This window comes from Actinoallomurus oryzae (assembly GCF_039541955.1).
GTDB lineage: Bacteria > Actinomycetota > Actinomycetes > Streptosporangiales > Streptosporangiaceae > Actinoallomurus > Actinoallomurus oryzae.
Genome location: NZ_BAABHF010000019.1, coordinates 459293 through 516153 on the forward strand (window position 1 = coordinate 459293; position 56861 = coordinate 516153).

General features: G+C 71.8%; 53 protein-coding genes (2 of these 53 running past the window's edge). 19 read left to right on the plus strand and 34 right to left on the minus strand.

Annotated features, from left to right (window positions below; all coding sequences use genetic code 11):
• From ABEA10_RS16305 to ABEA10_RS16325, 5 genes are all read left to right on the plus strand, one after another.
• Positions 1-756 carry the 3' portion of an agmatinase family protein gene (locus ABEA10_RS16305; RefSeq protein ID WP_345464277.1) on the plus strand. 324 nt of this gene lie to the left of the window's left edge, so 756 of the gene's 1080 nt are visible here — the last part of the coding sequence; its start codon lies off the left edge, out of view; it ends in the stop codon at positions 754-756.
• A 199-nt stretch (positions 757-955) separates the two neighbouring features.
• The gene (locus ABEA10_RS16310) at positions 956-1717 is read left to right on the plus strand and encodes a winged helix-turn-helix domain-containing protein (protein ID WP_345464280.1); all 762 of its coding nucleotides are present in this window, start codon (positions 956-958) and stop codon (positions 1715-1717) included.
• A gap of 175 nt (positions 1718-1892) precedes the next feature.
• A complete protein-coding gene (locus ABEA10_RS16315; RefSeq protein WP_345464283.1) occupies positions 1893-2729 on the plus strand; it encodes a TIGR02452 family protein in 837 nt (278 codons plus the stop codon).
• A 220-nt stretch (positions 2730-2949) separates the two neighbouring features.
• The gene (locus ABEA10_RS16320) at positions 2950-3057 is read left to right on the plus strand and encodes an LPXTG cell wall anchor domain-containing protein (RefSeq protein ID WP_329238545.1); all 108 of its coding nucleotides are present in this window, start codon (positions 2950-2952) and stop codon (positions 3055-3057) included.
• Positions 3054-4109 carry a glycosyltransferase family 2 protein gene (locus tag ABEA10_RS16325; protein ID WP_345464288.1) on the plus strand — a complete coding sequence of 352 codons (1056 nt, stop codon included), beginning with the start codon at positions 3054-3056 and terminating at the stop codon, positions 4107-4109. The genes ABEA10_RS16320 and ABEA10_RS16325 overlap by 4 nt, the downstream gene beginning before the upstream one ends.
• Positions 4110-4233: 124 nt before the next feature.
• On the opposite strand, the gene ABEA10_RS16330 is transcribed toward ABEA10_RS16325, so the two are convergent.
• Entirely contained in the window at positions 4234-7239 is a 3006-nt protein-coding gene (locus ABEA10_RS16330; RefSeq protein WP_345464290.1) for an FHA domain-containing protein, read from the minus strand.
• Positions 7240-7665: 426 nt separating this feature from the next.
• On the opposite strand from ABEA10_RS16330, the gene ABEA10_RS16335 reads away from it, so the two are divergent.
• Entirely contained in the window at positions 7666-9273 is a 1608-nt protein-coding gene (locus ABEA10_RS16335) for an MFS transporter (RefSeq protein WP_345464292.1), read from the plus strand.
• Positions 9274-9313: 40 nt separating this feature from the next.
• Here ABEA10_RS16335 and ABEA10_RS16340 read toward each other — a convergent pair whose 3' ends face one another.
• Positions 9314-9856: a hypothetical protein gene (locus ABEA10_RS16340; protein WP_345464294.1), complete on the minus strand. Its 543-nt coding sequence runs from the start codon at positions 9854-9856 to the stop codon at positions 9314-9316.
• A 498-nt stretch (positions 9857-10354) separates the two neighbouring features.
• On the opposite strand from ABEA10_RS16340, the gene ABEA10_RS16345 reads away from it, so the two are divergent.
• The gene (locus tag ABEA10_RS16345) at positions 10355-11827 is read left to right on the plus strand and encodes a hypothetical protein (RefSeq protein WP_345464297.1); all 1473 of its coding nucleotides are present in this window, start codon (positions 10355-10357) and stop codon (positions 11825-11827) included.
• A 326-nt stretch (positions 11828-12153) separates the two neighbouring features.
• On the opposite strand, the gene ABEA10_RS16350 is transcribed toward ABEA10_RS16345, so the two are convergent.
• Positions 12154-12507 carry a BlaI/MecI/CopY family transcriptional regulator gene (locus ABEA10_RS16350; protein WP_345464300.1) on the minus strand — a complete coding sequence of 118 codons (354 nt, stop codon included), beginning with the start codon at positions 12505-12507 and terminating at the stop codon, positions 12154-12156.
• Positions 12508-13165: 658 nt separating this feature from the next.
• Here ABEA10_RS16350 and ABEA10_RS16355 point away from each other — a divergent pair.
• Positions 13166-14266, plus strand: coding sequence for a lysylphosphatidylglycerol synthase transmembrane domain-containing protein (locus ABEA10_RS16355; protein WP_345464303.1), 1101 nt, complete (start codon positions 13166-13168; stop codon positions 14264-14266).
• Between the two features lie 81 nt (positions 14267-14347).
• Here ABEA10_RS16355 and paaZ read toward each other — a convergent pair whose 3' ends face one another.
• Entirely contained in the window at positions 14348-16378 is a 2031-nt protein-coding gene (gene paaZ / locus ABEA10_RS16360) for a phenylacetic acid degradation bifunctional protein PaaZ (RefSeq protein WP_345464306.1), read from the minus strand.
• Between the two features lie 88 nt (positions 16379-16466).
• Here paaZ and ABEA10_RS16365 point away from each other — a divergent pair, with 88 nt between their 5' ends.
• A complete protein-coding gene (locus ABEA10_RS16365; RefSeq protein ID WP_345464309.1) occupies positions 16467-17138 on the plus strand; it encodes a PhzF family phenazine biosynthesis protein in 672 nt (223 codons plus the stop codon).
• A gap of 135 nt (positions 17139-17273) precedes the next feature.
• On the opposite strand, the gene ABEA10_RS16370 is transcribed toward ABEA10_RS16365, so the two are convergent.
• From ABEA10_RS16370 to ABEA10_RS16405, 8 genes are all read right to left on the minus strand, one after another.
• A complete protein-coding gene (locus tag ABEA10_RS16370) occupies positions 17274-19112 on the minus strand; it encodes an FtsX-like permease family protein (protein ID WP_345464312.1) in 1839 nt (612 codons plus the stop codon).
• 5 nt (positions 19113-19117) lie between these two features.
• Positions 19118-19690, minus strand: coding sequence for an ABC transporter ATP-binding protein (locus ABEA10_RS16375; RefSeq protein ID WP_345464315.1), 573 nt, complete (start codon positions 19688-19690; stop codon positions 19118-19120).
• Positions 19691-20140: 450 nt separating this feature from the next.
• Positions 20141-20581: a hypothetical protein gene (locus tag ABEA10_RS16380; RefSeq protein WP_345464318.1), complete on the minus strand. Its 441-nt coding sequence runs from the start codon at positions 20579-20581 to the stop codon at positions 20141-20143.
• Positions 20574-20933 (minus strand): hypothetical protein, encoded by a 360-nt coding sequence (locus tag ABEA10_RS16385; protein ID WP_345464321.1) that lies wholly within the window; start codon positions 20931-20933, stop codon positions 20574-20576. The genes ABEA10_RS16380 and ABEA10_RS16385 overlap by 8 nt, the downstream gene beginning before the upstream one ends.
• A gap of 67 nt (positions 20934-21000) precedes the next feature.
• A complete protein-coding gene (locus ABEA10_RS16390) occupies positions 21001-21801 on the minus strand; it encodes a YceI family protein (protein WP_345464324.1) in 801 nt (266 codons plus the stop codon).
• A 14-nt stretch (positions 21802-21815) separates the two neighbouring features.
• On the minus strand, positions 21816-22592 hold the full coding sequence (locus ABEA10_RS16395; protein WP_329238587.1) for a carboxypeptidase-like regulatory domain-containing protein: 777 nt from the start codon (positions 22590-22592) through the stop codon (positions 21816-21818).
• 25 nt (positions 22593-22617) lie between these two features.
• Complete coding sequence (locus ABEA10_RS16400) at positions 22618-23085, minus strand: MarR family winged helix-turn-helix transcriptional regulator (RefSeq protein ID WP_345464331.1); 468 nt, start codon at positions 23083-23085, stop codon at positions 22618-22620.
• Positions 23082-25433 (minus strand): MFS transporter, encoded by a 2352-nt coding sequence (locus ABEA10_RS16405; protein WP_345464334.1) that lies wholly within the window; start codon positions 25431-25433, stop codon positions 23082-23084. The genes ABEA10_RS16400 and ABEA10_RS16405 overlap by 4 nt, the downstream gene beginning before the upstream one ends.
• Before the next feature lie 150 nt (positions 25434-25583).
• On the opposite strand from ABEA10_RS16405, the gene ABEA10_RS16410 reads away from it, so the two are divergent.
• Positions 25584-26435 carry a spermidine synthase gene (locus ABEA10_RS16410; protein ID WP_345464337.1) on the plus strand — a complete coding sequence of 284 codons (852 nt, stop codon included), beginning with the start codon at positions 25584-25586 and terminating at the stop codon, positions 26433-26435.
• A 449-nt stretch (positions 26436-26884) separates the two neighbouring features.
• Here the strand turns inward: ABEA10_RS16410 and ABEA10_RS16415 are convergent, their stop codons facing one another.
• The 11 genes from ABEA10_RS16415 to ABEA10_RS16465 form a co-directional block, all read right to left on the minus strand.
• The gene (locus tag ABEA10_RS16415; protein WP_345464340.1) at positions 26885-27619 is read right to left on the minus strand and encodes a DUF7873 family protein; all 735 of its coding nucleotides are present in this window, start codon (positions 27617-27619) and stop codon (positions 26885-26887) included.
• A gap of 65 nt (positions 27620-27684) precedes the next feature.
• Complete coding sequence (locus ABEA10_RS16420; RefSeq protein ID WP_345464343.1) at positions 27685-28320, minus strand: LysE family translocator; 636 nt, start codon at positions 28318-28320, stop codon at positions 27685-27687.
• 55 nt (positions 28321-28375) lie between these two features.
• Positions 28376-29131 (minus strand): IclR family transcriptional regulator, encoded by a 756-nt coding sequence (locus ABEA10_RS16425; RefSeq protein ID WP_345464346.1) that lies wholly within the window; start codon positions 29129-29131, stop codon positions 28376-28378.
• Positions 29132-29245: 114 nt separating this feature from the next.
• Entirely contained in the window at positions 29246-29623 is a 378-nt protein-coding gene (locus ABEA10_RS16430) for a hypothetical protein (protein ID WP_329238612.1), read from the minus strand.
• Between the two features lie 124 nt (positions 29624-29747).
• Positions 29748-30125, minus strand: a complete 378-nt coding sequence (gene pcaC, locus ABEA10_RS16435; RefSeq protein WP_345464351.1) for a 4-carboxymuconolactone decarboxylase — start codon at positions 30123-30125, stop codon at positions 29748-29750.
• A complete protein-coding gene (pcaD, locus tag ABEA10_RS16440) occupies positions 30122-30868 on the minus strand; it encodes a 3-oxoadipate enol-lactonase (RefSeq protein WP_345464354.1) in 747 nt (248 codons plus the stop codon). Before pcaD ends, pcaC begins: the two co-directional genes overlap by 4 nt.
• On the minus strand, positions 30865-32106 hold the full coding sequence (gene pcaB, locus ABEA10_RS16445; protein WP_345464357.1) for a 3-carboxy-cis,cis-muconate cycloisomerase: 1242 nt from the start codon (positions 32104-32106) through the stop codon (positions 30865-30867). Before pcaB ends, pcaD begins: the two co-directional genes overlap by 4 nt.
• Positions 32096-32620, minus strand: a complete 525-nt coding sequence (gene pcaG, locus ABEA10_RS16450) for a protocatechuate 3,4-dioxygenase subunit alpha (RefSeq protein ID WP_345464360.1) — start codon at positions 32618-32620, stop codon at positions 32096-32098. Before pcaG ends, pcaB begins: the two co-directional genes overlap by 11 nt.
• Positions 32617-33291: a protocatechuate 3,4-dioxygenase subunit beta gene (pcaH, locus tag ABEA10_RS16455; protein WP_345464363.1), complete on the minus strand. Its 675-nt coding sequence runs from the start codon at positions 33289-33291 to the stop codon at positions 32617-32619. The genes pcaG and pcaH overlap by 4 nt, the downstream gene beginning before the upstream one ends.
• 53 nt (positions 33292-33344) lie before the next feature.
• Positions 33345-33992, minus strand: a complete 648-nt coding sequence (locus ABEA10_RS16460; RefSeq protein ID WP_345464366.1) for a CoA transferase subunit B — start codon at positions 33990-33992, stop codon at positions 33345-33347.
• 85 nt (positions 33993-34077) lie between these two features.
• Positions 34078-34848, minus strand: coding sequence for a CoA transferase subunit A (locus ABEA10_RS16465; protein WP_345464369.1), 771 nt, complete (start codon positions 34846-34848; stop codon positions 34078-34080).
• Positions 34849-35110: 262 nt separating this feature from the next.
• Here ABEA10_RS16465 and ABEA10_RS16470 point away from each other — a divergent pair, with 262 nt between their 5' ends.
• Positions 35111-36076 carry a cation diffusion facilitator family transporter gene (locus ABEA10_RS16470; protein WP_345464372.1) on the plus strand — a complete coding sequence of 322 codons (966 nt, stop codon included), beginning with the start codon at positions 35111-35113 and terminating at the stop codon, positions 36074-36076.
• 82 nt (positions 36077-36158) lie between these two features.
• Positions 36159-40025, plus strand: a complete 3867-nt coding sequence (gene hrpA / locus ABEA10_RS16475) for an ATP-dependent RNA helicase HrpA (RefSeq protein ID WP_345464375.1) — start codon at positions 36159-36161, stop codon at positions 40023-40025.
• 51 nt (positions 40026-40076) lie between these two features.
• Here hrpA and ABEA10_RS16480 read toward each other — a convergent pair whose 3' ends face one another.
• Positions 40077-41525 carry a flavin-containing monooxygenase gene (locus tag ABEA10_RS16480; RefSeq protein WP_345464379.1) on the minus strand — a complete coding sequence of 483 codons (1449 nt, stop codon included), beginning with the start codon at positions 41523-41525 and terminating at the stop codon, positions 40077-40079.
• A gap of 82 nt (positions 41526-41607) precedes the next feature.
• Here ABEA10_RS16480 and ABEA10_RS16485 point away from each other — a divergent pair, with 82 nt between their 5' ends.
• Positions 41608-42201, plus strand: coding sequence for a TetR/AcrR family transcriptional regulator (locus ABEA10_RS16485; protein ID WP_345464382.1), 594 nt, complete (start codon positions 41608-41610; stop codon positions 42199-42201).
• Between the two features lie 36 nt (positions 42202-42237).
• Here ABEA10_RS16485 and ABEA10_RS16490 read toward each other — a convergent pair whose 3' ends face one another.
• Both ABEA10_RS16490 and ABEA10_RS16495 read right to left on the minus strand, forming a co-directional pair.
• On the minus strand, positions 42238-42555 hold the full coding sequence (locus tag ABEA10_RS16490; RefSeq protein ID WP_345464385.1) for a hypothetical protein: 318 nt from the start codon (positions 42553-42555) through the stop codon (positions 42238-42240).
• Between the two features lie 147 nt (positions 42556-42702).
• On the minus strand, positions 42703-43377 hold the full coding sequence (locus tag ABEA10_RS16495; protein ID WP_345464390.1) for a hypothetical protein: 675 nt from the start codon (positions 43375-43377) through the stop codon (positions 42703-42705).
• Positions 43378-43719: 342 nt separating this feature from the next.
• Here ABEA10_RS16495 and ABEA10_RS16500 point away from each other — a divergent pair, with 342 nt between their 5' ends.
• The gene (locus tag ABEA10_RS16500) at positions 43720-45636 is read left to right on the plus strand and encodes an ABC transporter ATP-binding protein (protein ID WP_345464393.1); all 1917 of its coding nucleotides are present in this window, start codon (positions 43720-43722) and stop codon (positions 45634-45636) included.
• Positions 45629-45985, plus strand: coding sequence for a hypothetical protein (locus tag ABEA10_RS16505; protein ID WP_345464396.1), 357 nt, complete (start codon positions 45629-45631; stop codon positions 45983-45985). Before ABEA10_RS16500 ends, ABEA10_RS16505 begins: the two co-directional genes overlap by 8 nt.
• A gap of 26 nt (positions 45986-46011) precedes the next feature.
• On the opposite strand, the gene ABEA10_RS16510 is transcribed toward ABEA10_RS16505, so the two are convergent.
• The 3 genes from ABEA10_RS16510 to ABEA10_RS16520 are packed head-to-tail and all read right to left on the minus strand — an operon-like array spanning position 46012 to position 48524.
• On the minus strand, positions 46012-46431 hold the full coding sequence (locus ABEA10_RS16510) for a tautomerase family protein (RefSeq protein ID WP_345464399.1): 420 nt from the start codon (positions 46429-46431) through the stop codon (positions 46012-46014).
• Between the two features lies 1 nt (position 46432).
• Complete coding sequence (locus ABEA10_RS16515) at positions 46433-47014, minus strand: TetR/AcrR family transcriptional regulator (protein ID WP_486303797.1); 582 nt, start codon at positions 47012-47014, stop codon at positions 46433-46435.
• The gene (locus tag ABEA10_RS16520; RefSeq protein ID WP_345464406.1) at positions 46977-48524 is read right to left on the minus strand and encodes an FAD-dependent monooxygenase; all 1548 of its coding nucleotides are present in this window, start codon (positions 48522-48524) and stop codon (positions 46977-46979) included. Before ABEA10_RS16520 ends, ABEA10_RS16515 begins: the two co-directional genes overlap by 38 nt.
• Before the next feature lie 88 nt (positions 48525-48612).
• On the opposite strand from ABEA10_RS16520, the gene ABEA10_RS16525 reads away from it, so the two are divergent.
• On the plus strand, positions 48613-49257 hold the full coding sequence (locus ABEA10_RS16525) for a TetR family transcriptional regulator (RefSeq protein ID WP_345464409.1): 645 nt from the start codon (positions 48613-48615) through the stop codon (positions 49255-49257).
• A 71-nt stretch (positions 49258-49328) separates the two neighbouring features.
• Here the strand turns inward: ABEA10_RS16525 and ABEA10_RS16530 are convergent, their stop codons facing one another.
• Both ABEA10_RS16530 and ABEA10_RS16535 read right to left on the minus strand, forming a co-directional pair.
• Complete coding sequence (locus ABEA10_RS16530) at positions 49329-49940, minus strand: TrmH family RNA methyltransferase (RefSeq protein WP_329238660.1); 612 nt, start codon at positions 49938-49940, stop codon at positions 49329-49331.
• A gap of 102 nt (positions 49941-50042) precedes the next feature.
• On the minus strand, positions 50043-51092 hold the full coding sequence (locus ABEA10_RS16535) for a hypothetical protein (RefSeq protein WP_345464413.1): 1050 nt from the start codon (positions 51090-51092) through the stop codon (positions 50043-50045).
• 70 nt (positions 51093-51162) lie between these two features.
• Here ABEA10_RS16535 and ABEA10_RS16540 point away from each other — a divergent pair, with 70 nt between their 5' ends.
• Positions 51163-51756, plus strand: a complete 594-nt coding sequence (locus ABEA10_RS16540; protein WP_345464416.1) for a TetR/AcrR family transcriptional regulator — start codon at positions 51163-51165, stop codon at positions 51754-51756.
• Between the two features lie 52 nt (positions 51757-51808).
• Here the strand turns inward: ABEA10_RS16540 and ABEA10_RS16545 are convergent, their stop codons facing one another.
• Positions 51809-52807, minus strand: coding sequence for a cytochrome d ubiquinol oxidase subunit II (locus tag ABEA10_RS16545; RefSeq protein WP_345464419.1), 999 nt, complete (start codon positions 52805-52807; stop codon positions 51809-51811).
• Between the two features lie 100 nt (positions 52808-52907).
• Entirely contained in the window at positions 52908-54257 is a 1350-nt protein-coding gene (locus ABEA10_RS16550; protein WP_345464422.1) for a cytochrome ubiquinol oxidase subunit I, read from the minus strand.
• A gap of 64 nt (positions 54258-54321) precedes the next feature.
• Between ABEA10_RS16550 and ABEA10_RS16555 the strand changes: the two genes are divergently transcribed.
• Both ABEA10_RS16555 and ABEA10_RS16560 read left to right on the plus strand, forming a co-directional pair.
• Positions 54322-55491 carry a winged helix DNA-binding domain-containing protein gene (locus tag ABEA10_RS16555; protein ID WP_345464425.1) on the plus strand — a complete coding sequence of 390 codons (1170 nt, stop codon included), beginning with the start codon at positions 54322-54324 and terminating at the stop codon, positions 55489-55491.
• A gap of 105 nt (positions 55492-55596) precedes the next feature.
• Positions 55597-56580: a phosphotransferase family protein gene (locus tag ABEA10_RS16560; RefSeq protein WP_345464427.1), complete on the plus strand. Its 984-nt coding sequence runs from the start codon at positions 55597-55599 to the stop codon at positions 56578-56580.
• A gap of 12 nt (positions 56581-56592) precedes the next feature.
• Here the strand turns inward: ABEA10_RS16560 and ABEA10_RS16565 are convergent, their stop codons facing one another.
• Positions 56593-56861 carry the 3' portion of an NADP-dependent oxidoreductase gene (locus tag ABEA10_RS16565; protein ID WP_345464430.1) on the minus strand. The gene runs 655 nt beyond the window's last position, so 269 of the gene's 924 nt are visible here — the last part of the coding sequence; its start codon lies off the right edge, out of view; the stop codon is at positions 56593-56595.

Below are 56861 nucleotides of genomic sequence, written 5' to 3' on the forward strand. Positions count from 1 at the left end.
ACCGAGGGCACGTACGAGAACATCCGCGGGTTCGTCGGCGAGATCCTCGCCGGCGGCGCGATCCCGATCATTCTCGGCGGCGACCACGGGATCACCTGGCCCGCCGCCACGGCGGTGGCCGACGCGTACGGGCACGGCAAGGTCGGCATCGTGCACTTCGACGCCCACGCGGACACCGCGCCGGACATGCAGGGCTCGCTGTACGGCCACGGCACGCCGATGCGGCGGCTGATCGAGAGCGGCGCGGTGCCCGGCCGCAACTTCGTGCAGGTGGGGTTGCGGGGGTACTGGCCCGAGCCGCCCGTCCTGGCGTGGATGGAGGCGAACGAGCTCCGCACCCACTTCATGGCGGAGATCCACCGGGACGGCTTCGGGGCGGTGCTGGAACGCGCGGTCGACGAGGCGCTGGACTCCGCCGACCACCTGTACATCTCGCTCGACGTGGACGTCGCCGACCCCGCGTACGCTCCGGGCACCGGGACGCCGGAGCCGGGCGGCCTGACGAGCGCCGAGGTGCTGTGGGCCATCCGGCGCCTGGCGGCCGAGGTCGGGATGGTCGGCATGGACGTGGTGGAGGTCAGCCCGCCGTACGACGTGGGCCCGGACATCACGGCGCTGCTGGCACGGCGCGCGGTGATGGAGGCGCTGACGGGCACGGCCATGCGGCGGATCGGCCTGACCGAGCCGGACTACCTGGACCCTCGGTCGACGGGCTCCGGCGAGAGCCGCACATACCGGACATCGGAGGGAACCTGACCTGTGAGGGAACCTGATGGGAATACTCCACTTAATCGATTGACAACGCAGGGAATTCGGCCACAACCTTGTGGGGTGAGCCATGACGTTCGCCTGACGGTGCGCCTGCACGTCGATCTCCGCCTGCAGGCCAGCGCGCTGTGCGTACCCTCCTCGCCCCGCCGCTGAATCTCCCCGCCTGGCAGGAAAAGGATTCGTCATGACCCAGCACCGGTCGCCGAACCGGGCTTCGCGCCATCTCGTAGACCTGGACGCCCGCTACCGCGAGCGTCTTCACCGCGGCCACGCTCTCGCCCCGGTGGAGACGGTCCCCGCGGACGGGACGCTCCTGGACGTGGTCCCGCTCCCCGACACGGGGAAGGTCCTGATGATCGTGGCTCACGTCGTCCCCGCCTCGGCCGTACCGCCGGGCTCGCCGCCCGAGAGCGACGGCCGACCCGCTCTCTTCCCGGCACCGCCGCGGACGACGGTGGACGCCCAGACACCCGCCGACGCTCCGAGCGCCGATGACGCCTCGGCCGCCTCGCCGGCCTCCGGTGCCGGGGCGCCGCCGGACGGCGCCTCGCCGCCGCTGGGCGTCATCGGGCAGGAGCCTTCCCCTGCCGAGTGGCCGGAAGCGAATCCCGTGCGACGGGACGACGCACCGTCGGAGGCCCTGCGGATCGACCCGTCGTCCCGGCGCGTCTGGGTGGAGGGCCGGGAGATCGGACTGACGTACCAGGAGTTCGAACTGCTGGCGCACTTCACGACGCACCCGTGGCAGGTCTTCAGCCGGACCGACCTCATGCGGGCCCTCTGGCCGGCGGTGGACGCCACGACCAGGACGGTCGACGTGCACGTCCACCGCCTCCGCCGCAAGCTCGGCAGCGCGGGCTCCCGGCTCGCGACCGTACGGCGGGTCGGCTACACCTACCGGCCCCACGACGTGCACCGGGCCGAGCCCGCGCAGGCGGGCGAGTGACCTTCTCCGGATGACCGTCGGCGAGTGACCGACATCGCTCGATGGCGGAGCCGGGCGGAGCCGGGCGGGCCGGACGGGATCGGTGTGGCCGGGCGGAATGGTCGAGGCCCGCGGTGCGGCGGCTTGACCGAAAAGCGTTCGCCCGGCGGATCGGGAACGATCTACGATGCGGGCGATGAGCAGCAGACTGCGTGAGGTCGCGGCGGTGAACGCGCGGATCGTCGCCGACGGCGCGTACACCGCCGAGGACGGCACCCGCGTCGCCGTACGGTCCATGCTGGACGCGGCGATCGACGGCACGGTGAGTCATCCCCCGGAGGGCGCGTTGGACGCGCCCACGGGCGATCACCGCACGGTGTTCGAGGTGACCGCGGAGGGCAGTCTGGGCGCGGCGCGACGGTTGCATCTCTCCGGCGCCGGGCGGATCGCCGTGCTGAACTTCGCCTCCGCGCGCAATCCGGGAGGCGGATACGTCGGCGGCGCCCGGGCGCAGGAAGAGGACCTCTGCCGGACCGCTCTGTTGTACCCCTGCCTTCTTCAGGCCCCCGACTACTACGCCGCACACCGCGCCTCGTCCGACCTGCTCTACAGCGACCGCGTCATCTGGTCCCCGGACGTCCCGGTGCACCGGGGCGACGACGGGCGGTTGCTGGCCGAGCCGTACCCGGTGTCGTTCCTGACCTCCGCCGCCCCGAACGCCGGTGAGGTGCTCCGGCGCGACCCCGGCGCGGGCGACACGGTCCGGCGTACGCTCTACCGGCGCGCGGAGCGCGTGCTGGCGGTGGCCGCTCACCACGGCGCCCGACGGCTGGTTCTCGGCGCGTGGGGCTGCGGGGTGTTCCGCAACGACCCGAACGACGTGGCCGGCGCGTTCCACTCGCATCTGACGGGCGACGGCGCCTTCTCGTCCGCCTTCGAACGAGTGGTCTTCGCCGTCTGGGACCGCTCCCCTCGCTCCGCGAACCGCGCCGCGTTCGCCGAGCGCTTCGCCCCCGTCGGCGATCCCGCCTGAACCCTCCGGCGCCGTTCCCCGAACGACGCCCGTATCAGTGCTGATCTCGTGAGGTCGGAGCGCTGACGCGCGAGTTATCCACAGGGGTTCGGTGGCCATCGACGTGCCGGTCACCGGCGGCCCATCATTGCGGACATGCCCAGCGGCGGGCCCTTCCTTTCACCGGAGTGAGCCGGGCCCGCCGCCGGGCCCACCATCGACCGTCCCAAAGGGGTTGATCATGCACGGGGGCCTGCCCTTCATCGGGTTCAGCACCATCGTCTACGGGGTCGTCGGGCTGGCCGTGGCCGCCGGCGGCGCGGTCACGAGGTTCCGGAGGCGCAAGTGACGGCGACACTGACCGTGATCGTCCCGGCCCACAACGAGGAGGCGGGCCTGCCCGCGACGTTGGAGGCCATCCGGCGCCAGACGGTCCCGCCGGAGAAGGTCGTCGTCGTCGATGACGGCTCGACCGACCGCACGGGCGAGGTCGCGGCGTCCTACGGGGCGACCGTGCTGAGGCCCCCGCACAACCTGGGCAGCAAGGCCAAGGCGCAAAACCACGCACTGCCCGTCTGCGACACCGACCTCGTCTTGGCCGTCGACGCGGACACCGTGCTCGCCCCGGACTACGTCGAAAAGATCAAACCGGTCTTCGACGATCCGGAGGTGGTCGTCGCGGCCGGCAACGTGCAGACCCGTTTCACCCGCACCGTCTGGGAGCGCGGCCGCTCCATCGAGTACCTCTTCGGCTTCCACTGGAACCGCCCGATCCAGAACGGCGCGGGCAGCCCGGTCGTGTGCTCGGGCTGCTGCTCGGCCTTCCGCCGCACGACACTGACCGACTTCGGTGGCTTCCCCGAGCGCACCATCGTCGAGGACATGGACTTCACCTGGTCGATGCAGATCGCCGGCCGGCGCGCGGTGTACGTCGGCGAGGCCGTGGCGTGGGCGGCCGACCCGGAGACGCTGACCTATCTGCGCAAACAGGTGTGGCGCTGGATGGCGGGCTTCTTCCAGAACGTCCGCCTCCACCTCGGCGCCCTCGTGAGACGAAAACCCATGCTCGCGATCTGGATCGTCCTGGCCCTGGCCGAGATCTTCACCGCGCCTCTGTGGTGGGCGACGCCGTTCGTTCTCACTCTGGGCATGCACCGGTCCGTCGGCGCCGCCCTGACGTTCTGGCTGGGGTCGGAGCTGCTGTTCACCGTCCCGCCGCTGCTCTACGCCGCCCGGCGCCGAAGACTTCCGGTGCTGGGCGTGATGGCCAACATCCCCTTCGTCTACCTGACGAAGGCCGTCAACATCTACTACGCCTGGAAGGCCCTCATCGTCGAACTCGTCCTCGTCCCCCTACGCCTGTCCCGAGGTCTCGTCATCTACGAGAAAGGCCGCGCCTGAGCACTCCCCGTGAAGGCGCCCACGGGAACGACTCCGACGCGGCACGCGAGCAGTAACGAACCGCCACGCGGCAGCGGGGCTCACCACCGGCAGGACCGCCCGGACCGTCACACGGCGGCTTGGCTTACCGCTTCCGCATGACCTCCGGCTCCTGGCGCCGCAGCATCCGTTCCACCAGGAAGATGAGGATCACGCCGAGTACCACCATCATGCCCATGTCCAGCAGCCAGGTGCTGAACTGCTGCTTCCACAGCGGGTCCGGCGGGTCCTTGTGCGGGAGAAGGAAGGTGATGTCGAGCGTGCCCGCCATCGCGGCGAACGCCCACCGGGCCGGCACCAGCCAGGCGAACTGCTCCAGCACGGCCTTGCCGTCCAGGTGCACGAGCGCTCCGCAGAACACGATCTGGACCAGCGTGGTGAGCACCAGCAGCGGCATCGTCATCTCGCTGGTCTTGACGATCGCGGAGATGAGCAGGCCGAGCGTCATCGCGGTGAAGGACAGCAGCGCGACGGCGATGATGAGTTCGGGCATCGGCGTGGTGATCACGCCCTTGTCCCTCATATTGACGCCGAGCATGGCGACCAGCGTGAGCACGATGCCCTGGCCGATCGTGATCACACCGAGGACGAGCAGCTTGGAGGTGAGATAGGCCGATCTGGACAGCCCGACCGCGCGTTCTCGCTGATAGATCGGTCTTTCCTTGACCAGTTCGCGCACCGCGTTGGCGGCGCCGGTGAGGCATCCGCCGATGCACAGGATCATCAGGAGGTTGGCCGCGCCGCCCTGCGAGCCGGGCACCTTCGAGGTGAGGTCACCGGCCGGGATGACGCGCGCCACCGCGCCCATGATGATCGGCAGCGCCACCGTGATGCCGAGGAACAACGGGTCCGCCGCGATGCTGCGGATGTAGCGCCGGATCAGCGTGCTCAGCTGTTCGGGCCAGCTCTGCGGCTTGGACGGCGGCTGGTAGTTCACCGGACCGGCCTGCTGCGCCACGGGCTGGACCAGGTCGGCCGTGACGTACTTCTGGTGGGCCGGCGACTGGAGGTAACGGCCGCCCCAGTCGATCGACGGATCGTCGAAGGCCTGGAAGACGTCGGCCCAGTCGTTGAACCCGAGGAACGGCAGCGCCTCCTTCGGCGGGCCGAAGTACGCGATGCGGCCACCCGGCGCCATGACGAGGAGCCGGTCGCAGATGTCGAGGTTCGCGACGCTGTGGGTGACCACCGCGACCGTGCGGCCGTCGTCGGCGAGACCCCGCAGCATCTGCATGACCGACTTGTCCAGGCCGGGGTCCAGGCCCGACGTCGGCTCGTCCAGGAACAGCAGCGACGGCTTGGTCAGCAGCTCCAGGGCGACGCTGACGCGCTTGCGCTGGCCGCCGGACAGGGAGGAGATCTTGTTGTCGCGCCGGTGGTCCAGGCCGAGTTCCTTGAGCACCTCGTCGACCCGCGCCTTGCGCTCGTGCTGGCGCGTGTCGTCGGGGAAGCGCAGCTCGGCGGCGTAGATGAGCGCGCGGCGCACGGTGAGCGAGGTGTGCAGGATGTCGTCCTGCGGCACCAGGCCGATGCGCGAGCGGAGTTCGGAGTAGTCGCGGTAGAGGTCACGGCCGTCGTAGGAGACCGTGCCCTGGTCGGCGGGCCGCAGACCGGTGAGCGCACGCAGCAGGGTCGACTTGCCCGAGCCGCTGGGGCCGATGACCGCGACGAGACACTTCTCCCCGAGCGGGAAGGACACGTGGTCCAGCAGCACCTTGCCCTTGTCGACCGTGACGGTGAGGTCGTGCGCGCTGAAGCTGACCGCGCCCGTGTCGGTGTACTCGGTGAGCACGTCGCCGACCAGGTGGAACGTTGACGGGCCGATGCCGACGATGTCGTTCGGGCCGATCATCGCGCGCTCGACGCGCTGGCCGTTGACGTAGGTGCCGCTGCGGCTGCCGACGTCGACGATCTCGTACGTCCCGCCGGACGACCGCAGCTCCGCGTGCTGGCGTGACACCCGCAGGTCGGCGACGACCATGTCGTTCTCGGGCGCCCGGCCGATGCGCAGGACCTGCTGTCCCCCCAGGTTGCGGACCTTGGTCGGCTCGCGGTACTGCCCGCCCATCGTGGGCATCGGCGCCCGCGGCGGCGGTGTGCCGTGAGTCGGCAGATAGCCGATCGGATCGTCCTGGTAGCCCTGGGCGGCGGGCGGCATGGTGCCGGGACCGCCGAGTTGCGTGGCCTGGTCGTACGGCGGCATCGTGCCCGTACCGCCCCCCTGGCCGGGCTGCTGGTACGGCGGCATGGCGCCCGTGCCACCGCCCTGAGCGGGCTGCTGGTACGGCGGCGCCGCACCCGGGCTCATGCCCTGGGTGGCCTGCTGGTACGGCGGCATCGCGCCCGTACCACCGCCCTGGCCGGGCTGCTGGTACGGCGGCATCGTGCCCGTACCACCGCCCTGGGCGGACTGCTGGTACGGCGGCATCGCGCCGGTGCCGCCGTCCTGGGTGGCCTGCTGATATGGCGGCATCCCGCCCGTACCGCCGCCCTGCGGGTACGGCGGCGCCGCGCCCGCGCCACCACCCTGGGCGGACTGCTGATACGGGGGCATCGCGCCCGTGCCGTCGCCCTGCCCCGGTGGCGGCCCGTACGGCGGCGGCGTGCCCTGCGGCGCCGACGCGGCGGCCTGGCCCGGGTAGCCGGTGGGTGGTTGCTGCGGGGCGGGTGGCGGTGTCTGGCCCTGGGCGCCGGGCGGCGGATACACCTGACCGGGCGACTGGGGCGAGAAGCCTCCCTGCGCCTGGGCGGGATGGCCGGCCGGTTCGGTACCGGGTTCCGCGCGCGTCGCCGACGCGGGCGCGGCGCGGAAGGCGACCGGCACGCCCTGCTCCGGGTGGCCGAGCCGCACCTGGCTCCCCGGAGCCACGACGACCCGCTGCACCCGCCGGCCGCCGTCGTACGTGCCGTTGGCGCTGCCCGAGTCCTCGAGGATCCACTGGCCGCCCTCGAAGCGCAGCACGGCGTGGGAACGCGAGACGCCCTCGACCGAGACGACGATGTCCGCCCCGGGGTCGCGGCCCAAACGGTAGGAACGTCGTGGATCCAGAGCCACTGAAACGCCGTTGCTCTCCACGACAAGCTGAGTCACGAAATCGCCTTTCCCGTCGCCGGCCCCGAGGCCCCGCGTGTCGGCGCGTCGAGAGGAGCGCATCACCAGGACCGCCGGTAAAGCGTAGGGCCTCTTGCGTAAACGCGGCAATGCTTCGAAAAGTATGCAACTAGCCCCTATCACCCTGCAGGCGAACGAGGACGGTGGTCCGAATCGCGTGAGCGGAGGCACCTGCCGGTTGGGTTTCCCTTGGTGTTCGCTTGACGGTCGCGTTGCCCCGCCTTCATGATCATCGCGCCGCCGGTACGGCGGCGGAACGCAATGTCTCATTACGCGGTAAGCGTGATGTAGCCGATTTCACAACTCGCTTGATTTGCCCTCGGGGCCGCGATCGTTGATCATTGGCCGAATGTCCCCCGCTCCCCAGCCGTCCCATCGCGGGCATGCGGAGAGCGCGGCCGGGCTGTGACCGCCACACTGGAGGCGCCACGCCCCGCCGACGCGCTACGGGCACGACCGGTGCGCCACCGGCGGTGGCTGCTGCACCCCGTCGTGGCCGCTACGAGCATTGCCGGAATCCTGCATCTGCTGTGGGCCCTGTTCCTCGCCCGGGGCGGCGGCGACCTCGCCGCCCAGAGCGCGTGGGCCGAGTTCGCCCTACGGCATCCGGGTTCGGCCTACGACTTCGCGTGGTACGGCGGCATGCACCCCGCCTCGTACAGCGTGATCTCCCCGTACCTGATGGCCATGCTGGGCGTCCGCACGACCGGCGTGCTCGCGGGCACGATGTCGGCCGGCCTCTTCGCGCTGATCCTGACGCGTTCGGCGGTCCGCCGGCCGTTGCCGCCGGCTCTCTGGGGCGCCTTCTCGCTGTCGTGCAACGCGGTGTCCGGCCGGGTGACGTTCGCCCTGGGCGTGTTCTTCGGCCTCGCGGCCATCGCGGTGGTGTTCGCGGCACGCGGGCCGCGCGCGCCGCGCGCCGCCGCCGTGATCGCCCTCGGCGTGCTGGCGACGCTGGCGAGCCCGGTGGCGGGGCTGTTCCTGGAGGTGGCGGCCGCCGCGCTGTTCCTCACGCGGCGGCGCCGGCCGGCGTACGCCGTGGCGGCCGGGCCGCCGTTCGTGGTCGGGCTGTCGGCGCTGCTGTTCCCGTTCAAGGGCGTGCAGCCGTTCCCCTGGTTCCTGGTCGTGGCCCCGGTGGCCAGCGCCGTCGCCCTCGCGGTCTACGCGCCCAAGTCCTGGCGCAACGTCCGCGTCGGCGCGGTGGTGTACGCGGTCGGCACGATCCTCACCTGGCTGATCCCGTCGCAGGTGGGCAGCAACGTCGACCGGCTCGCGCTGCTCTTCGGCGGCGCCGTGATGCTGGCCGCGGCCATGGAACGCAAGATCCTCATCCTGTACGTGGCGTTCGCGGCGACGGTCATCTCCCAGGTGATCCGGCCGGTGTTCGACGTGGTCAACACGGGCTCGCCCGACGGCCACACCGGCGGCGTGCTGGCGGAGCTGCGCAACGTCGACGCCGACCGCGGCCGGGTCGAGGTCGTGCCCGAACGCACCCATCTGGAGTCGTCGGAGTTCGCCTCGACGGTGAACCTCGCGCGCGGCTGGAACCGCCAGGCCGACGTCGACCGCAACCCGCTCTTCTACGACGGCACCCTCACGCCCGACACCTACCACGCGTGGCTCAGGAAGTGGGCCGTGCGGTACGTCGTGCTCTCGGACTCCAAGCCCGACTGGCAGGCCATGGAGGAGGCCAACCTCGTCGCCGCCGGGCAACCGTGGCTCAAGCAGATCTGGCACGACGCGCACTGGCGCGTGTACGAGCTGACCGATCCCGAGCCGCTCGCCGATCCGCCCGCCACCGTCACCCACGCCGCGGACGGGGAGCTCGACATCGACATGCCGTCGAGCGGCTGGGTGCTCATCCGGGTGCCGTGGTCACCGTGGGTCGGCGTACGCGACGGCGGCCCGGGCTGCCTGACACAGGCGGGCGACTGGACCCGGCTGTACGCCCCGGCCCCCGGACGCTACCGGCTCGGCGGCAGCTACCAGCTCCCCCGCGGCACTCCCTGCTGAGAGTCCCGCCGGGCGGTCCTCAGGTCCTCGGGCCCTCGGTTCAGGAGGTCTTCCCCTCGCCGGTGAAGGAGCGCAGGCGCGTACGGCGGAGCCAGACCACGGCGCGGTTCATGGCGCCCTCGAACAGCACGTAACCGATCAGCGTCACGGTCACGCCGACGACCGTACCGCCGGCGATGTCGTCCGGCGCGGCCCCGGCGAGCGTGAGTGCGGCCGCCATGACCAGCCATCCGCCGGACGCCGCCAACCCGAACCTGCGGCCCGCCAGGAACAGCCCGGCCGCCGTGGCCGCCGCCAACGCGGCGTGGTCGCTCGGCGCCGGCAGGTCCGAGGAGTGCACGACCAGGCCGTGGAAGGCCGTCCACCGGAAGGTGGGCATCCGCTCGATCGGCTCGTTCGCCACCACCGCGGCCACGGCACCGATGGGCGCCCAGAGCGCGGCCGCCATGACCGCCGCCCGCTCCCGACGTGCGGCCCACCACGCCCAGCCGAGCAGGGCCGCGAACAACACCGGGTCCGCCTTGGCGCACGCCACGGCGGTGGTGTGCAGCCCGGGTACGACGGCCAGATGATCGCTGAGCATGGTGTTCCGCCTCGATGAGTCGCGGGCCGGCTGTCCCCGGCCGATGATCGTCGAGGCCACTGTAGGGACCGGTTGGTCAGCGCGGGGTCAACGCGCCGATTCGCCCGCGTACCGTGGCGTGTCGCAGTCGGTCCGGCGCTCGAAGAACGCGCGCCCCGTCGCCCGCCGGGCGAGGGCCGGCGGGCGTCAAGCGGCGACCGGCAGGCCGCGGGCGGCGGACACGTCGGCGGGCGCCGGACGGCTCGACGGAAGCGCCGGCAGGTGGCGGACGGTAGGCCGTTCGGCGGGCGCGTCGGTAGGCGGCCCGGCGAGCGGCGGTCGGTCGGAACGTCGGCAGACGGGTCGGCGGGTGTGTGCGGCCCGGCGGGTGGCGAACGGGTCGGCGGGTGGGTCGGCGGGCGAGGGGCACGGGCGTTCTCTCATCGCGTGCGGCCCGGGACACGCCGGACCTTGACCCAGTCGATACGTGGAAATGGCGGCGACCCTACAATCTGTAGGGTGAACCCCCGTGACCGGTACGGCAGGCACCTGACCCATCCCGGGCTTCCCCTGGTCCTGGTCGCGGCGTTGTACGCGGCCGCACAGGTCGTGGCCGTCACCACGCGCATCGGGCTCGGCTGGGACGAGACCGTGTACGTGAGCCAGGTCAGCCCGCACGTGCCGACCGCGTTCTTCAGCGCTCCACGGGCGCGCGGCGTCACTCTGCTGGTCGCCCCGATCGTTGGGCTGACCTCCTCGCTGACCGGGCTGCGCCTCTACATGACCGCGCTGTCCTCGGCCGGGCTCGTCCTCGCGTACTGGCCCTGGACCCGTCTGCTGCGGCCGGTCACCGTGGCACTGGCCGCTCTGCTGCTCATCGTCCCGTGGGTGACGCAGTTCTACGGCAACGAGGTGATGCCCAACGTCTACGTCGCGTACGGGGCGGTGGCGGCCGTCGGCTGGTTCGCGCACACCATTCGGGGGACGAACCGGCTCGCGCCGGTCTGGCTCGTGCTGAGCCTGGCGTTCGTCGCGCTCATGCGGCCGGGCGACGCGGCGTGGCTCGTGCTGCCGCTGCTCGGCGCGATCGCGTTCGCGCCGCGGCGGCGCCGCATCGCGCTGGCGGCGGTGGTCGCCGGATCGGTGGCCGGCTCCGCGCAGTGGATCGTCGAGGCGTACGCACGGTTCGGCGGGCCACTCCAGCGGCTGGAGGCGTCGAGCCGCACCGAGGGCGGCCTCGGCTGGCATCCCGAGGGCGTCCGGATGGAGCTGCACGCGCTCAACCACCGGCTGCTGTGCCGCCCCTGTACCGGCGCGACCTGGCACGTGGCGCCGTTCGCCGCGTGGTGGCCGCTCATGCCGGCGCTCGCGGCCGCCGGGCTCGTGCTGGCGGCACGTGGAGGGCGCGGGCGCCTCGTCGCGCTGCCCGCCGTCTGCGGCGCCGTGATCGGCGCGTCGTACCTGCTCCTCGTCGGGTACGCCGCACCGCGCTTCCTCATCCCGGCGTACGCGCTGCTGGCCATCCCCACGGCGGAGCTCGTACGCGGCGCGGCGACGCTGGGCCAGGGCCGCTGGCGGCTCGCGACGGCCGGCGTGGTCGCCGCGGGCCTGGCCGTGCACGCGGGCGCCCAGCAGATCGTCCTCGGCCACATGGTCCGCGCCCAGCACAAGGCGCGCCAGGACTACGGCGTCATCGCCGGCGAACTGCGCGGGCTCGGCGTACGGGCCCCGTGCACACTGGCGGGCGAGCAGGCCCCCGTGCTCGCGTTCTACGCCGGCTGCCGATCGATGCAGATCGCCGGGAACGACGCGTCCACCAGCGCGTCCGGTCTGCTGGCCCAGGCGAGCGTCACCCACCTTGCCGTCGTCGAGCACACCAACCCGCGCCCGCGCTACACACGCGGGTGGCGCCACTACACCTTCACCACACCGACCGGCCGCGAGTGGCGCGTCTATGTGCCGCGACGCCCACCGGCCGCCCCACGCAGTTAGGGCCGCCTCGAAGTCCCCGGCCACAGCGAGCGGCGTCCACGCGGAGGAGGGGTCAGCCTGGTTTTCCGGGGCCCTGCGGGGGCGTGCCGGGCGACAGAGCCGTTCGGCACGGCTTCGTGGGGCGGGAACGACAACGCAGTGAGGCGGCGCCTGGACACCGGGCAGTAGGACAGCAGGGCTTTGACACAGCTCCAGGACCCACCTCGCAGTCCCGTCCGTAACGCGCGGCGTCCCGGCTGAGCGTTACGCCGGAAAGGAAACCTTGCCCCGGCCGACGACGCGGGCGCCGTACAGCGGCCGTGGCGCTTTGAAGACGGGCTCCGGCGTCAGCCGGCGAGGAGGCGGCGCAGCATCTCCTCGTCGTCCGGCCCCAGGCCGATGACGAACCGCCGCAGCACCGCGGCGCGATCGGATTCGCGGCGCAGAACCTCGTGCATGACCTGGGCCGCGTGCTCGGTGGCGTCCTTGGCGGGCAGGTAGGCGCCGCGTCGGCCCTCGGCATCGCGGATGACGAGTCCCTTGTCCCAGAGGCGTTTCAGGATGGTGTGCACCGTGTTGTAGGCCAGCTCGCCACTGATCCGCGCCTGGACCTCGGACGGCGTCAGCGGCCGATCGGTCGCCCGCAGAGCGCGGAGGACCTCCGCCTCGAGCTGCCCGGTGCCTCGACGTCCTCCGGTCATATGGTCACTTTACCGGTGGTACATCCGGATATGAGGGCCCGATTTCACCCCACTCTTCCGCTTTCTCGCTCCTACGCGATGCGCGACGGCCCGTCGACCCGACCACACGGCCGCGCCAAGGCCCGGGGCCCTTTTGTCCCCCGCCTGACGAGCTCACCTGTACTATCTGGGTAGTAGTACAGTCGCGATACACGGGAGCGGTGGACGGACACGTGCGAATGCCGCGGTACGGGCCGACAGTCGCCTTGAGAGCGACCACATGGACGACGACCCGCCGAGGAGCCCGCAGTCCCATCGGCACCGGTCCGAAGACCACCGAGCAGCGCGGCACCGCCCGTCGCCTGGAGCCCACCCGGACAGGGGCGCCCGTAACGAGCGGCGTTCAGGTGGTGCCCGGCAAGGCGGAGGAGGGAGTCGGCCCGGGTTCGGCCGTCGACCGACGACAAGGCGGCCAGGCGCCGCCTGAACACCGAGCAGTAGCGCAGTCCTCGCGGACTCGTACTCAGCTCCGCGGACAGCGCACGAGCGCGGCCCGCCCACCGGTCCACTGACCACCGGAGGGCGCTGAGGTTTCATCGGCCCGGACACGCCGGTCTGGGCGCCCGTTCTTCATCTCGTGTTTCACCGGTGTCGATCCGCTAAGGGGACATTAGAGTCCATGAGTCGAAGCGCCTTCGTACGGCAGCCGCCGACTGATCTCGTGAGGGTTCAGGCCGACGGATCCGTCGGCGCACGGGGTCCGGTCCGCGCCTGGCTCGTCGCGGTGCTTCTGCTGGCCGGGCTGGCCCTCGGGCTCACCGGGGCGGGGCTCGCCGACGTCGATGTCGCGGGCGGGCTGTGGGACGGTGCGGACTGGGTCTCCGAGGGCGCCGCGCGGATCCGCTGGGGCCTCGTGCCACTGATCGCGGCTCTCACCGCGCTGCACTACCTGACCTCGGCACTCGGCGTACGGGCGACCGCCTCCGGTGCCTCGGAGTCCGCACGGCCGGACCGGCTCGGCGTCTGGGAGATCACCGGCGCTCAGTTCGCCGGAGCGGCGGCGAACCGGCTCGCGCCCGCCGGTCTCGGCACCGCGGCCGTCACCTGCCGCTACCTCACCCGGCGCGGCCTGCCGGCCTGCGCGGCGACGACGACGGTGGCCGTCGTCGGGCTGGTCCGCGGGCTGACCAAGCTCTCGCTGGTCACGCTGGCGATCGCGTTGTGGAGCGGCCTCGGTCAGGCCCTGCGCCCCGTCGGCCATGTCAGCCGGCTCGCCGCACGCCACTCCGGCATGGTGGTGCCCGCGGCGATCGTCGTGGGGCTCGCCGTGTGCGCGCTGCTCGTCACCGCGCTGGTCTGGCGGCGCCGGCAGTCGCGGTTCAGCATCGGAGCGGCGCTCGCCGGCGTCGCGCACTCCGTACGCCACCTGCTGCGGCGGCCCCGCTGCCTGCTGACGCTGGTCGCGGCCGCGACAGCGGCCGACCTGGCGCTCGCCCTCGCCTTCGCGATGAGCGTCATGGCCGTGCCCGGCGTCCCGACGGGTTCGGTCGGCTCGCTGATCGCGCTGTACCTCCTGGGCGCGACGGCCGGCGCCGCCGTCCCCACGCCGGCCGGTGTCGGATCGACCGAGGCGGCCCTCATCGCCGCGCTGGCCACCGTGCACATCCCCGCCGCCCAGGCCGCCACCGGCGTGCTGCTGTTCCGGGTCATGACCTTCTGGGCCCCGGTCCCGGCCGGCGTGCTGAGCACCCGCTGGCTCCGCCGCCGCGGCGGCCTCTGACCGACAACCGGCACCGGGACCGCGCCACGACCGCACGAACGCCGGCGGCCGGCTCACCTCCGCAGGGCATCGCCCGGGCGCTCAGTCTCTCTTCGCGACGAGCGTCAGCACGTCGTACTTGGCCACGGACGAGCCGTCCTGCTTGGTCACGTCGGCGTCCCAGCGCACCTCGCCGTACTCCGCGCCGTGCCGCGGCTCGATCCGCTTCGCGGTGAGCGTCACGGTCAGCTCGTCGCCGGGGTAGACGGGAGTGAGGAAGCGGAGGTTCTCCAGGCCGTAGTTGGCCAGCACCGGACCGGGGTCCGGATGCACGAACAGGCCGGCGGCCAGCGACACGATCAGGTACCCGTGGGCCACGCGGCCCTCGAAGAACGGGTTGGCCCGCGCGGCCTCCTCGTCCATGTGCGCGTAGAACGTGTCGCCGGTGAACTCCGCGAAGTGCTCGATGTCGGCCAGCGTCACGGTGCGCGGCCCGGCCACCACCGTGTCACCGACCCGCAGCTCGCCGAGGTGCTTGCGGAACGGGTGGACGTCGGTGACCGTACGCTCGGCGCCGGGCGTCCACCGGCCCGTGACCGCGGTGAGCATCCGCGGGCTCGCCTGCACGGCGGTGCGCTGCATGTGGTGCAGCACGCCGCGGATGCCGCCCATCTCCTCGCCGCCGCCCGCCCGGCCGGGCCCGCCGTGGACGAGGGCCGGCAGCGGCGAACCGTGCCCGGTGGACTCGCGTGCGGTCTCCGCGTCGACGACGAGCAGCCGGCCGTGCCACGGCGCGACACCCATCACCATCGCGCGGGCGAACTCCGGGTCGCCGGTCACCACCGAACCGGCGAGGCTGCCCCGGCCGCGTGCCGCCAGCGCGACGGCCTCGTCGGGGGCGCCGTACGGGAGCAGGGTGCTGACCGGCCCGAACGCCTCCACCTCGTGGGGCTCGTCCCGGCCGGTGTCGTCGGCGCGCAGCAGGATCGGCGACAGGAACGCGCCACGCTCGGGGTCGGCGTCCACGACCCGCACATGCTCGGGGTCGCCGAAGACCGTACGCGCGCCGGCCGACAGTGCCTTGAGCGACCGGCGCACCTCCTCGCGCTGCCCCAGGCCCGCCAGCGCACCCATGCGTACGGAAGGGTCGGCCGGGTTGCCGACCGTCACCTCCGCGAGGCGTTCGGCGACGGCCCGCTCGACGTCGTCGATGACCCCGGCGGGTACGAGGGCGCGCCGGATGGCGGTGCACTTCTGCCCCGCCTTGACCGTCATCTCGGTGACGAGCTGCTCGACGAAGACGTCGAACTCCGGATCGCCGGGGCGTACGTCCGGGCCCAGGATGGAGCAGTTGAGCGAGTCGGCCTCGGCGTTGAAGCGCACCGACCGGTTGACCACGGCCGGGTGGGAACGCAGCAGCGCGGCGGTCGCGGCCGACCCGGTGAAGCCCACGAGGTCCTGCTCGGTCAGGTGGTCCAGCAGGTCGCGCGCGTCGCCGCAGACGAGCTGCACCGAGCCCTCCGGAAGCAGTCCCGACTCGACGATCAGCTCGACGAGCCGCGCGGTGAGATAGGCGGTCTGCGCGGCCGGCTTGATCAGGCTCGGCACGCCGGCCAGGAACGCCGGCGCGAGCTTCTCCAGCGGCCCCCAGACCGGGAAGTTGAAGGCGTTGATCTGCACCGCGACGCCCCGCAGCGGCGTACAGACGTGCTGGCCGACGAACCCGCCGGACTTGCTCAGCGGCTCCAGGCCACCCTCGACGTAGACGGTGTCGTCGGGCAGTTCGCGGCGCCCCTTGCTGGAGTAGGAGAACAGGACGCCGATGCCGCCGTCGACGTCGAACCTGGCGTCGTTCAGCGTCGCGCCGCTGCGCAGCGACAGGTCGTACAGCTCCTCGCGGTGACCCCGCAGCTCCGAGGCCAGCGCCTTGAGGAGCGCGGCCCGCTGATGGAAGGTCATCTCGCGCAGGACCGGGCCGCCGACCCCGCGTCCGTACTCGAGCGCGGCGCGGAAGTCCACGCCGGAGGAGGAGATCCGCGCGATCTCCGTGCCCGTCACCGCGTCGTACAGCGGGGCGCCCTCGTCCGGCGGGACGTGCCAGGCGCCGGAGACATAACTGGCCAGTGGTGCCATCGGACCCGACCTCCTCGTCGGTGGACCGTACCGGCGAATGGTAACCCGGCCCGACCGGCGCGCCCCAGGGGCCTGGTTGACTGCGGGGATGACCGACCACAACGTCCTGCGCGTCTTCTGTGATCCCGACGGCCGACACGGCAACGAGCTGGCGGTCGTCCGCGACGGCGCCTCGGTTCCGGGCGAGTCCGGCCGGCAGGAGCTGGCCCGGGAGCTGGGCTTCAGCGAGACCGTGTTCGTCGACGATCCGGAGCGCGGACTGATCGACATCTACACGCCGACGCTGCGGCTGCCCTTCGCCGGCCATCCGTGTGTCGGCGCGGCCTGGCTGCTCGGCGTCCCGCGGCTGGTCACGCCCGCGGGCGTGGTGACCGTACACCGCGCGGACGGACTCGTGTGGATCGCCGCGCGTGCCGCGTGGGCGCCGCCCCGGACCCTGCGGGAGTACGGTTCGGCCGCCGAGGTGGAGGCGCTGCCCGTACCCCCGCCGGGCGAGTGGGTGTACGCGTGGGCGTGGCAGGACGAGGCGGAGGGCCGCATCCGTGCCCGCGCCTTTCCCGGACGGGGCGACGGCATCGACGAGGACGAGGCCACCGGCGCGGCGGCGCTCCTGCTGACCGCCCACCTCGGCCGCGCCCTGACCATCACCCAGGGCCGCGGCTCCCAGATCCTGACGGCCCCCGGCCCACCCGGGAGGCCGGCGGGTCGGACGGGGGCACACGACACGATCGAGGTCGGCGGCCGGGTCCGCCACGCCTAGAGCGTGGGCTCTCGGGTCCGCAGTGACGGCGGCCCGAGGTCCTGCCGGGCGAGGGCGCCGGCGTCGGCTCGGGACGCCGGCGGCCTCACGGGAGATCGCCGACTCGGTGACCGGCTCTCCGGCGCCCTGCCCGGGTCATGCGGGTTCGGCCCGCAGATCGTCGGCCACCGAACGGCGGCCGCCGAGACGGGCCGGAACGGCGGTGAGCACCGCCACCGTGATCATCGTCGCCGCCACCAGGACGAGCACCTGCCACAGCGAGGGGGACGTGGCCCTGGAACCGTCACCGCCGGTGATGGCGTTGATGGCCCCGAACAACGCGAGGCCGCCCGGGAAGACGCCCAGGACGGCGCCGACGAGCGCGGGCAGCACCTGCGCGGCCGCCAGCGCCGTCGTCACCTCACCGGGGGTCGCGCCCAGCGCACGCGTCAGCGCCGACGAATGCCGGTTGTCGAGCACCGTCGCCCAGGTGATGACGATGGCGTTGATCGCCGCGAGGCAGAGCAGAATGATCGACCAGACGAGCAGCACGTGACGCAACGTGCCGACCTGGGCTTCGTCGTATCCGCCCTTCCCCGGCTGGGTCGCGAGGAAGGCGTTGAGGATCAGCAGGACGTAGATGCCGCTGACGGTGATCGCGATGCTGACGACGGCCAGCGCGGCGCGCCGCGGCCGGCGGCCGGTGACCCGCAGGGCGAGCAGCAGCGGCACGGGCAGCCGTGCCGACAGCGCGATCAGCCATCCCAGGCGGCGGGGCTGGCGCGGCGCGTCGGCCAGCGCCTTGACGGTGCTGGTGCGCGCCGCCCGTACGGCGGGGACGGCGGTCGCGACGACCGCGACGACGAGTGCCACGCCGAGCACCACACCGGCCGTGGACGCGGTCAGCGACGGCGTGCCCGCGCTGCCGACGAGGCCGGCACTCGACCCGGCGAGCAGCGGCGCGGTCAGCGAGCCGATCGTCAATCCGGCCGCGGCCGCGACGATGGCCACGAGGACGTATTCGGCGAGCAGCACCGCGGCGACCAGGCTCGGGGTGCCGCCGACGGCCTTCAGCAGCCCGACACGTCTGGTCTGATCGGCCATCCGTCCGCCGACCAGCACTGAGAGGCTCGCCGCGGCGAGCAGCGCGAGCAGCCAGGCGCCGAGCAGCAGCAGAATCTGCGAGTCTCGGGCCAGTTCGGTGGCGTCGCCCCGGATGTCCCGCCAGCTCCACATGGGCAGGGGACGACCGCGGTCACCCTGGTTGCCGTCGACGAACGCCTGGGCCTGGGCCGGATCGGCGAGTTTCAGGTTCGCCACATAGGCCAGAGAGGCCGGGTCGGATGCGAGGCTCCGGACGTCGGCCTTGGTGAGCCAGACCAGCCCGGGGTTGTGCAGCAGTCCCGCCGGCACATCGCCGTCGTCGGGGACCGCTCCGTTCACGCAACCGGAGGCGACGATGCAGGACGACCCCGGATAGGGCGGCATGGCGGCGGTGACCGCGACGCCGACGACCTTGAACGACCTGCCTCCCAAACCGACCGTGTCGCCGACGTGCACGTCGACCGCGTCGGCGAACGCGGCCTCGACCACGACGCCGCCGTCGCCGACCCAGCCGCCCTGGATCACCTTGGGCTGGTCGACCGACGCGGACGCGGCGTCGCGGCCCACGGCCTGCACGTCCGACGTCTTGCCGGAGGTCCGCAGTTTCGCCGCGGTGACCGGGTACGGCCCGCTGTGGTCGGTGACATCGGGCTTGCTCGCCAATTTCTCGAGGCGGTCGAGCCCGGCGGACTGAACGCCGGCGACCACGTCGGGACCGTTGGTCGCTTCGCGGGTGCTCTGGTACGGGTCGCTGGCCGCGTCGCGCAGGACGAGTGCGAGCGTCAGCGTCGTGGTGGCCGCCATGATGGCGAGCAGCAACAGCACGGCCTCGGTGCGGCGCCGCCGTAGGTCGCGTACGGCGAGGCGGCTCACGAGCAGAATGCGGCCCATCGCGTTCAGTCCTCCAGCCCGGCGAAAGTGCCGAGTCGCCCGGTGGTGCCGCCGGTCAGCCTCGTCTCGTCCACGAACGCGCCGTCGCGCATCGAGATCAGCCGGTCCGCGGTGGCCGCGATCCGGCTGTCGTGGGTGACGATGGCAAGCGTCTGCCCGGACTCGTGCAGCGTCTCGAAGAGCTGGAGGACGTCCAGGGTGGCGGCGCTGTCCAGACTGCCGGCCGGCAGCGCCGACAGCTCGACGTTCTTCACGGCGGTGAGCTCCTCCATCAGATGGAAGGACTGGAAGATGTAGCTGACGTCGGTCCGTCGCATGCGGGCCAGAGCCTTCTCACCGATGTCGTCGATGCACCGGCCGTTGAGCTTCACCTCGCCGCTCGTGGGCCGGTCGAGCCCGCCGAGCAGGTGGAGCAGCGTGGACTTCCCGCAGCCGCTGGGCTCCATGATCGCCACCGTCTCTCCCGCGGCGATGTCGAGATCGACATCGTCGACGGCGCGCACCATGCCGTCCCCCTTGCCGTACTCCTTCCGCAACCCGCGGGCGCGAAGCACCGGTGTACCGGTGGCACTGCTCACGATCCACTCCTTCGGTGGGTCCGGTTCTTCTCGCATGCCCCCGAGCCGGCGCAGGTCCGCCTGAAGCCGCGGCACGATCTCCCTTATCTAACCGTTAGCCTTATAGATAACGGTTAGCTCTGCGAGCTGTCAATCGAGTCGCCTTGAGAGAGACACCCCCGGCGACCGCAGAAGGGAATCAATGACGTTTCGTGGCATGACGGACGTCTTCGACGCCGACCGGGAAACTCGAGAAGGGCCAGGCCGCTCCCCTGGAACGGGGGCTGCGCACGCCTGCTCAGGCCGGAACATCCGACGTCGCAGACGACCCCCGCGATCCGCCGGTTCGCCGGGCAGGACCTGATCGCCCGCGACGATCAGCGAACGACGAGCGAGGCGCTCGACAGGGTACGGGCGGAGCCGCCCGGCGACTGGCTCATGACCGATACCGCCGAGACGCCCTGAGGTCGCTCAGGAGTCCGCGGCGGGTGCCGGGCGGCGGGTGCGCCACAGCCACAGCAGGCCGAGCATCGGCAGCACGAGCGGCACGTAGCCGTACCCGCTGCCGTAGCCCGACCACACGGTCGCGTCCGGGAAGGCGGCCTTGTCGGTGAGGCTGTAAGTGCCGATCGCGATCACGCCGATCAGCTCGATCGAGCACGAGGTGACCGCGATGCGGTGGGACGTGCGGCCGGACCGCGCCAGCGTCACCGTCGCCACGATGTAGACCACCGCGGCGAACGCCGACAGCACGTACGCCACCGGCGCCTCGTGGAACTTGGTGCCGATCTGCACGCCGGCCCGCGCCCCGGCGGCGAGGGCGAACACCCCGTAGACGGCGATCAGCACGCGGCCGGGGCCGCTGCGGCGGACGGCCCGGTCTTCGGCCGCCGTCCGGGTCTTCTCAGCCATGCCACACCTGCTGCATTCGGACGATGAGCACGGCCGACACCAGGAAGCCGGCCGCCACGACGGCCGGTCCCCACCGGGTGCGCTCCGCCAGCCCCCACGCGGCGGCGATGGGCAGGATGACCAGCGAGCCGGCGAGGTAGCCGATGAAGATCGCCATCCCGCCGTCCGGGCGCGCTCCCCCGGCGAGGCGGACGATCGCCCACACCACCTGCACGAGCAGCCCGGCCTCGCCGAGGACCGCCGCGGCCAGCAGGAGCCTGCCGACCCGGCGGTCCAGCGCCGTCATCACCAGGCTCAGCCCGGCGAGGACCAGCATGCCGACGATCAGTGTCACCGCCAGCGTGTCGACCACGCGTCAGCCTTCCCCTCGACCCGACCATTACGGGACGAGACAGTACTACGCATCGTAGTAGAAGGGCTCAGCGACGTACCAACTCGACGTCGAGCTCGACCTGGAGGATGCCGCCGATCACGCCGATGCCGACGCGCACCGCCTGGTTCCAGTCGATCGCGAAGTCCTCGCGCCGCAGCTCGGTCACCGCGTGGAAGGCCGCACGCGTGCCGCCCCACGGGTCCGGTCCGACGCCGAGGTAGGTCAGGTCGAGTACGACCTGGCGGGTCACGCCGCGGATGGTCAGCTCGCTGTCCATCGCCCAGCGGTCCTGGCCCTGCGGGCGCAGGCCCTTGCTCCGGAACCCGATCTCGGGAAACGCCTCCGTGTGCAGGAAGTCCTTGCTGCGCAGGTGCGTGTCGCGATCCGCGTTGCCGGTGTCGACGCTGTCGGCCTTGAGCGTGACCTCGACGACGGAGTTCTCCGCCGGCTCGGTGATGGTCGCCGCGCCGCTGAACTCGGCGATACGGCCGCGCACGCTCGCCAGCCCGAGGTGCCGGGCGCGGAAGTGGACCGAGGAGTGCACCGGGTCGACGTCCCAGACGCCCGGCTCGGGCAGCTGGAGATCGCCGGTGGTGGTGAGCTGGATCTCGCCCAGATCGAGCCCGCCGGCGCCGACGACCGCGCTGCGCGCGATCGGCTGGTGGCCGGGCGCGGAGATGATGAGCGTGTACGCGCCCGGCGACACCTGCGCGATGGCGGCGCGTCCGGCCGAGTCCACCGTCGTACGGCCGACCTGCCGGCCCGCCGCGTCGGTGAGGGTGAGGACCGCGTGCTCGACCGGCCAGCCTCCGGGGGCGAGCACCCGGGCCGTGACTGAGGGATTCACGAGAGGGGCCCCTTTCAGGCGGTCAGGGTGATGTCGGCGTCGGCGGCCTGGCCGTCCTTGACCTGGACGGACACGGCGGCCGGACCATGTCCGGCGGCGACGAGCGTGTAGTTCCCCAGCGCGAGGTCGCCGAAGGAGAACGAACCGTTCGCGTCGCTCATCGTGGTCGCGACGATCTTCCCATCCTCGTTCATCAGCGTGACTCGTGCGTTCTCGTACGGTCTGTCGTGACTCCAGACCTCGCCGTGCAGCGAACCGCGGGCGGCGAGCACCAGGTCCTGGCGCGCCTGGGTGCCCTGGCGGATGGTGACGGCTGCGGCGGCCGGCTGGTGGGACGGCGCGGACACGACCAGGGTGTACATGCCCTCGGGCAGGCTGATGAAGGAGAAGCCGCCCTCCTCGCCCGTACGCGCGGTGCCGACGACCTCCCCCTGCACGTCGGTGACGGTGATGGTGGCGCCCCGCACGGGCGTGCCGCTGCCGGCGATCCGCACGTTGCCGGTCAGCCCGCCGACGCCGGCGACGGTCATGTCGTGGCGGACGGTGTCGTCTCCGACGGCGACGAGCGAGGCGATCGGCTCGTGCCCCGGTGCCGAGGCGATGATGAGGTACGTGCCGCCGTTGCTGACGCTGAGGCGGTACTCCCCGTCCGGCCCGGTGTACGCCGAACCGATCTTGCGCCCCGCCATGTCGGCCAGCGTCACGACCGCCCCCGAGACCGGCGGGCCCTCGGTGCGCCGGACGGTGCCGAAGACGGTGAGCGTCTCCCGTAGCGCCGCGTTCTCAACCATGAGTGTTTCTTCCTCCGATTAATGGCTATTCAGGGGCCGCCGCGAGGGCCTCGAGGGCGGGTAGGGCGGCCTCCAGCGCAGACCGCTGAGCGGGCGGCAGCTGGTGGATGCGTTCGGCGAGTCTTCCGGTGGTGCGCCTGCTCACCTCCTCCAGCAGCTCGGTCCCGGCCTCACTGGCGGTGAGCCGGCAGACGCGCCGGTCGTTCGGGTCCTGCAGCCGGTCGATGAGGCCGAGCTTGTCCAGCGCATCGACGATGTGCGACACGGTGGGCGTGCTGACGGCCATCCGCTTGGCGAGCTCCCCCACCGACAGCGGCGCACCGGCCGCGACGGTGGCCAGCGCCGACAGCCGGCTCGGTGTCAGGTCGTCGGGCCAGTCCTTGCGAAGCTTGCGGTTCAGGCTCACCATCGCGAGCCTGAGCCGCCCCGCCGTCGCGGCGGACCCCGCCGTCGCGGCGGGCTCCGCCGCCTGCTTCGCCGGCCCCGTGGTCATTCGCCCAGCGCCACGCGTACCGTGGCGGGCTCGCCGGAGTCGATGCGCACCGCGACCGTGGCGGGCCGGTGCCCCGCCGCGACGACGGTGTAGTGTCCGTCCGCCAGACCGGTGAGGTGGTACGTCCCGTCGTGGCCGGTGGTCGTGGTCGCGATGACCTCGCCGGTCTCGTCGGTGACCGTGGTCGTGATGCCGCCGAGCGGGTTGCCTTCGGGCGAGCGGACGACGCCGCGCATCTCCCCGGTCGGGCCGGACGCGTCACCGTCGAGGGCGAAGTCCTGGACCGCGCCGGACGCGCCGACCAGCACCGTCGCCGCCTGCGGCACCCACCCGGGCGCGCTCGTGATCACGAGGTAGTCGCCCGGAGGAGCCTGGAAGGCGTACCGGCCGTCGGGACCGGTGTTGGTGCGCCCGAGCTGGTGCCCGTCCGGGCCGGCGATGGTGATCGCCGCGAACGCCACCGGGTTGCCGGCGCCGTCGTGGACCAGGCCTCGTACGCCGTGCGCCCCGGGATCTCCGGTGCCCTCGTGGACGAAGGACTCCCGGGGAGACGGGCCCGAGCCGTTGGGCACCATCTGCGGGACGTTCAGCTCGCTCATGCCGCTGCCGGCCTCACCGGCCACACCGGCCAGCTCCGAACCGACGGACTCGTGCTGGGCCTGCTTCTTGGCACGCTTGGTCAGCAGCGACGCGAACGCGGCGATCACGCAGGCGGCGATGGCGAACGCGAACGCGATGACCAGGCCCTGGTGGAACGGCGTGGTGATCAGGTGCGGGAAGTAGCTGCGGCCGGTCAGGTAGGCGCCGTGGTCCTTCAGGTGACCCAGCTCGGGCCCGAGCAGCTGCTGCATCGGGTTGTAGCCCAGGAACGCGGCGAACAGCACCGCGATCGGCGGCAGGTGCGCGATCGTCTGCGCCGACTGCGGCTGGATGCCCTGCGAGACCAGACCGCTGTACATGGTGTTCGGCAGCTTCGCCGCCAGGCCGACCACCATCAGGCTGAAGAAGATGCCGATGGACAGCACGGACGAGGCGTTCATGAAGGTGGCGTTCATGCCGGCGCCGACGCCGCGCTGGTCCGCCGGGACCGAGTTCATGATCTCCGCGCGGTTCGGCGAGGAGAACATGCCGGAGCCGATGCCGTTGATGACCAGCAGCAGGGCGAAGACCGGGTAGGAGAAGTTCACCGGGATGATGAGCATGAGCAGGAAGCTCAGCCCGGTGATGAGCGTGCCGCCGACGGTGAAGTAGCGGTGGCCGAGCTTGTCGCCCAGGATGCCCGACAGCGGCGCGGAGAACAGGAAGCCGACGGTCAGCGGGATCATGTAGATGCCCGCCCAGAGCGGCGTGTCCTCGAAGCTGTACCCGTGCTGCGGCAGCCAGATGCCCTGCAGCCAGATGATCAGCATGAACTGCAGACCACCACGGCCGAGCGCCATCAGCAGGTTGGCGAGGTTGCCGGCGGCGAAGGTGCGGTTGCGGAAGAGCGACAGATTGAAGAGCGGTTCTTTGATCTTGCTCTCGATGATCAGGAAGGCGATGAGGACGACGACGCCGCCGATCATGGCGCCGAGCACCCAGGGGTTGGTCCAGCCCATGGTGTGGCCGCCGTACGGCTGGAGGCCGTACGTGATGCCGACGAGCACGGCGATGAGGCCGATCGCGAAGGTGAGGTTGCCCCACCAGTCGATCTTGGTCTTCCGGCGGATGCCGGTGTCGTGCAGCTTGATGAACGCCCAGAACGTGCCGAAGAGGCCGACCGGGACGGACACGAGGAAGACCCAGTGCCAGTTCACCGGGCCGAGGACGCCGCCGAGGATCAGGCCGATGAACGATCCGGCGATCGCCGCGATGGAGTTGATGCCCAACGCGGTACCGCGTCGCGCGGCGGGGAACGCGTCGGTGATGATCGCTGTGGAGTTCGCGAACAGCAAGGCGCCGCCGATGCCCTGGGCGATACGCCAGCCGATCAGCCACAGCGCCGCGGTCGCCCCGTGCATCCAGCACACCGACAGCAGGATGGAACAGGCCGTGAACACCGCGAAGCCGAGGTTGTACATGCGGACCCTGCCGAACATGTCGCCGAGCTTGCCGAACGCCACCACCAGAACGGCGGTGACGACCATGAAGCCCATCATCATCCACAGCAGGTAACTCGTGTTGCCGGAATCGAGGGGATTGAGCCCGATTCCATCGAAAATATTCGGGAGCGCGATGAGGACGATCGACTGGTTGATCGTCACCATCAGCACGCCGAGCGTGGTGTTCGAGAGGGCGATCCACTTGTAGTGCGGTCCGAGGGGCCGTGCCTGTTCCGCACGTCTGTGCGTCTGGGCGGGCGCTGTCATAAGGGCTCTGAGCTCCTGTGTCTGCTCGTAATCATTTCGCAACAAAGGTTGCTTAGTACTAACTAACTATACGCCAACGCTCACTGCTCTCAATCCCCTCCGGAGTGTGACGACTCACCCACCAGCCTGTTCGTGCTCGATACTGGACAGATGGCCCACCGACAACGGCCGGTACCGGTCGAGGAGAAGATCGACTCGGGCGTGGCCGCGCTCGTGCCGGATCCCGACCGGCCGCGCTCGTGGACGCTCGAGGTCAACGGCACGCCCCAGTCGCACGTCGACCTGGACGATCCGGAGTATCTGGACTTCGAGTACGTCCGGCGGCTGGGCCACGTCGTCGACCTGATCGCCCCGCGAGGACGGCCGCTGCGCGTGCTGCACCTCGGCGGCGGCGGACTGACGCTCGCGCGCTACGTCGCGGCCACCCGGCCGCGGTCCACCCAGCAGGTCGTGGAGATCGACGCCGCCCTGGTCGACCTCGTACGGCGGCGGCTCCCCCTCGACCGCGGCGCGCGGATCCGGATCCGCGTCGGCGACGCGCGCGCCGTCCTGGCCCGCGCGCCCGAGGACGCCTTCGACCTCATCGTGGCGGACGTCTACGCCGCGGGACGGCAGCCCGCGCACCTGACGTCGGTGGAGTTCCACACCGCCGCCGCGCGCACGCTGCGCCCGGGCGGGTTCTACGCCGCCAACCTGGCCGACGGCGCGCCGCTGTCCTTCGCCCGCGCCCAGGTGGCGACGCTGCGCGAAGTCCTGCCCGAGGTGTGTCTCGTCGCCGATCCGGCGGTGCTGCGAGGCCGCCGGTTCGGCAACCTCGTCCTGGTGGCCGGCCGTACGGGGCCGCCGGTGGCCGACCTGACCCGCCGGGCCGCCGGCGACCCGTTCCCGGGCCGGGTGGTGTACGGGGAGGACCTGATGAGGTTCGCCTCGGGCGCGGCCCCGGTCACCGACGCGACGGCCCGCCCGTCACCGCCTCCGCCGGAGGGCGTCTTCTCGTCGTGACCGACGATCTTCCAGGCCCCGTTCGTGATCTGGCCTTCCTCGGTGTAGACCTTCGCGAGGTGGGGTCCGGGGGCGTTGTCCATCCCCCGGACCCCGGTGTGCCGCCCGCTTGCACACACCGGCACGTTTAAGAGAGCGGATCAGTCCTGAAGTCGCCGTGCTCTACCAATTGAGCTAACGCCGCACGTGGAGCGGCATGCCGGCCTCGAACCGGCACCTCGGCGAGTGCCGTCCGCACTCGGTCGATCCGGTGTTGAGCGGCGAATGCTGAATCTGGAGCGAGAACCTGAGTCTGAGCGGCTGATGCGCCTCTGCCATTGGGCCATCCCGGCGTGTGGTGCCGGGAGGGGGATTCGAACCCCCACTTTTCTCGCCGCGTTCAAACTGAGCTTCAGTTTCAGCTTGCGCTCCTCACGCATCCCCCGCACGGGGCGGGGGAGTCCTTGAGACTACCCCTCGAACAGGTAGCCGAAAATGACGTCACCGGTGCGCTGGTCGGTGACCTCGGCTCCGTTGGCCTCCTCGCGGGCGAACTTCACCGCCCGCTGAAGCCGCTCCACCCGGTCGACCAGCTCGTTGATCCGCCGGGCGGGCAGCGCGCCGGAGAACTTCGTCGTCGTCCAGTGGCCGACCGTGACGTCCTCGTAGTACACCTCGACCTGTGCCGGGTGCTTGTCGGTCGCCTCGGCCTTGACGTGGTTGCGCGGCACCTTCTTCGTACGGTTGGTGCGCACCGGCTCGGTCTTCCAGCAGTCGGCCGACTCGTCGAAGGACCACGACTCGGCCGCGTCCAGCACCGGCAGCTTCTTGACGAAGGTGTGCAGATCGGTGAGCTGCTTCTCCAGGAAGAGCAGGTACGACACCGGGACGTCGCGCAGCAGAGTGCGTCCGTCGACCGTGATGTCGGCCTTGGCGGTGCAGTTCGCCCAGTCCTTGGTCGCGGTGACGTCGAACAGGCGCGTCATGACCTCCGCGGTGCGCCGGATGACCTCATCCGCCTTGACCTGGACTCGCGTGGACTCCGGCGGAAGCTGCTCGCCCTCTTCGTCCTTCGGCCGGTACACCCGCGAGATACCGGCCAGCAGCGCCGGCTTCTGCAGGCCGTGGTGTGCGTCGGTCAGGTCCCGGAGGGCACCGCTCTTGACGCCCTTTTCCACGGCAATGATCTGATTGAGCTTCGCCACTTTGCCCCCTTTTTCGAGCAAAAGAAAGCTATCGCGCGAATGGCGCCGGCGCAGCCTATTAAAGATCAGTCCTTGCGGCCCGTAACGGCGATGCCGAGTCCCAGACCGATCATGGCGAGGCCGCCCGCTCCCCCGATGAGCCGGAGGCGTCGCGGCGAGCGCCCGAACCAGGCGCGCGTCGAGCCGGCCGCCAGGCTCCAGACCGAGTCGCAGACCAGCGCGACGAGGACGAAGATGAGCCCCAGCGTGAACATCTGGAGGGGCACGGCGCCGCGCTCGCGGTCGACGAACTGCGGCAGCACCGCGGCGAAGAACACCACGGTCTTGGGGTTGCCGACGCCGACGAGAAACCCGTCGAGGCATGCCCGCAGGCCGCCGCGATCGTACGGGTCGGTGCGCACGTCGACGTGGCCGCGCCCGCGCAGCAGCGCGCGAGCGCCGAGGAAGACGAGGTACGCGGCGCCGCACAGCTTGACCGCGGTGAACAGGACCACGGAGCGCTCGACCACCGCGCCGACGCCGAGCGCGACCGCACCGGCCACGACGAGTGCGCCCAGTTCGTTGCCGATGACCGAGACCAGCGCGGTGCGACGGCCGTACGCCAGGGCCCGGCCCACGACGAACAGCACGCTCGGGCCGGGGATCACGATGATGATCAGGGCGGCGAGGCCGAAGGACAGCGCCTGGGAGAAAGAGATCACCGACCTGACGGTAGATGTGCGCCGGCCGCCGCACAACACGGCCGTCTCACGGTCGTCAGGCCAGGTCGCGCCACTCGGTCGAACCTCCGTGGGCGATGACGTCGCGCGACAGCGCCCGGGTGGCCGTGAGCACGGCCGGCACGAGCCTGCGCAGGTCGGCGCCCTGCCTGCGGGTGACCAGCGACATCGCGGCCAGCACGCCGCCGCGGGCGTCGCGCACGGGTGCCGCCACCGAATAGGAGTTGAGGGTCATCTCCTCGCTGGTCACCGCGTAGCCGACCCGGCGGACGTCGGCCAGGCAGGCCCGCAGCCGGTCGGGGTCGGTGATCGTGTGCGGCGTGTGCGGAGACAGGCCCTCGGCGAGCACGCCGTCGACGAACTCATCCGAGGAGAAGGCGAGCAGCACCCGGCCGACGCCGGTCGCGTGCAGCGGAAGCTCGGCGGCCACCCGGGTCACGATGGGCACCGACCGGGGGCCGCGCAGGCGTTCGAGGTAGAGGGCCTTGTGCTCGTTGAGCACGGCGAGCTGGACGTTCTCGTGGGTGGCCTCGTACAGGTCCTCCATGTGCGGCAGTGCCAGCTCGCGCAGCGCGGTCGCGGCCGAGGCCTGCGCGCCGATGCGCCACAGGTGCATGCCGACGCGGTAGGAGCCGTCGGACAGGCGTTCGAGGAACCCGCCGGCGGTCAGCTCGCCGACGAGCCGGTGACCGGTGGCGAGGGGCAGGCTCGCGCGCCGGCAGATCTCGGTGAGGGTCAGCCGTACGCCACCGGGCGCGAACGCCTCCAGAATGGCCATCACTTTGCCCGCCACGCTGGGGGGTGTTCCCACGCTCGCCATGCCCTGCCTTCCCGACCCGGGCATCCACCATAAGCGGCGTCCCGCCGCACCGGACCGGACCGGTGGGACGGGACGCCGTCACGCGGATCAGTTGGCGCTGATGTCGAGCGCCTTCATGATCAGATCCAGCTTGCGATCCTGGCTCGCGAGCTGCTGGTCCTGCGCGTCGAAGCGCTGGTCGATCTCGGTGAACCGCTGGTCGATCTCGGTGAAGCGGTTTTCGTGGCGCATCTGGGTGACGCGCATCTCCTTGAGCTGGTCGCCAAGACCCGCGATGCCGGCGTCCAGCTCGTTGAGACGGTTGTCGTGACGCATCTGGGTCGCCCTGACCGTCGTCAGGCTCTGGCTGAGATCGGTGAGCTTCTTGCCGTGTTCGCCCTGCGCCTTACGGATGTCGTCCAGCATGCCGTAGATGGCGTTGACGTCGTTGTAGAGCTGCTGGATCTTGCGCTCGGCTTCGGCCATGAGCATGACCCTATCTCCCCTCTGTCGCGTCTCCCGGGGGGTTCCGGAGACTCGGTCAGACACCCCGGCGAGTACGGAGTGCGTCGGGGATATTACGGGGAGTAAAGGCGCGAAGGGAAATCGATCACTCACCTTCGGTGATCACGCCGTCCTCGAGCAGGACGCGCTGGGCGACGGCGAAGGCGGCGTTGGCGGCGGGCACGCCGCAGTACACCGCGGTCTGCAGCAGCACCTCCTTGATCTCGTCGGCGCTGAGGCCGTTGCGCACCGCCGCGCGTACGTGCATCGCCAGCTCCTCCAGGTGGCCCCGCGCGACCAGGGCGGTCAGCGTGATGCAGCTGCGGGTGCGCCGGTCCAGCAGCGGCCGGGTCCAGATCTCCCCCCAGGCGTACCGGGTGATGAAGTCCTGGAAGTCGGCGGTGAACTCGGTCTTGCGCGCCTCGGCCCGGTCCACGTGAGCGTCGCCGAGCACCTCACGGCGCACCGTCATTCCGTCACTCATGGCGTCCTTTCGAGATGGCGGAGCATCGCGTGTGTCACCGGCTCCGGTCGTTCGAGGTTGGCGAGGTGGGCGGCGCCCGGGACGACGACCAGCCTCGCGCCGGGAATGCCCGTGGCGAGCGCCTCGGCGTGCGACAGCGGCGTGGCGACGTCCTCGGCCCCGGCGACGACCAGTGTCGGCGCGCTCACCTCGCCGAGCCGGTCGCGCGCGTCGAAGGCGGCGAGCGCCTCACAGCAGGCCGCGTAGCCCTCCGCGTCGACGTGCGCGAGCATCGCCCGTGCGGCCGCGGTCCCGGCGTACGCCGGCGTGAACCACCGGCCGAGGAAGGTGTCCGCGAGCGGCTCCAGCCCGCCGTCGCGCACCTTCGCGGCCCGCTCGTGCCAGGCGGCGGGGTCGCCGAAGCGCGCCGAGGTGCAGCACAGCACCAGGCTCGTGATCCGCTCGGGGTGCTCGACGGCCAGAGTGGTGCCGACCGCCCCGCCGAGCGAGACGCCGCCGTAGGCCACCTTCTCCAGGCCGAGCGCGTCGAGGAGGCCGGTCACCGCCGTGGCGAAGTCGCCGATCGTGCCGTGGATGACGCCGGAGCCGCCGTGGCCCGGCAGGTCGTAACGGAGCACACGCCAGGCCTCGGTCAGCGCGGCGAGCTGCGGCTCCCACAGGTCCATGGTCGTGCCGAGCGACGGCCCGAGAACGAGGACGGGCGCGTCGTCCGGCCCGTCGAACCGGTGCTGCAGCCGCGTCATGAGTCCGTCTCCCCGGTATAGGTCGCGAGGGCGCGGTCGACGAGTTCGGCCGCCGGGCCGACGGCGCCGGCCGGGTCGATCCCGCCGGGGACCAGGTCGCGCAGCGGGCGGCCCTCGCGCAGGGCCGCGGCGATCGCACGGTCGGCCTCGGCGCGGCCGACCTCCCGGGCCAGTGTCGCGGCGACCTGCTCGGACAGCAGCTCGTCGCGCAGGTTCGCCCGCATCCGGTCCGGGAAGACCTCCAGCCCGCCGGCGAGCTCGGCCGCGGTCTCGGCCGCGCCGCCGGTCAGCCGCAGGGCGTCGTTCAGCGGCAGCCATTCGGCGTGCCACTCCCCCGCGGGCCGCTCCAGCGCCGCCGCCTGCGAGGCGAACAGGACCTGCGCGTACGCCGGCACGCGCAGCGCGGCGGAGCGGATCATGGTGGCGAGCACCGGGTTGCGCTTGTGCGGCATGGCCGACGAACCACCGCGCCCGGGCGCGGCCGGCTCGGCGACCTCGCCGATCTCGGTCTGGGCGAGCGTGACGACGTCGGTCGCGAGCTTGCCGAGCGCGCCCGCGACCAGGGCCAGCGCGGCGCCCAGCTCGGCGACCGGCGCGCGGAGCGTGTGCCAGGGCAGGACCGCCTCGGCCAGGCCGGTCTCCTCGGCGAACACCGGCAGCAGTTCGGTGGTGCCGTACGCCGCCATCGTCCCGGCCGCGCCGCCGAGCTGCGCGGGCAGGCGTACGTCCGCGAGCGCCTCGCGCGCCCGCGCGACCGCGGTCAGCCAGCCGGCCGCGCGCAGCCCGAAGGTCGTCGGCACGGCCTGCTGCCCGAACGTGCGGCCGGCCATCGGCGTCTCGCGGTGCTCCCGGGCGAGCCCGGCCAGGGCGTCGGCGGTGCGCGCGAGGTCGGCCAGGATGATCCGCCGCGTACGGTCGGCGACGAGCATGGCGGCGGTGTCCATGATGTCCTGGCTCGTCGCTCCACGGTGGACGTGCTCACCGGCGGACTCGCGCAGGTCGGCGACCAGCGGGACGACCGGGTTGCCGGCGCCGCGCGCCCGTACGGCCAGGTCGTCCAGGTCGACGTGCGCGGCGAGGATGGCCTCGGCGACCCCCTCGGGGACCAGGCCGAGGCGCGCCTGGGCGCGGGCGAGGGCCGCCTCGCCGTCCAGCAGCGCGCGCAGCCAGGCCTCGCCGGAGGTGGCCTTCTCCGCGGCGGTGCCGGCGGCGACCGGCGAGAGCAGGTCAGACGGCAAAGAACACGGTCTCCTGTCCGCCCTGGAGATGGACGTCGAAGCGGTAGGACCGGTCGTGCTCACGAACGGCGACGAGCGTGTCGCGCCGCTCCGCCGGCACCCCGGCCAGGACCGGGTCGCCGGCGTTCCCCGGCTCACCGGGGAAGTAGATCCGGGTGATGACCGGCTTGAGCAGACCGCGCGCGAACACGAGCAGGGCGATGTACGGGGTGGGCCCGCCCGGTTTCAGCGTGGAGAACCAGTAGTGGCCGGCGGCGTCGGTGCCGCAGCGGCCGAAGCCGGCGAAGTCGTGCCCGTCGCGGGCCAGCGCGCCGACCGCGCGCGGCACCTCGCCGTCGGGGCCGGCCTGCCAGATCTCCAGGAGGGCGTCGGGCAGCGGCTCGCCCGCGCCGTCGAAGACGGTGCCGTGGATCCGGATGGCGTCGGGGCGCCACTCGGGCACCACGCGCGGGCCGTCGCCGTACGGGAGGGCGTAGCCGAAGAACGGGCCGACGGTCTGTGAAGGCGTCGTCATGAGTCCTCCGTCGGGGTCGCGCCGAGGACGATGTCCCACTGGTAGCCCAGCGCCCACTCCGGGACGGTCGTGTCCATGTCGAGGCGGGAGATCAGGCGCTCCTTGGCCTTCTCGTCCGCGATCGAGCCAAAGATCGGGTCGAAGGCGAACAGCGGGTCGCCCGGGAAGTACATCTGCGTGACGAGCCGCTGGGTGAAGGCGGTGCCGAACACCGAGAAGTGGATGTGCGCGGGACGCCAGGCGTTGTGGTGGTTCCGCCAGGGGTAGGCGCCCGGCTTGATCGTGACGAACCGGTACCGCCCCTCGTCGTCGGTCAGGCAGCGGCCGGCGCCGGTGAAGTTGGGGTCGAGCGGCGCCGGGTGCTGGTCGCGCGCGTGGATGTAGCGGCCGGCGGCGTTGGCCTGCCAGACCTCCACCAGCGTGTTCGGCACCGGGCGCCCGGAGGCGTCGAGCACGCGGCCGGTGACGACGATGCGTTCGCCCAGCGGCTCACCGCGGTGTTGCCGGGTGAGGTCGTTGTCGAGGGTGCCGAGTTCGGCGTGGCCGAACACCGGGCTGGACAGCTCGACGGCGTCCGGCCCGTACGCGGGCATGATCAGCGGCTGCGACGGCGCCCGCAGCGCGGTGCTCTGGTACGCGGGGTGGAGGTAGGGAGGATGCGGATCGCTCACGGAGTCTCCTTCGTCGGTCCGGGGACGGGAAGCCGTCGGTTGTCGTGTCGCCGTCATGACCCGCCGGCGCGGGCGGCGGCGAGCGGCGGATCGGTGCGTTCACGGATCTCCTGCTCGCTCACCCCCGGCGCGGTCTCGACGAGGACGAGCCCGTCCGGGGTGACGTCGATGACGCCCAGGTCCGTGATGATCCGCTGGACGCAGGCACGGCCGGTGAGCGGCAGGGTGCAGTCCTTGACGATCTTGGGGTTGCCGTCCCGGTCGGTGTGGCTCATGACGACGATCAGCTTGCGGACGCCGTGGACGAGGTCCATCGCGCCGCCCATGCCCTTGATCATCTTTCCGGGGACCGCCCAGTTGGCGAGGTCGCCACGGGCCGAGACCTGCATCGCGCCGAGCACCGCGACGTCCACGTGTCCGCCGCGGATCATGCCGAACGACAGCGAGGAGTCGAAGTAGGACGCCCCGGGCCGTACGGTGACGGTCTCCTTGCCCGCGTTGATCAGGTCAGGGTCGACCTCGTCCTCGGCCGGGTACGGGCCGACGCCCAGCACGCCGTTCTCCGAATGGATCACCACGTCGACCCCGGCCGGCAGGTACCCGGGGATCAGCGTCGGCAGCCCGATGCCCAGGTTGACGTACATCCCGTCCGCCAGCTCCTTCGCCGCACGCTCGGCGATCTGCTCTCTTGACCAGCTCACTGGTCGTTCGCCCCCCTCACTCGCTCCGCGGCCGGACTCGTACCTCGCCCGGCCACTCCACTCGCTACGGCGGACTCACTCCGGCTCACTGGTCGTTCGCCCCCCTCACTCGCGTCACCGTCCGCTTCTCGATGGGCTTGTCGGCGGCCTGCTCCGGGGTGAGGGCGACGACGCGCTGGACGAAGATGCCGGGCAGGTGGACCTCGTCCGGGTCGAGGGCGTCGACGAGCTCCTCGACCTCGGCGACCGCGGTGCGCGCGGCCATCGCGCACAGGGGGTTGAAGTTACGCGTGGAGCGGTGGAAGACCAGGTTGCCGTGCCGGTCACCGCGAGCGGCGCGGACCAGCGCGAAGTCGGTGGTGATGCTCTCCTCCAGGACGTACTCCCGGCCGGCGAACTCGCGGACCTCCTTGGGCGGTGAGGCGACCGCGACCTCGCCGTCCGGGCCGTACCGCCAGGGCAGCCCGCCCTCGGCGACCATCGTGCCGACGCCGGCCGGGGTGTAGAAGGCGGGGATGCCGCAGCCGCCCGCGCGCAGCTTCTCCGACAGCGTTCCCTGCGGCATCAGCTCCAGCTCGATCTCCCCGCCGAGGTAGCGGCGGGCGAGCTCCTTGTTCTCCCCGACGTACGACCCGCGCGCGCGGGTGATGCGGCCGGCGTCGAGGAGGCGTCCGAGGCCGAGGCCGATGGTCCCGCAGTTGTTCGAGACGATCGACAGCTCCGCGGCGCCCGTGGCGTACACCGCCTCGATCAGGGTGAGCGGCACGCCGCACAGCCCGAACCCGCCGACCGCGATCGACGCGCCGTCGCCGATGTCCGCGACCGCCTCCGCCGCCGAGGAGATCACCTTGTCCATGCCCACCACCCTGCCAAGCCGTCCGAGCCGCTCCTGCCCATTCTTCCGCTCAGCGGAAAAGACGTGATCGCGGCGGAGCGGTTCGCGAAGGACGTCCGTAACACGTCGCAGGTCCGGGCACCGACGCCCCCGGGATCGCGCCACCCCCTTGGTACCGTCGAATCGGTGGCGGGACTGAGGAGGACACACCCATGCAGCGGGCCGACGAGCCACGTGAGGCGACCGGCGGGAGCCGGCCCGCCGGGGACGCCCGGCCGACGCCGTGACCGGCGCACACGACCACGATGGCGGCGGCGGTCACGGGCACACCCACGGGGTGAGCGCCGACTCCGACAAGCGCCTGCTCACCGCCGCGCTCGCGCTGATCCTGGCGTTCATGGCCGGCGAGATCGTCGTCGGTGTCCTCGCCCGTTCGATCGCCCTGATCTCCGACGCGGCGCACATGCTCACCGACGCCGCCTCGATCGCCCTGGCGCTGGTGGCCATGCGCCTGGCGGCCCGGCCGCCGCGCGGCGGTTACACCTACGGCCTCACCCGCGCCGAGATCCTGTCCGCGCAGGCCAACGGGATCACCCTGCTGGTGCTGTCGGCGTGGCTGACCTACGAGGCGGTCCGGCGGCTGATCCACCCGCCGGAGGTGACCGGTGGGATGGTGCTCGGCACGGCCCTCGCCGGGGTGGTGGTCAACCTGGGGGCGAGCTGGCTCATCGGCCGGGCCAACCGCGACAGCCTCAACGTCGAGGGCGTCTTCCAGCACATCGTGACCGACCTGTACGCCTTCATCGCCACCGCGGTCGCCGGGCTCGTCGTGATCCTGACCGGCTTCGGGCGGGCGGACGCGATCGCCTCGCTGATCGTCGTCGCCCTGATGGTCAGGGCCGGCGCCGGCCTCGTACGCGACTCGGGGCGGATCTTCCTGGAGGCCGCGCCCGCCGGGCTCTCGCCGGAGCGGATCGGGCAGGCCCTGGCCGGCCGTCCCCACGTCGTCGAGGTGCACGACCTGCACATCTGGCAGATCACCTCGGGCATGCCCGCGGCCTCGGCCCACGTGCTCGTCGCCCTCGGCGAGGACTGCCATGCCGTACGCCACGACCTGGAGCACGTGCTCGAACAGGACTACCAGATTCACCACACGACACTTCAGGTCGACCACGCGTCGGAGCAGCTCCTGACCATCGAGCGACGGCACTGCGACGACCCGCACGGCCCCGCCCACCGGAGAAATTGAGTGGCGGAGCGCCGCGCGATGGGGCACCGTGGAGGTCCCAGGTACCGGGCGGTCCGGACGCTTGCCTATTCTCTGCGGGTGTATGAGATCTTCGCTTTCTGACGTGCGGTCACGGCTGCCCGAGCTGATGCTGCGCGACCAGCATCGGCTGCGCCGCCGTCTCAACGACATCCGTGGCGAACGCGACGCGGCCGCGCGTGGGAACCTGCTCGACAGGGTCACCGCCGACCTCGAAGCCGCCGAGCTGCGGGTCGCGCTGCGCCGCGACGCGGTGCCCGAGGTGACCTACCCCGAGGCCCTGCCGGTCAGCCGCCGCAAGGACGAGATTCGCGACGCGATCGAGAACAACCAGGTCGTGATCGTCGCCGGGGAGACCGGGTCGGGCAAGACGACGCAGCTCCCGAAGATCTGCCTCGAGCTCGGGCGGGGCGTCAAGGGGCAGATCGGGCACACCCAGCCACGCCGCCTGGCCGCGCGCACGGTCGCCGAGCGGATCGCCGAAGAACTGCACACCACGATCGGCGAGACCGTCGGCTACCAGGTGCGCTTCACCGACCATTCCAGCGACACCACGCTGGTCAAGGTCATGACCGACGGCATCCTGCTGAACGAACTGTCGCGCGACCGCATGCTCCGGCGCTACGACACGTTGATCATCGACGAGGCGCACGAGCGAAGCCTCAACATCGACTTCATCCTCGGGTACATCAAGCGCCTGCTCCCCCGGCGGCCCGACCTCAAGGTGATCATCACGTCGGCCACCATCGACCCGGAGCGCTTCTCCCGGCACTTCGGCGACGCGCCGATCGTCGAGGTGTCGGGGCGCACGTACCCGGTGGAGGTGCGGTACCGGCCGGTCGAGGAGGACGACGACCCGACCCAGGCCATCCTCGACGCGGTGGACGAGCTCGCCCTCGAACCCCCGGGCGACGTGCTGGTCTTCCTGTCCGGCGAGCGGGAGATCCGCGACACCGCCGACGCCCTGGACAAGCACGCCAGGGGAAAGAACGCCTGGGAGGTCCTGCCGCTGTACGCCCGGCTGTCGGCCGCCGAGCAGCACCGGGTGTTCCAGCCGCACGCGGGCCGTCGGATCGTGCTGGCCACCAACGTCGCGGAGACCTCGCTGACGGTCCCGGGCATCAAGTACGTCATCGACCCGGGCACCGCGCGGATCTCCCGCTACAGCCACCGTACGAAGGTGCAGCGGCTGCCGATCGAGCCGGTGTCGCAGGCCTCGGCCAACCAGCGCAAGGGCCGCTGCGGGCGCGTCTCGGAGGGCGTGTGCATCCGGCTCTACTCCGAGGAGGACTTCCTCGCGCGGCCGGAGTTCACCGACGCGGAGATCCTGCGGACCAACCTCGCCTCGGTCATCCTGCAGATGACCAGCCTGGACATCGGCGACATCCTCGACTTCCCGTTCATCGACCCACCCGACCGGCGCAACGTCAAGGACGGCGTCGCGCTGCTGGAGGAGCTCGGCGCGCTGTCGTCGGGAAAGCTGACGCCGCTGGGCCGCAAGCTCGCCCAGCTCCCGGTCGACCCGCGCCTGGCCCGGATGGTGCTGGAGGCCGACCGCAACGGCTGCGTACGCGAGGTCATGGTGATCGCCGCCGCGCTGTCCATCCAGGACCCGCGCGAACGGCCCGCCGACCGGCGGCAGGCGGCCGACGAGAAGCACGCGCGGTTCGCCGACAAGGAGTCGGACTTCCTCGCCTACCTCAACCTGTGGGAGTACCTCCGCGAGCGGCAGAAGGAGCTGTCGGGCAACCAGTTCCGCCGGCTGTGCAAGCAGGAGTTCCTGCACTACCTGCGCGTCCGTGAGTGGCAGGACATCTACGGCCAGCTCCGGCAGGTCGGCCGCGACCTCGGCGTCACCCTCAACACCGCGCCCGCGGACCCGCGGCAGGTGCACGTCTCGCTGCTCGCCGGGCTGCTGTCGCACATCGGCCTGCTGGACGAGCCGAAGAAGGACGCCAGGAAGGACGGCCGGCGCGGCCCGCGCGAGTACGACGGCGCGCGGAACGCCCGGTTCGCGATCTTCCCGGCGTCCGCCCTGGCTAAGAAGCCGCCGCGCTGGGTGATGGCGGCCGAGCTGGTGGAGACCTCGCGGCTGTGGGCGCGCATCGCCGCCCGCATCGAGCCGGAGTGGGTCGAGCCGCTGGCCGGGCACCTGGTCAAGCGCACCTACAGCGAGCCGCACTGGGAGAAGAAACAGGGCGCCGTGATGGCCTACGAAAAGGTCACGCTGTACGGCGTGCCGATCGTGGCCGAGCGCAAGGTGAACTACGCGCGGATCGAGCCGGAGCTGTGCCGCGAGCTGTTCATCCGCCACGCGCTGGTCGAGGGCGACTGGGACTCCCACCACCGCTTCCTCCGCGACAACCGGCGCCTGCTGGAGGAGGCCGAGGAGCTCGAGCACCGGGCCCGGCGCCGCGACATCGTGGTGGACGACGAGACGCTGTTCGAGTTCTACGACGAACGCGTGCCCGCCTCGGTGGTGTCGGCGCGGCACTTCGACTCGTGGTGGAAGAAGGCGCGGCGCGAGACGCCGGACCTGCTGCTGTTCTCCACGTCGATGCTGGTGAACGAGACCGCGGGCGCGGTCACCCGGGAGGACTACCCCGACTCCTGGCAGGCGGACGGGCATCGGCTGCCCCTCTCGTACCAGTTCGAGCCGGGCACGGAGGCCGACGGCGTGACGGTACGGATTCCGCTGCCGGTGCTCAACCAGGTGGACGCCTCGGGCTTCGACTGGCAGATCCCCGGGCTGCGCGAGGACCTGGTCACCGAGCTGATCCGTTCGCTGCCCAAGCGGCTGCGGGTCAACTTCGTCCCGGCGCCGGACGTGGCCCGCAAGGTGCTGGACCGCCTCGACCCGTCGTCGGGCCCGCTGTTGGAGTCGCTGTCGCGCGAGCTGCGCGCGATGACCGGCGTGGACGTCCCGGCCTCGGCGTGGGACCTGTCACGGGTGCCGGACCACCTGAAGATCACCTACCGGGTGGTGGACCGGCGCGACACACTCGCCGAGGGCAAGGACCTGGACGAGCTGAAGCGCCGCCTCGCCCCGAAGGTGTCGGCCACGCTGGCGCGGGCGTCGGACGCGATCGAACGCCAGGGCCTGCGCACCTGGGACTTCGGCACGCTCCCCCGGGTGCACGAGCGCGGCCGGGTCAGGGCGTACCCGGCGCTGACCGACGAGGGCGACAGCGTCGCGATCCGCACGTACGCGACCGAGGCGGAGCAGGCACGGTCGATGTGGCGCGGCACGCGGCGGCTGGTGCTGCTGAACTCCCCCTCGCCGGCGAAGGTGTTGCAGTCGAAACTGTCGAACCAGGCCAAACTGGTACTGAGCACGACTCCGCACGGCAGCGTGGCCGCGCTGCTGGACGACTGCGCGGCCTGCGCCGCCGACAGACTCATCACCAGGGCCGGCGGCCCGGCGTGGGACGAGGCGGGCTTCACCCGCCTGAAAGACCACGTCCGCGCCGAGCTCTTCGACACGACGGCGATCGTGTTCGACCACGCCCAGCGCATCCTGGCCGAGTGGCAGGAGGTCGAGGCGCGGCTGAAGACCACGACGAGCCCGACGCTGGCCCCGTCGGTGACCGACATCCGCGCCCAGCTGGGCCGTCTGATCTTCCCCGGCTTCCTGACGGCGGCGGGCTTCCAACGCCTGCCGGACCTCCTGCGCTATCTGCGCGCGACCGTCCGCCGCCTGGACCGCCTGGCGGAGGACTTCCGCCGCGACGCCGAGAAGATGCGCCAGATCCAGCAGCTGGAGGCACGGTACGTCCGCACCCGCGACGCCCACCCGGCCGAACCGAAGATCCGCGAGGTCCGCTGGATGCTGGAGGAGCTCCGGGTCAGCTTCTTCGCCCAGCAGCTGGGCACCGCCTACCCGATCTCGGAGAAGCGCATCCTGAAGGCCCTGGACCAGGCGACCCCCTAGAACCGCGAGCTCGCGACCGCGAGGGGCACCCTCACGGCAGACCCGGTCGCGTCAACGGGACAGGGCGTAATCTCTCCGGCGGGCCTTCCGGGTGCGGGCCCAGTACTCGAAGGTGAAGCCCGGCCACAGTGTGCGGTTGACGCCCTTGTCGTCCAGGTACCAGCTCCTGCAGCCGCCCTCGTTCCACACCGCCTTGCGCAGGCGGCGCTGGAGGCCCCGGTTGAAGCGGCGCTGCGCCTCCGGGCGTACCTCGATGACGTCGGCCTTCTCCTCCGACAGCAGGCGCAGGCAGCTCAGCACGTGCTGGACCTGGGACTCGATCATGAAGACGACCGAGTTGTGGCCGAGCCCGGTGTTGGGGCCCAGGAGCATGAACAGGTTCGGGAAGCCGGCGATCGTGACGCCGTGGTGGGCCTCGATGCCGTCGGCCCAGGCCTCCTGGATCTTCACGCCGCCGCGGCCGACGATGCGCTGTTCGGCCAGGGCGTCGGTGACCCGGAAGCCGGTGCCGTAGATGATGACGTCCACGTCGTGCGCGGTGCCGTCGGCGGTGACCAGGCCGGTCTCGGTGATCTCGGTGATGTCGTCGGTGACGACGTCGACGTGCGGCCGGGACAGGGCCGGATAGTAGTCCGAGGACAGCAGGATGCGTTTGCAGCCGATCGTGTAGTCCGGGGTGACCTTGGCGCGCAGCTCGGGGTCGGGCACCTGGTGGGCGATGTGCACGCGGGCGACCTTCTCCTGCGGCGCCATGAGCTTGGGACTGATCGTGAAGCCGACCGCGCGGGCCTCCAGCACCCAGTAGATCGTGTCGCGGAAGGCCCGGGTCGCACCGGGAACGTGGCGGAACACCGCGCGGGCCCACGCCGGGAAGACGAAGTCGGGTTTCGGCTGGATCCACGGCGGGGTGCGCTGGAACACGCGCAGGCTCGCCGCGCGTTCGGCGACCTTCGGCACGAACTGGATGGCCGACGCGCCGGTGCCGATCACCGCGACCCGCTTGCCGGTCAGGTCGCAGCCGTGGTCCCACTGCGCGGAGTGGAACGCCGTGCCGGTGAAGCGCTCGGCCCCGGGGATGTCCGGCAGCGACGGGACGTGCAGCGCGCCGATGCCCGACACGACCGCCCTGGGGGTGAGCACGGTGCCGTCACCGAGGGCGACGCGCCAGTGGCGCGCCTCCTCGTCCCACTCCAGGGAGTCGACCGCCGCCCCGTACCGGATGTGCGGCGCCAGCCCGTACTTGTCGACACAGCGCCGCAGGTAGGCCCAGATCTCCTCCTGGGGAGCGAACATCCGCGACCAGCCGGGGTTCAGCTCGTACGAGAAGGAGTACATGTGGGAGGGCACGTCGCAGGCGCAGCCCGGGTAGCGGTTGTCGCGCCACGTGCCGCCGAGGTCGTCGTTCTTCTCCAGCACGACGAAGTCGTCGAATCCGGCCTTCTTCAGCTGGATCGCCATGCCGAGGCCGGCGAAGCCCGAGCCGATGATCGCGAGTTTCACGTGACCTCCCGTCCGTGTACCTACCGGCAGTAGGTTACCAACGGTAGGTTACCGGGGGTAGGTCCTGAGATACAGTTCACATGTGGAGACCAAACGTCGCCGCATGACGCGGGCCGAGCGGGAGCGGCAGATGCTCGACGTCGCCGAGGAGGTCTTCGCCACGCAGGGGTACGGCGCGGTGTCCATGGAGGAGATCGCGGTGCGCGTGGGGCTGTCCAAGCCGATGCTGTACGAGTACTTCGGCTCCAAGGAGGGCCTGCTGCTCGCCACCATCACGCGGGCACGGCGCGAGCTGCGCGAGGCCACCGAGCGGGCGGCGACCGAGGGCGAGACCGCCGAGGACAAGCTCTACCACGGCTACCTCGCCTACTTCCGCTTCAACGAGGCGCACCGCCGCGCGTGGCTGGTGCTGCTCCAGGAGCCGGTGCTGCTCGGCGGCGCGGCCGGAGAGATCGAGGCGACGCGCCGGCAGCAGACGGACCTGATCGTCGCGCAGATGGAGTGGCTCGTCCCGGACCGGCCGAGGCGCGACCTGGAGGCGTACGCGGAGATCATCGTCGGCGCCTGCGAACGCCTGGCCCTGTGGCGCATGCGCAACCCGGACGTCACCCCGGAGGAGGCGGCCCGCCAGATGATGGACGTGACCTGGAAGGGCCTGTCCGCGTACGGCGCCTGAGCCGGGCCATGGCCGAGGCGTCGCCCGGCCGGCGGGCTACCACGGCGGCCGGTAGCGGTAGATGTGGACGCCGTCCTCGGCCAGGCATCCGATGCGGGTGGTGGTCGCGGCGCAGACCGGTCCCAGCGCACCGAGGGCGGGCACCTTACCCAGGGTGATGTGCCGGCCGGTCGCGGGCCTGACCGCGATCACATCGCGCACGTCGCCTGACAGGTCGTCGTCCAGATCGAGCGCGAACTCCGGGCCGGCGAAGACGATGTCCTGGTAGCCGAGCTCGCCGGTATCGCGGCCGGCCGCATCCAGCATGTGGACGAACGGCGCGATCTGCCCCATATCGACGGGATCGAAGAGCAACGTGCCATCCGGTGGAGATGAGCCGGCCCGAGGCCAGGTCGATGCTGCTCACCCAACCGTCGCCGTAGATGAGCAGCAGCCGGCCGGTCGTCCCCGACGGCAGGACCGGATCCGTGCCACCGTCGTAGACCAGACCGGGGTCGGTGGTCAGGTCGTCCGGCAGGATCTCGGGGACCGCGCCACGGGCCGACGCTCGCGTCCAGCGCATCCGGCCCGTGCGCCGGTCGACGAGCCGGGTCGTGCCGGCCCGATCGTCGGCGCACAGCACCGCGTCCGACAGCAGCCCCTTGACGCGAAGGTATGCCGGTCGCATGCGTCGTAGTTCCAGGCCTGCCGACCGGTGGTGCCGTCGAGCATGAACTGCCGGGTGGGGGTCGCGTTGGTCCCGATGTGAACGGCCAGGGTGCCACTGCCGGCGTTGAGCGAGGATATGTCGCTGTCATGGGGCAACTTGATGCCGGTCTGCCAGCTACGACCATCGCTGTACCGGTATCCGTAGACGTGCAGATCGTCGTCATGGTCACCGGTCACGGAGGCGCCGTACCACCAGGCGCCGTTGGTGGTGGCCTCCCCGCCGGACTCCGACACCGGCCCCGCTTTGTAGGCGACCTGGGGAAACGTCGCACCCGCGGTGGCGTACCTCGCCCGCACCGCCCGTACCGACACGACCGCCACGGCCGTGACGAAGGCGAGCGCCAGCACCGCCACGAGCCCTGGCCGGCGGCGCACCCACCCGAATCGTGCCACGATGCGTCGGCCGGCTTCGGGAGGAGTTCCCGGCTCCCCGGCGGTCCGCGTGGCCCCGGCCGCCGCATCATCCATGGGGCGCTCCTGCCTGTCTCCCGCCGAAACGCCGAATATAGGCCGGACTGGTATAAAAATGATTTACGTACGGTCGGTAGGGGACCGATAGCGGAAAGACGCCCCGCCCGGCGGCCGGGTCGGCCGAGAAGAGTCCCCCACGAAGTCCGATTACTCCTTATTGCCCAATTATGGCGTTATGTCCGGATAGTGGCCGGGGAACAATCCAGCCATGATGATCGACGCGTTTGGCCTGGCCGACGTCACGTGACGATGCGCCGTCGGCGGCCGGTCAACCGGCCGCCCGGTCGTCCGCGACGCCCGCTGCATCTCCCGGACCAGGACGGCCCGGGACGTCCGCCGATGGACGGGGCGACGCGACGGCTCTTCCAGAAGCGCACCGGTCCGGAGGCGGCCGAGCACGGCGCCGAGATGAACCTGCCGCCCTGGCACACACACCTCGCCGCCCTGGCCTCCGCCGGACTCGGCGGGATGACCCGCCGTCTGCCCACGCTGATCGTCGCCGCCGCACGGCTCGCGTGGCGGGCCAGCCCGGCCGACGCGATCATCACCGTCACCCTGCACCTGCTGGCCGGCGTCTTCACCGCGTACGGCCTGCTCGCGACGACCGGGGTGCTCCGGGCGCTGTTCGCCGGCGGCGCGACCCCGGACCGCGTACGCGCGGCGCTGCCTTCGCTCATCCTGGTGGCGGGCGCGACCGCGCTGCGGGCCGCGCTGCAGGCGGGCGCGGGCTGGGCCCAGGCGCGTCTGAAACCCCGGGTCGACCATCTCGTGGAGAAACGGTTGTTCGACCTGACCACGCGGGTCGACCTGCCGTCCTTCGACGACACCGAGTTCCACGACGCGATGCACCGGGCCCGCGACCGCGGGCTGATGGAGGCGGCGCCCGTGGTCGAGGCCACGATCGACGTCCTCAACGGGATCGTCGGCCTGGTCGCCGCCGCCGGAGCGCTCGGCGTGCTGCATCCGGTGCTGCTTCCCCTGCTGCTGATCACGGCGGTGCCCGACGGCTGGGCGGCGGCGCGGGCGGCTCGCATGCGCTACCTGGCGATCTTCGTCCTCTCGGCGGTACGCCGGCGCAAGTGGATCCTGGCCGACCTGATGGCCGACCGCGACTCGGCGGCGGAGATCCGCGCGTTCACCATGCGCCCGTTCCTCGCCCGCGAACACGACCGGCTCGCCATCCGCGAACGCGACATCCACGTCGAGCTGGCCCGGCGCCAGACCCTCGTACGGATCCTGGGCGACATGGCCGGCGGCGTCGCGACCGGGGCGGTGTACGTCGCGCTCGGCGTGCTGCTCGCCGTCGGCGCCGTGCCCCTCGCCGTGGCCGGCACCGCGGTGCTCGCGATCCGTACCGGGCAGAACTCCCTCGCCGCGCTGCTGTTCGCGGTGAACCGATGTTACGAGTCCGGCCTGTACTTCTCGGACTACCTGGACTTCTGCGCCGACGCCGAGCGCCGGATCCCGCCGGCCCGCGACCGGCCGGTACCGGAGGGCTTCGAAGTGATCACCGCCGAGCACGTCGGCTTCACCTACCCGGGCGCGGACCGCCCCGCGCTGCGCGACGTGTCGGTCCAAATCCGCGCGGGCGAGGTCGTGGCACTGGTCGGGGAGAACGGCTCCGGCAAGACCACGCTGGCCAAGATCCTCGCCGGGCTGTACAGCCCGGACGAGGGTGAGGTCCGCTGGGACGGCACTCCCCTGCGCGACGTCGACCTCGACCGGCTCCGGCAGAACGTCGCGATGATCCCGCAGCACTACACGCACTGGCCGATGACCGCGCGGCACAACATCGCCATGGGCCGGGAACCGCACGAGGACCCCATCGCCGACGCCGCCGCGGCCTCCGGCGCCGACGAGGTCATCGCCGCGCTGCCGTACGGCTACGACACGCTGCTGGACCGCCGGTTCAAGGACGGCCACGAGCTGTCCGGCGGCCAGTGGCAGCGCATCGCGGTCGCCCGTGGCTTCTACCGCGACGCGCCGCTGCTCATCTGCGACGAGCCCACCGCGGCCCTCGACGCCCGCGCCGAGCACGCGTTGTTCGAACGCATCCGCGCCCATGCCGACGGCCGTACGGTACTGCTCATCACGCACCGGCTCGCCAGCGTCCGCCACGCCGACCAGGTGTACGTCCTGGACCGCGGCCGCCTGGTCGAACAGGGCCCACCGGCCGAACTCCTCGCGGCAGGCGGCGTCTTCGGCGAGCTGTACGGCCTCCAGGCCCGCGCCTACCGCCTCGACCCGCGTGGTTAGTTCCCGCCCGGCACCTCGGGGACGCAGACGTCGCGCAGCTCGCCGATGCACTCGAAACGTCTGGCTGAACGCCGACCGGTACGTCTACGCCGCCAGGTTCGCCTTCGCGGACACCGGCCAGACCCTCATCCAGTGCTACAACCAACGACTCGCCCCGCCGGGACAGGCCGAGGAGCTGATCGCCGCCGGACACGTGCACGGCCGGGGCTGGATCCAGACCGCCGGACTGCCTGCCCCGCACTTCTACCTGCACATCCGCGGGGACATCGAGGCCGCCAGGATCCCCCCGGGTACCCAGGCCGCCCCGCGGCGCGGGCCCATCGGCGGCCTCTGGTACGAGGGGGTGTGACCCTTGCCCGGCCGCCCGATGCGCTCCTAACCTCCGGTGACCGGTGGGACGGCCGGGCCTGGAGCCAAGGCGTACTGGGCCTCGCCGTGGCCGAAGGACCAGTCGATCGATTCGTTCTCGGTCACGATGATGAACACGTTTCGCGGCTCGGTGCCGGCGTACTCCTCGGCCAGCTCGGCGATCCGGCGGTACAGCGCGCGCTTCTGGTCGGGGGTGCGGCCGGAGCGCATGGTGATCGCGACGTACACGATGCCGTCGTCGCGGTGCACCCCCAGGTAGTCGTCGTACCTCAGCGTGCCGCTCGTGCCGTCGTGGCTCGTCAGGACCTGGAACCGGTCGTCGGGCGGGAAGCCGATCGTCTCGACCAGGGCGTCGTGTACGGCGCGGCCGAGCGCGTCGAGCCGCTCGCCGTCGGCTCCCAATGCGTCTATGCGGACGAACGGCATGTCACGCACCGCCCGCGGGTCGGCGGACGTGGGCGGTGAGCAGGCCGACGGCGCCGTCGACGGCCTGCTCGTACGCCTCCGGCGAACCGGCGGCGCGGGCCAGGACGTAACCGCCCTGGAGCACCGCGACCAGCGCGGAGGCCGTGGCCGCCGGGTCGAGCCGGGTGTCCAGTTCGCCGCCCTCGCGACCCTCCGCCAGCAGCCCGGCCAGCCGGCCGGTGAGCCAGGCGAAGGTCTCCGCGACCGGCCCGCGCAGGGCCGGGTCGCTCATCACCTCCGGGTCCTGGGTGAGGCGGCCGACCGGGCACCCCTTCAGCACGTCGCGTTCGCGCCGCAGGTAGGCGGTGATCCGGTCGACCACGCCGCCGGGCCCGGAGAACTGGGCCTCCGCCCGCGCCCGGAGCTCTTCGGCGCTGCGGCTGATCGCGGCGAGCGCCAGGTCGGGCTTGCCGTGGAAGTGGTGGTACATGCTGCCCTGGCCGGCGCCGGACCGCTGCTGGATCGCCTTAGGGCTCGTGCCTACGTACCCGCGCTCCCACAGCAGCTCACGCGCGCTCTCGATCAGTCGTTCCCTGGTGTCCACCCACGGCATCGTACATACCAGTAGGTACAGTCGCCAGGTGACGGTCGATCGCGGCCGGCAGGGTGGCGTCGCACGTCGCGGCGTCGTCGGCGGCCCAGCAGACGTATCCGTCGGGACGGACGAGCAGCGCGGCGGCGCCGAGATCGGTGGCGGACTCGGCGCGGACGGCGTCGACGCCGGAGGGAGGCCGGAGGCCGGAGGGGACGATCCCGGCCAGGTCGAGCAGCACGGCGTGCCCGTCCCCGAACAGCGCGGACACCCGGGTGGGGCCGGCGTCGGTGAGGAGGTCGGCGTCCCTCATGCGGCATCCGGTGAGGGGGTGTTCACCCGGCAGGTCGTAACGCAGCGACAGGCCGGACATCAGGCCCGCGAGGTGGCGGTTGGCCTCCGGCAGCCGCAGCAGGTCGGCGAAGATGTCGCGCAGCGCGGCCACGTCCTCGTTCGGCCGCAGGTCGGCCAGCACCCGCTGCGCCGACGTGTGGTGCAGGACTCGGGCTCCCACCGGGTGCCGCTCGGCGTGGTAGGTGTCCAGGAGGCCGTCCGGGGCCCGGCCCTGGATGGTCGCGGCCAGCTTCCAGCCGAGGTTGAACGCGTCCTGCACACCGGTGTTCAGGCCCTGCCCGCCGAGCGGCGTGTGGATGTGCGCGGCGTCCCCCGCGAACAGCACGTCGCCGACCCGGTACCGCTCCACCTGCCGGGTCGCGTCGGTGAACCGGGAGGCGTTGTCCACCCCGCTCAGCACGGTCTCCTCCCCGTACACGGCACGCAGCGCGGCGGCGATCTCCTCGTGGGTGACCGGGGTGTCCCGGGTGGTCTCCGCCTCGTCCTCCCGGCCGAACGTGAGCCGGTACCGGTCACCGCCGACCGGCACGAGCATGGCCCAGTAGCCGTTCACCTGCCGCGTCAGGTCGCTGATGTGCCCCAACCGCGTCGGCACCAGCGACGACGTCGCGGACAGCCGGACGTCGGCCAGCACGGCGAGACCGTTCCCGAGCCGGCCCGGGAACGGCAGCCCGAGGAATTTGCGGACCGTACTCCGGCCGCCGTCGCAGGCCACGAGGTAACGCGCCCGTACGCGCAGACCGTCCGCCGACACGGTCACTCCCTCGCCGCTCCCGCTGACCTCGGTGACCGCCGCGCCGCGCCGGATCCGCGCGCCACGGGCGGTCGCCCGTTCCTCCAGCACCTCCTCGACCTCCCACTGGGGAATCGAGATCGGATAGGGATGCCTGGTCTGCCAGGGCGTGCAGTCCAGTGGCACCGGCAGCATCGCGAAGTGGCTCCCGACCCGCTCGCGCGGCAACGCGCGGCGGAGCATCGGCTCCAGGAGACCGCGCAGCTCCAGCAGTTCGGCGGTGCGGGGCTGGATCGTGCCGCCCTTCACCTGTTCGACACGCCGCGGCAGCTTCTCCAGCACCAGGGTCTCGACCCCGGCCAGTGCCAGCTCGTACGCCAGCGTCAGGCCGGTCGGACCGGCTCCCGCGATGACGACCTCGGTCTCGACGTCCATCGACGTAACCCCTCCTTGAGTAGACTTGGTGCAAATATATACCAGGTGCAATTATCGTCCGAGTGCGCACCGCTGCTACCGTGAAGCCGTGACCGAGCAGCCCGGCCTGCGAGAGCGCAAGAAGTTGCGGACCCACGCGGCGATCTCCGAAGCGGCGATCGCCCTGTTCCTCGAACACGGCTTCGACCAAATCTCGGTGGCCCAGGTCGCCGAGGCCGCCGAGGTGTCCAAACGCACGCTGTTCGCGTACTTTCCGGCCAAGGAAGACCTCGTGGTGCACCGCTTCGCCGACCACGAGACGGAGAGCGCCCGAGTCGTACGGGCCCGCCCGGCGGGCGTGACGCCGCTGACCGCCCTGCGTGAGCACTTCCTCGAGGGCCTTCGCGTGCGGGACCCGATCACCGGCATCAACGATCGTCCGGACATCCGCGCTCTCTTCCGGATGGTCCTCGACACGCCGTCCCTGGCCGCACGGCTGCAGCGCTTCAGGAGTACGGGGGAGCGCACGCTCGCCGAGGCGTTGCGCGAGACGGCGGACACCCCGGACCTCACCGCCCGCCTGGCGGCCGCCCAGATCGTCGCGGTCCAGTGGACGCTGACCCTGGACAACGCCGCGCGCCTGGCGTCCGGGGAGACCGCCGACGCGCGGTACGCGGGCGCGGTCGGCGACGCGGAACACGCGTTCGCGCTCCTGGAGAACGGACTGCGCGAGTTGCCCCGGCGGGCCGGCTGAGAGAACGTCCTACGCCGGGCCGTACGAGACGGGTCGTACGGCCGGATCAGTGAGAGCCGGCCGGGCGTCCGTCAGGGTTCGGCGTGGCGGCGGATCCACTCGTACATGGCGACGCCGCTGGCCACGCCCGCGTTGATCGAGCGCGTGGAGCCGTACTGCGGGATGTGCAGCACGATGTCGGCGGCGGCCCGCGCGTCCTCCGACAGGCCCGGCCCCTCCTGGCCGAACAGCATCAGGCAGGCGCGCGGGAGCTCGGCGGACTGGATGGGGCGCGACCCGGGCAGGTTGTCGATGCCGATGATCGGCAGGTCGCGGTCGCGGCACCACTTGACCAGGTCACCGGTCTCCGGGTGGTGACGGACGTGCTGGTAGCGGTCGGTGACCATGGCGCCGCGGCGGTTCCAGCGGCGGCGGCCCACGATGTGCACCTCGGCGGCGAGGAACGCGTTGGCGTTGCGGACGACGGCGCCGATGTTGAAGTCGTGCTGCCAGTTCTCGATGGCGACGTGAAACGGGTGCCGGCGCGTGTCGAGGTCGGCGACGATCGCGGCGTTGCTCCAGTAGCGGTACTGATCGACGACGTTGCGCCGATCCCCCTCGGCCAGCAAGGCGGGGTCGAGGCGGGGGTCATCCGGCCACGGGCGTGGGTGCGGTCCCACGCCCGGCAACTCCTCGGCGGTCATGCGCCGAAGGATATGCGCCCTCGGCCTGCGGCGCCCTCGGCTTGCGGCGCCCTCGGCCTGCACGGTCACGGTATTGACGGGCCTGGCGCCAGGCGGCGCCGCTCAGCCGCGTATCCCGAACACTTCCACCGTCATCGGCGTATCGATCAGTGTGTGCGGTGCGATCGCATGGTAGGCCCACACGTGCACCCAGGCGTTGGCGGTTCGCACCGTGAGGAACGTCTTGAACATTCCCGGCCCGGTGTAGAACAGCAGGAGGTAGAGCACCGACAACAGCGTGTCGACCGGCGAGGCGAAGTTCGTCCAGCCGTCGAAGAAGTGCAGCAGCGCGTAGGTCAACCCGCCGAGAATCACCGTCGCCGGCACCGACCCCGTCAGTTTCAGGTAACGGGGCGTCAAGATGCAAAAAATGAAGACCATGGTCGGCAGGACCGTGCCGGCGAAGGAGAGGGCGAACGTAAGGGGCGCTCCGAGCAGGAGCTGACGCGGCTTCAGGTCCAGGATCGCGCCGTTCAACAGCAGTTGGACGGTGGATTCCACGGCCAGGATCACCAGGATCACCAGCAGGTCGCCGCGGCGATCTCTCGAACGCAGGTTCAACTGCTCGGCGGAATAGCGCCGGCGGAACACCAGGAAGGGCACCACGGCGTACACCAGGAGGTTGTAGGCCGCCCAGGCCACCATCTCCTCCGGCACGACCCGCTGCCCGGTGCGGATCACCATTCCATCGAGGTGGAACCCGAACGCGTGCCAGCCGAAGGCGCGCCCCAGCATGAAGCCGCCGAGCATCGCGACGACCCCGTAGGCCAGGACGAGCAGGGTCTCCCGCCGTGCCTGGGGCCGAGCAGGGGCGCGTGCCGCCAGGTCCACTCCCGCGCGTCGGCGCGTGAGCAGGTAGGCGAGGGCCATGAGCCCGAATATCTCCAGGTACATGGCGTCGGCGTCGAGTACGGCGGCCGGCGTGGGCGGCTCGGCCAGCGAGGACGCGTGGAACGGCAGATGCCGCCCCCCGATGGACATCAGCAGCCCGTTGACGAGGACGAACCCGAGGGCCGCCAACCCCACGCTGCGGTGGCGGAACGGTCGCGGGACTCGCCGGCGGTCACGGGCGGCCGGGGGACTCACCGTGCGAAGAGGGGCCTGTCTGCTCATACAGGGCACCATACATCCGTATTACATACACTTGTATAGTCTCCGTATTGCCTCATGTATGGTGGCTCGTATGACCGACCGCCGACAGCGGCTCCTGGACTCCCTCGTCGAGATCACCGCCGAACGGGGGCTGGATCACGTCAGCATCCGGGAGGTGGCCGCGGCCGCGGACGTCTCGATCGGGACGGTCCAGTACTACTGCCGCACCAAGGACGAGATGGTGCTGATGGCCTGGGAGTCGCTCGCGGAGAAGATCATCGTCCGCGCGATGGGCGGCATGGACCGGGGCGGCACCGTCGCTACCGTCAAAGAGTGCATCCGTCGCGTGGTACTCGAACTCCTGCCCCTGGACGAGCCTCGCAGCGTCGAGTCGCGCGTGTACCTCGCCTTCGCGGCCAGAGCCGTGATCTCGGCGCCTCTCGCCGAAGTTCAGCACTCGCTGCTGGCCAAGCTGCGCGGATACCTCGCCCGGGCCTTCGCCCACGCCAAGGACGAAGGGGAGGCCGCGGCGGGCCTGGAGCCCGATGCGGCGGCGGCGGCCACGGCCGCGCTCGTCGACGGACTCCTGCTGCACATGCTGACGGATCCGGGCGGCCTGCCCCCGGACTCGGCCGTGGCGGCCATGGACGCCCATCTGGACCGGCTCCTGCCCGGAAACCCTTGAAGACGCTCAGGCCCTGCGCGGCTGTGGCCGGGCTGTTCTCCACGGAAGGCCATCACCGCTTCGGCGCTCGCTGGAAGAGCGCGAACAGCCACAGCAGTGACGGCACCAGCAGGACCATGCCCACGACGACCGAGGCCAGGGTCGCGTGCAGGACGGCCGGGTCGGCGGCGGCGCGGGTGACGGTGACGTCCGGCGGGAGCAGCAGCGGGTACTGCGCGGCCGCCCACGCCCACAGCACGGCCGCGACGGCGAGGGCGGCGGTGCCGCGGGCCGTGGTGTAGTGGCGCAGCACGAGCAGGACCAGTGACACGATCCCCGCGAAGGCCGACAGGGCGACCACGGGGAGCGCGCGCCCGGTGAGGCCGGCGAACAGCCGCGGGGCGTCGTCGCGCAGGATGACGATGCCGCCGAGGACGATCGCGCCGGTGACCACGGCGGTGACCAGCGCGCGGAGGCGGAACGCCTCCGCCAGTGCCCTGTCGCCGCCGCGGCGTGCGTCGCCGGTGAGGTAGACGGCCGCCAGGTACGCCGTGCTGCCGACGGCGACCAGGCCCGCGAGCACCGACGTGGGGTTCCACCAGCTCGTCAGCAGGTCCCCTCGGGCCAGGCCCGGCGGTACGCGCCCGGAGGCGACGCCGCCCGCGACCGTACCCAGGAAGAACGGCGTGAGGATCGACGACAGCGCGAACGCGCCGCCGAACAGCCGTAGCTGCCACAGCTCCGTGCTGGCCTTGCGGAACGCGAACGCCGCGCCGCGGGCGATGATGCCGAGCGCGATGAGGGTCAGCGGGATGTACAGCGTGGAGGCCACGGAGGCGAACACGCGGGGAAAGCACGTCCAGAACATGACGAGGACGAAGATGAGCCAGACGTGGTTCGCCTCCCAGACCGGCCCGATCGAGTGTTCGATGAGCCGTCGCTGGGCGAACCCACGCCGGGAGCCGCCCGCCAGCATGTCCCAGAAGCCCCCGCCGAAGTCGGCCCCGCCCAGCAGCGCGTACAGGGTCACCCCGGCCCAGGTGAGGACCAGCAGCCACTGCGCCGCGGTCACGAGCCCTCCTTCTTTGCCCGACCAACCCACCCCGACCGACCTCCCGGCGTCGGGGAGGGTGACCACAGGGGCGCGTCCTCGATTCCCTCGCTCCGCTCGGTCATGGCTCGTACTCCTCGGTCCAGCCCTCCTGCGGCGCGGCCACCGGGCGGCTCCGCAGCCGGACCAGGACGTACACGGCGGCGACGGTGAGCACGGTGTAGACGACCAGCACCGCGACGAGGCCGACCCACAGGCCGGGCGCCGGGTTGACCGCGTCGGCGGTGCGCTGGTGGTGCCACACGATCCACGGCTGCCGGCCGACCTCCGTGGTGACCCAGCCCGCCTCCAGCGCGACCACGGAGGCGATCCCGGCGACCGCGCAGAACCGCAGGAACCACCGGGACCGCGGCAGGTCACGCCGCCGCCACCAGGACCAGGCCTGCCAGGCGGACAGGACCAGCAGCCCGAACCCGATCGCCACCATCACCTGGAAGCCCAGGTGCACCGGGTTGACCGGGGGACGGTCGGCGGGCGGCACCGTGTCCAGGCCCTTCACCACCGTGCCCGGCCGGTAGCCGACGAGAAGCGACAGGCCGTCGGGGATCCGCAGGGCGTACCGGATCCGGCCGCCCAGGTACAGGCCGCCGAGCGAGATGGGCCGGTGCGAGCCGGTGTGGTTGAGGCCTTCGATCGCGGCGAGCTTGGCGGGCTGCTGGGTGGCCAGGAGCCGCGCCAGAGTGTCGCCGATGACGATCTGGGGCAGGGTGACGACCGCCGCGGCGACGAACGGGAGCAGGAGGCCGATCCGGTGGTACCGGTCGCGGCGGCCTCGCAGCATTCCGGCGGCGTACACGCTCGCGATGCCGAACCCGGTGACCATGAAGGCGGCCAGGACCATGTGCACGACCTGCCAGGGCATCGCCGGGTTGAACAGCGCCCGCCACGGCCGTACGTGCGTGACGGAGCCGTTCACCAGGTCGAAGCCGCGCGGCTGGTTCATCCAGGCGTTCGCGGCGACGACGAAGACGGCGGAGGCCACCCCGGCGACGCACACCGGCAGGCCGGTCAGCACGTGCCGGCGCGGCGACAGCCGGCCCCAGGCGTACAGGTAGATGCCCAGGAAGATCGCCTCGATGAAGAACGCGAACCCCTCCAACGCGAACGGCAGGCCGATGACCTGCCCGTACGTCGCCATCAGGCCGGGCCAGAGCAGGCCCATCTCGAACGAGAGGATCGTGCCGGAGACCGCGCCGACGGCGAACAGGACGCCCATCGCCCTGGCCCACTGGTGCGCCAGCCGCACGTAGTCCTCATCATCCGTCCGCACGCCGCGCCACTCGGCGAAGACGGTGAGCACGGGCATCCCGACGCCGAAGCAGGCGAGGATGATGTGCCAGCCCAGGGACAGGGCCATCTGCTCCCGCGCGGCCAGCAGGTCGGCCGGTGACGCGGCCGCGAACACGTGCACGTCTCCCCCGATCGGCCGTCCCGCCCCTGTGAGCGTGGTACCCCGCTCCGGCGATAATCAGCGGATGGCGATCAGGCGGATCACAGTGGCGGAACGGCGGGCGCGCATCGGGGTACGGCACCGACTGGCGGCGCCGGCCGGCAGCGCCGTCGAGGCGGCCCGTGCGCTGGTGGTGCTGCACGGCACCGACCCGGCGGCGGTCTACCTCGCGGCGGCGGCCCGCATGCACTCTCCCGAGATCGCGGGCATCGAGCGGGAGCTGTACGAGGAGCGCCGGCTGGTGCGGATGCTCTGCATGCGGCGGACCGTCTTCGCCGTCCCCGCCGAGCTGGTGCCGGTCGTGCAGGCGGCCTGTGCCGATGACGTCGCGCGCCTCGAACGCCGCCGTACGCTGAAGCTGTTCCAGGAGGCGGGGCTCGGCGACGACGCGTGGCTGCGGGAGGTCGAGGACGAGACGCTCGCCGCGCTGCGCGCCCGCGGCGCGGCGTACGCGACCGAGCTGTCCGCCGACGTGCCGCGTCTGAAGGAGCGGATCGTGCTGGGGCGCGGCAGCCGCAACGAGGCCAGTCCGGCGATCGCGAGCCGGGTGCTGCTCGGCCTGGCCGTCCAGGGCCGGATCGTACGGGGCCGTCCGCGCGGTTCGTGGATCAGCAACCAGTTCCAGTGGTCGCCGATCGAGTCGTGGCTGCCGGACGGGATCCCGGCGGTGCCCGCCGAGACCGCGCGAGCGGAGCTGGTCCGCCGCTGGCTCGCCGCGTACGGGCCGGGCACGGCCGCCGACCTCAAGTGGTGGACCGGCCTGACCATGACCCAGGTCGAGCAGGCGCTGGCGCTGGTGGAGACCGAGGAGGTCGACCTGGACGGCACGCCCGGCCTGGTCCTCGCCGGCGACGCGGAGCCGGTGGCGCCTCCGGAGCCGTGGGTGGCGCTGCTGCCGGGCCTGGACCCGACCGTGATGGGCTGGACCGGCCGCGACTGGTACCTGGGCGAGCACGGCCCGGCCCTGTTCGACCGGACGGGCAACGCGGGCCCGACGGTGTGGTGCGACGGCCGGATCGTGGGCGGCTGGTCCCAGCGCGCCGACGGCTCGGTGGTCTACCGGCTGCTGGAGGACGTCGGCGCGGAGGCCGAGACCGCGGTGAAGGCGGAGGCCGCGCGCCTGAGCGAGTGGATCGGCCCGGTCCGGGTGATCCCGCGCTTCCGCACCCCGCTGGAGCGCGAGCTGTCCGCCTGAGCGGATAGGGAGTCCTGGTCCGGCCAGGAGATGGGCGAGGCGATGGAACAGGCCTGATCGCCTCATCCGCGAGTACGGTGGCCCGGCTCGAAGTACGTTCTGCGGGTGGGTGGATTCGCGGAGGCCGAGGACCTGTCGGGAGTGGTGTCGGACGCGCTGGGGAAGAGGCGCCGGATCGCCGGGGTGGACCGCCTGCGCGGAGGAACGAAGAAGGGCGTGTACCGGATCAGGCTCGACGGGACCGGCCCGGCGAGCCTGATCGTCTACCGCTGGGCGGACGAGGAGAACTTCTGGCCCGGCGCCGCCGGTGAGGTGACGGACCCGTTCGCTCCTGTCTCCGGGCTCGTGCCGTTCCTGGCCGCGCGGCGCAGGCTGGACGAGGTCGGGGCGCGCGTCCCGCGCGTGCTGTGGACGGACGACACCAGGCAACGGCACGCGGCGGACGTCGCCGTGGTCGAGGACATCACCGGTGGCACCCTGGAGGCCCTCTTCGACACCGACCCCGCCCGCGCGGACGCCGCCCTGAACGACCTGGCCCGGACTCTGAACCTGATGCACCGGCACCACGCTCCCCGCTACGGCAGGGTGGACCTGCTGGAGCGGGGCGGCGTCGCCCTCGGCGACTCCTGCGAACAACTGGTCCTCGACCGGGCCCTGCGCGACCTCGATGAGGCCGCGGGGCGCGACACCAGGATCGCGGCGGCGCGGGGCCGGCTCGACGTGCGCCTGCGGGCGCTGCGGGCGCTGGTGGTCCCGCGCACCGAGTACGGGCTGATCCACGGCGAGCTCGGCCCCGACCACGTCCTGGTGAGCGCCGAAGGGCATCCGGTCCTCATCGACGTCGAGGGCCTGATGTACTTCGACGTCGAATGGGAACACGTCTTCCTCCGCCTCCGGTTCGGCGAGCGTTACGCGGCCCTCTCCCGGCCCGGTCTCGACCCGCCGCGCCTCGGCCTCTACGCGCTGGCGATGCATCTCTCCCTGGTGGCCGGGCCCCTCCGCCTCCTCGACGGCGACTTCCCCGACCGGGAGTTCATGCACGCGATCGTCGAGCACAACCTGCGCGAGGCGCTCGCCCTGCTCCCCTGAGCGCCCGCGGGCTCACGGTCGGAGGACGATCTTGCCGCGGGTGTGGCCACGCTCCAGTTCGCGGAAGGCGTCCCGGACCTCCTCCAGCGGGTACGTGGCGGCGATCGGGATCTCCAGGCGGCCGGCGCCGATCAGGGCGGCCAGCTCGGCGATCACCTGGGCGTTCCCCGCGGCGCTGTTCCCGTCGGTCTTGACGCCGTACTTCTCGGTGGCCCGGTGGTCGGTGATGGTGTCGATCCGCTCCGGCACCACGCCGAGATCCAGTGCCATCTCGACGTAGT

Excerpts from the sequence above, each read along its gene's own strand:
- paaZ (WP_345464306.1), bottom strand. The coding sequence starts at position 16,378 with ATGGCACCACTGGCCAGTTATGTCTCCGGCGCCTGGCACGTCCCGCCG.
- ABEA10_RS16540 (WP_345464416.1), top strand. The coding sequence starts at position 51,163 with ATGACCGACCGCCGACAGCGGCTCCTGGACTCCCTCGTCGAGATCACC.
- ABEA10_RS16405 (WP_345464334.1), bottom strand. The coding sequence starts at position 25,433 with ATGACAGCGCCCGCCCAGACGCACAGACGTGCGGAACAGGCACGGCCC.
- ABEA10_RS16365 (WP_345464309.1), top strand. The coding sequence starts at position 16,467 with ATGACCGACCACAACGTCCTGCGCGTCTTCTGTGATCCCGACGGCCGA.
- ABEA10_RS16310 (WP_345464280.1), top strand. The coding sequence starts at position 956 with ATGACCCAGCACCGGTCGCCGAACCGGGCTTCGCGCCATCTCGTAGAC.
- pcaC (WP_345464351.1), bottom strand. The coding sequence starts at position 30,125 with ATGAGTGACGGAATGACGGTGCGCCGTGAGGTGCTCGGCGACGCTCAC.
- ABEA10_RS16315 (WP_345464283.1), top strand. The coding sequence starts at position 1,893 with ATGAGCAGCAGACTGCGTGAGGTCGCGGCGGTGAACGCGCGGATCGTC.
- ABEA10_RS16395 (WP_329238587.1), bottom strand. The coding sequence starts at position 22,592 with ATGGTTGAGAACGCGGCGCTACGGGAGACGCTCACCGTCTTCGGCACC.
- ABEA10_RS16380 (WP_345464318.1), bottom strand. The coding sequence starts at position 20,581 with ATGGCTGAGAAGACCCGGACGGCGGCCGAAGACCGGGCCGTCCGCCGC.
- ABEA10_RS16520 (WP_345464406.1), bottom strand. The coding sequence starts at position 48,524 with ATGGACGTCGAGACCGAGGTCGTCATCGCGGGAGCCGGTCCGACCGGC.
- ABEA10_RS16350 (WP_345464300.1), bottom strand. The coding sequence starts at position 12,507 with ATGACCGGAGGACGTCGAGGCACCGGGCAGCTCGAGGCGGAGGTCCTC.
- ABEA10_RS16555 (WP_345464425.1), top strand. The coding sequence starts at position 54,322 with ATGGCGATCAGGCGGATCACAGTGGCGGAACGGCGGGCGCGCATCGGG.
- ABEA10_RS16430 (WP_329238612.1), bottom strand. The coding sequence starts at position 29,623 with ATGGCCGAAGCCGAGCGCAAGATCCAGCAGCTCTACAACGACGTCAAC.
- pcaD (WP_345464354.1), bottom strand. The coding sequence starts at position 30,868 with ATGACGCGGCTGCAGCACCGGTTCGACGGGCCGGACGACGCGCCCGTC.
- ABEA10_RS16535 (WP_345464413.1), bottom strand. The coding sequence starts at position 51,092 with ATGAGCAGACAGGCCCCTCTTCGCACGGTGAGTCCCCCGGCCGCCCGT.
- ABEA10_RS16500 (WP_345464393.1), top strand. The coding sequence starts at position 43,720 with ATGGACGGGGCGACGCGACGGCTCTTCCAGAAGCGCACCGGTCCGGAG.
- ABEA10_RS16510 (WP_345464399.1), bottom strand. The coding sequence starts at position 46,431 with ATGCCGTTCGTCCGCATAGACGCATTGGGAGCCGACGGCGAGCGGCTC.
- ABEA10_RS16495 (WP_345464390.1), bottom strand. The coding sequence starts at position 43,377 with ATGGATGATGCGGCGGCCGGGGCCACGCGGACCGCCGGGGAGCCGGGA.
- ABEA10_RS16530 (WP_329238660.1), bottom strand. The coding sequence starts at position 49,940 with ATGACCGCCGAGGAGTTGCCGGGCGTGGGACCGCACCCACGCCCGTGG.
- ABEA10_RS16340 (WP_345464294.1), bottom strand. The coding sequence starts at position 9,856 with ATGCTCAGCGATCATCTGGCCGTCGTACCCGGGCTGCACACCACCGCC.
- ABEA10_RS16400 (WP_345464331.1), bottom strand. The coding sequence starts at position 23,085 with ATGACCACGGGGCCGGCGAAGCAGGCGGCGGAGCCCGCCGCGACGGCG.
- ABEA10_RS16465 (WP_345464369.1), bottom strand. The coding sequence starts at position 34,848 with ATGGACAAGGTGATCTCCTCGGCGGCGGAGGCGGTCGCGGACATCGGC.
- ABEA10_RS16355 (WP_345464303.1), top strand. The coding sequence starts at position 13,166 with ATGAGTCGAAGCGCCTTCGTACGGCAGCCGCCGACTGATCTCGTGAGG.
- ABEA10_RS16370 (WP_345464312.1), bottom strand. The coding sequence starts at position 19,112 with ATGGGCCGCATTCTGCTCGTGAGCCGCCTCGCCGTACGCGACCTACGG.
- pcaG (WP_345464360.1), bottom strand. The coding sequence starts at position 32,620 with ATGACGACGCCTTCACAGACCGTCGGCCCGTTCTTCGGCTACGCCCTC.
- hrpA (WP_345464375.1), top strand. The coding sequence starts at position 36,159 with ATGAGATCTTCGCTTTCTGACGTGCGGTCACGGCTGCCCGAGCTGATG.
- ABEA10_RS16410 (WP_345464337.1), top strand. The coding sequence starts at position 25,584 with ATGGCCCACCGACAACGGCCGGTACCGGTCGAGGAGAAGATCGACTCG.
- ABEA10_RS16320 (WP_329238545.1), top strand. The coding sequence starts at position 2,950 with ATGCACGGGGGCCTGCCCTTCATCGGGTTCAGCACCATCGTCTACGGG.